The sequence below is a fragment of the Salibacterium halotolerans genome (genome assembly GCF_900115625.1).
GTDB classification, from domain to species: Bacteria; Bacillota; Bacilli; order Bacillales; family Marinococcaceae; genus Salibacterium; species Salibacterium halotolerans.
Genome location: NZ_FOXD01000014.1, coordinates 57,672 through 100,465 on the forward strand (window position 1 = coordinate 57,672; position 42,794 = coordinate 100,465).

Consider the following 42,794-nt stretch of genomic DNA (forward strand, 5'->3'; position numbering starts at 1 on the left):
CGGCCCGAGCCCGAGTACGACGACGAAGATGAGCCCGAACACGATTTCAGGAATGGACCTTAAAATCGACAGAAAAAAACGAAGCAGATAATACAGAACCGGATTCGCCGCTGTATTTTTTGCTGCAGCAAAACTAAGCGGAACCGCGGACAAAAGCGCAAAAAATGTGCCGAGAAAGGCAATGGCAAGCGTAACAAGAGCCGGATCTATTAAATTCGGAGCAATATCAAAGGAAGGAGGAAAAAACTGTTCGCGTACAAACGTGACAGCATCATCAAACTCCCGAAAACTGCTCCATTCAAATTCGGTTTTTCCCATGCTCCACCAGGTAAACACGGCAAGCAGAAGTCCGTATATCCACGCTCTTTTTCGTAACCAGGTCATTGCTTCTGCTCCTTTAGCTTAAACAACTTCTACTCTTCAACACTGTCCATGTTCAGCATGCCAAAATCTGCCGCGGCCTGGGCAATGTCTTTATAATGGCTGTGATCTGTTTCCACAAATGCAGAAGCGCCGCCGAAGATTTCAAGAATCTGTTCATCTTCAATGGCCGTGAAAGCATCCTGAAACTGCTGTTTGACTTCATCACTCATGCCGGACCGGGCCGCCCAAGGGTACTGATAAATCTGATCGGACTGCCAGATTTTTTTCACCTTGCTTTCATCAATCGTTCCTGCTTCCACCAGTTCGTTGTAAATGGCACTGTCAATGGCACCGGCATCCACTTTCTTGTTCGCTACTGCATTGGCCGTCACATCGTGGGAGCCGGTATAGCGGACCGATTGAAAGTCATTGTTTTCCTCGGATTCAAAGACACCGCGGTCTCTCAATTCAAGCCCGGGCATTAACGAACCGGAAGTAGAAGAGACGCTGCCGAATGCAAAATTAACATCTCCAGGCTGCTCCAGCATTTCATCGAGACTGTCCCACGGCTTATCCACATGGGAAATAATATAGGAATGATAATAAGGCTTACCGCCGATTTCCTGTGTGAGAATCGCTTGTGCTCCGCTTTCTTCATTAGCAATGACGTAGGTAAGCGGGCCTAAATAAGCAAGATCGATACGACCGAAATTCAGGGCTTCCACCACAGCATTATAGCTTGGATAGTGGTCCACCGCGACCCCGCGGTCCATCGACTCATTCAACGTGTTCTCGAGTGCATCCAGGCCGTCCTGCATTTCCCCGGCAGACTGGGCGGGAATCACAGCTACCTTCAGTTGTTCACCGGAATCACTGCTGCTGCTTTCTCCACCGTTTTCCGTATTATCTTCCGTGCCTCCGCCGCATGCTCCAAGCATCAGTGCAAGAGACGCCAATACTCCTATTAACGACTTTTTCATGTTTATGTACCCCCTGTTTGGTGTCTACCTTTCGTTTGTTCACAGAACGTGTAAAGAAATCCACCGCACCGGATTCATCTCAGAAGCGAGTCGTATAGAAAGGTGTACTCGGCTGCTTCTTCTTCCGGGCAGTGGTATCGTGCCGCATATTTTTCTGCCTCACCGGCAGCTTGGCGGTACAAGGACGTGTCTCTCATTAACATGTCAAGAATCTCCACGAATTCCTGCGGCGTTGAAAACAGCCATCCGTTCCTGCCGTGAGCAATAACACTTTCGCTGCCGCCGTTTTTTCTGGCAAGTGCAGGCACACCGTGCATCATGCCCTCCAGCAGACTCATCGGCTGTCCTTCGGAAACAGAAGTATTCAGCACAACATCAGCCCATTGATAAAATCCCGACATATCTTTGCGCTTCACAGGTGGATACCGGAAAAACCAAGACAACTCTTGTTCCGCCTGCTCCACTTCCTTTTTCACCTGTTCATCCATCTCTTCGCCTAAGACCAGTAACTGAAGATCCGGAAAGCGTGAAAGATTTTTTTGAAGAGCACTGCACACATACAACACATCTTTCACGGGACGAAGGCCGGCCGGGAGAAGAAGCTTCGGTGATCCTTCCGGAAGAACCGGTACCGCCTCCGGTTTCTCCGGCGGTATATCCACTCCTTGAGGTATAACCGTCACCTTACTTGAAAGCCTCGGAAAACTTTCCACGATTTTTTGTTCCGCATCTCCCGTAAAAACCGTCACCGCTCCGGCATCTGCCAGAAACTGCTCCATGTTCTGTTTTTTCACAGCATCCTGCAGATCAATATTAATATCCGTACCGCCGCTCGTTACCACAAGCGGTTTCCTGATACGAAGACGATGTGCTTCCACAAACTCGGCGGCCCGGCGTGCATGAAGGGCATGAACGATATCTGCTCTTTCCAGTTTCTCATCAAGCGGGGAGTCCTCTTCTTCAAACGCATACACCATCACCTCATGCCCCGCTTTTTCCAGATAAGTTTTCATGCGTCCGGCCGTGGCCGCATTTCCACGAGCAGTGTAGTAATACGGCGTCAAATACAGAATGCAGAGCGGATCAGGTACGGTTGTCATTCGGATTTCTCCAGACTCGCTGCTCGTTCTCCCATTTGGTCCATTTCTGTTCATCCAGCCATTCCAGAAATGGAACGAGAAACTTTCTTGACACAGGCAGTATTTCTTTGGCCTGCTGCAGCGTGAATGCCCCGGGATGGGAGGTGCGCAGCAACTCTTTTGCTTCCTGCAGCTTTGAAACCTCTCTTATATGTCTGTCGTCCATGGCTGAAGCCGTGCCGGACTGGAGCAGGGCATAGCGGAATTCATTTCCCAGTTCTTTCGGTATTCCCTGTTCGTCCATGTATTCCTGCCACGGCCGGGGAGCGATCCCGTCCTGGTGCCAGCTGCTGCGGGCCTGTTCCATTCTGCGTTCCCATCCTTCAGGATAGGACGGAACATGCGAAAAAACGGCTGCATACTGTTTCTGCCGCGAAATCAGTTTCTGTTCCACTGCTTCTTCAAAAAAACGTTCGGCAAGTTCCTTAGGCAGGGCACCGGATGTAAACAAAGAAAGCTCGCGTTTGTTTTTCCCGCTGCGCAGGGGATACTGCTCGTGAAACGCACGCAGTTCGGCAAGTATGCTCTCCATGTATTCGTCATAAAGCTCCTGCAAAGCGATTCTGCCGTTATCATACGTTTTGGCCTGCTCTTTTTGAAGCAGTTCTGCCACCACATTTTCGGCGTCTTCCTGGAGCAGCCCTGTTTCTTTAGCCAGCTGTTCAGACGACAGCCACTTATATTCACGGAGCGCTTCCTGCACGTGTTCCTCGGGCGTCCCCTGTTTTTCCTGCTGCAGCCGGTTAATCGAGTACGCGCCAAAACGAAGTCGTTCGGCATTCGGATTCAGAACCCAGCCTCCTCCGATTGTCTCCATCGGGGAAGGCCTGCGTAAAATAAAACGATCCGCTCTTTTCGTTACGACCGGCCCGTCCAGTACGAGCTGGCACAACACTTCCTGTTTTTCCCCAGGCTCCAGTACATTCCGGTCAAAAAAAACAATCGTACCAAATACCTCTGCCGTTCCGAGATGAAGCTTTACCGAACCGCGCTGTTTCAGAGTGTGTACCGTTTCCTGCGACGTATAGAGCACGACATTGAGCCGCTCGGTCGTCACATAATGTTCCGCCGAGACAACAACATCGCCGCGTTTCAGCTCCTCTCTATCCACCCCGCCTATATTCATGGCAAGACGCTGCCCGGCGATTCCTTTGTCCACCCGCGTGCCGTGCCGCTGGAGCTGCCGGATCTTCCCTTTTTTGCGGAGGGGAAGCATCTGCACCGTATCTCCTTCTTTAATCTGCCCTTCGTACACCGTCCCACGTACCACGGTTCCCTGGCCGTGAACAGAAAACACTTGATCGATGGGCAGACGGAACGCACCTCTGGCCTCCCGCACAGAAAGACGATCCAGTATATCCGTTATGACCGAACGCACCTGTTCGATGCCGCTGCCGGATAGGCTGTCCACAAATACCATTTCCGCCTGCTCAAACGGAGTTCCCTGCACTTCACTCCGGATATCCTCTCCAGCCAGTTCCCGGAGATCCTCTTCCACTTTGTCCGCTTTGGTCACTGCGATCAGTCCGCCGGTCACGCCAAGAAGAGATAATATTTCAAGATGTTCTTTCGTCTGCGGCATCACCCCTTCGTCTGCCGCGACCGTTAACACCACCGCGTCAATGCCTGCCACGCCTGCAATCATCTGCCGGATAAAACGTTCGTGTCCCGGAACATCAATAATGGAGACTTCCATATCGTCTCTGAGCTGAAGCGGGGCAAATCCGGGTTCAATCGAGACACTCCGCTCCTTTTCTTCTTTCAGCCGGTCGGTGTCATGATCGGTCAATGCTTTGGTCAGGGCTGTTTTTCCGTGGTCTATATGTCCGGCCATTCCAATGGTATACATACGCTGTGCCATGTTGATTCCCGCCTTTTTACAATCAAGCCTTTTCTTTATCTTTCATCATACTACATGTCGAAAACCAACGAAAATGAAACGGAGTTGTTGCATTGTTAGAAAGGAAGGCGTAAAATACGTCCCGTATTAAAAACGTGGGGCCGGTTGCGATGCTGGTGCACGCCAAAGTCTTCAAAACTTCAGGGAGGCGCGTGCCGTCTCCGCTGGGTTCGATTCCCAGACGGTCCCGCCAACTCACGCCTACTCTCGCAAGGGATTCGGCGATTTGGGCGGAGATTGGAGTCGAAGATTTTTCGTAGATTGAATCGGAGATTGCCCGAAAGTCTACCGGCTGCATCCCGCGACAACTCCGGCAACCTATTTCGGAGACTACCGGCGGCCAACCGCCATTATACGATAGAGACGACGCCTTCCGCTACTATAAATAACGGGAGGTTTTCGTATGGCCTTAAAAGGCAAGGCGCAGCATAACCGGGTTAACCCGAACTCGCGGAAACGGAAATTTGGCATGCGGCGCAACGTCAACCACAACCCGGCGGCTTATCTGAGCCTGTCGGAGTTATTCGAGCGATACATGGCGTTGAAGAAAACGCAGGGATTCGCGCGTATGACGATACAAGGGTACTACACGCATTACGATTGGTTTATCGATTATTTAGAGGAGGCGGAGGGGCTTCCGGACTTAGTGAACGAGGATATTACGTCAGATGTGTTCGTCGCCTACATCGAGTACATGGCCGACCGCGGCCTCGCCAAAACAACGATGAATGTCCGTATACGGACAACCCGTGCCTTTTTGCGGTGGTGTTACGAGGAAGGGCATATCGTAGAGCCGATCCACGAGACGTTCAAGCCGGTGAAAGTGCCGGATGACCACGTAGACGCGCTGACGCCGGACGAAGTAAAACGGCTGCTTAACGTGATTGACGACACGCGCTTCGTCGGTTTCCGGGAAATCACGATTATCCTGACAATGCTCGATACAATGGCGAGGGTGTCGGAAGTCGTCGCCATGCAACGGGATAACGTAGATTTGCGCGAAGGAGTCATCCGGCTGGACGCCGACAATACAAAGACGAAGAAAACGCGGCTTGTTCCGTTGTCGCCGCATTCTCTCCGCTACCTGCACGAGTATATGATCGAGACGGAGGACTTTATGACCGACCACCTGTTCGTGACGTATGACGGACACCCGCTCGACGCCGCTACGTTCCGTAAAAGGTTGACGGAAGTAAAGGAGGACGCCGGCATCACGAATAAGCGCGTCAGCCCGCACGTCCTCCGTCATACCGGCGCACTGCTGTACATTCTCGACGGCGGCGATCCGTTCAGCCTACAGCAGATTCTCGGACACACGGACGCGTCGATGGTGAAAAAATACGTCAATATGGCGGACGGCGACCTTATCATACAACACCGGAAGCATAGCCCGCTGAACAGCGTATTTGACCGGAAAAGAAAAAGATGACGAAATTTAAGGAGGGCTACGGCTCTCCTTTTGTATGTATACCGGAGCCGCCGAAGCAGCCCCGTGTTGTTTTCGTTAGTGTACGTTTTCCCCTTCGTCTGACTCCGTGTCTGTTTCCGCAAGCATGTCGTCCAGTTCCGCAATTTCTGCCTGTATCTGCTCGTTACTGTGCGCCTGCTTTGCCGTTTCATCTGTCCGCATTTCAATCTCGGACTTATTCGTCAGCATGCCGAGACGCTTGTACGCTAGTTCCATCGCTTTCACGCTGAATGAGCCGTTCTTGCTGCCCATTTCGCGGATATGATTGATTAATAAGCCGTCAATTTCGCCGACGACCTCCGCGATCTGCTGTTCGTTAATCGCGTTTTTGTACAGAATAAACGTTTCTTCTTTCTTCCAGTGATAAACCATTCGGTCACTTACGCCGACCTCGTCCGCAATATCCTTAATGGTGCGGCCGTTTCCGGTCAACTCCTTATCGACGAGCAAATGCGCAGCGTGTCGTTGCTGACTCGATAACTTCCGGGCTAAATCATTTGTTCGGCTCATGTTTTAACGCCTCCTTGCGTTGGTTTAGTTCTTCGGTATAATACGTAAATTGTTCGTTGAAATAGTCGTCGTCTTCCAATAAATGGCGGAGTTCCGTTTTATCGTCCGCGGTTAGTTCCGCCGGTTCGTAGCCTTCTTCCTCTTCGATCCGGTACTTTATGGTAAAAATCCTAAACTTTACTCGGGCGATGTCTGTGCTTTCACCCTCATCGGTCATCACGTTGTACATGACACAGAAGCAATACGCTTTAAACCTTGTCTCCGCATCTTCGCAGAATGACGCTACATCCACGTATCCTTTTGCGGCATCTAACTTCGCGGAATTATAAACCGGCAACAAGTCCCACGTTTCTTCTGCGATGGCTTCGTATTTCTTATATGCGTCCTGGATGATCTTCCCGCGGTACAAACACGCAAGGGAGAACACTTTCGGCACAAATGCTTCCGGTGTTGGTTCCGGCACGGGTTCCGGTGTATCCCCCGATGCTTCTTTCGCTTCTTTCACCCGTCGCTTTATTTGGTCTAAATCCGGTATCATCGTTTCACCTCCGTTATTAAAAAGAGGCCGGCCGACACTACGTCAGCCAGCGCTCCTTGTCGTTTCCTATATCGTGCCGACGACGTAAAATTCCTTATCCGCCGCTGATACCTCGTGCATCGCGATAATAACGGTATCCCCGACTTTCAGCGGCGAGGGAATCGTTATCTCCGCCTCACCGTCTATTGCGTGAGAGTGGCCGTCCGCTGATTCCGTTGAAATCGACCGTATTGTCGTATTTACCGTCCGCTCCCGGAGATTCCGGTCGATGAACAGGTCGCCGTCGGCTTCTTCGAGGTCGAACGACTCGCCGGCCATACGGACGACAAGCGGCTCGACCGCCTTTACTTCGGCAAGTGTCAGCGTGACGTCCTTGTTGTAGCCGATCGAACGTATAACCTGCACTAACTGCGATCTGCCGCTGCCTTCGATTCGTTCCGCTTTTACGCTCATTTACGCACCTGCCCCCTGAGATTCCCGTAATTCTAGTGCAATCTGTTTCGACAGCTTGTCGATGTCACTGTCGTTTCGGACGTACATATCGCCGCTAAAGATAACGTCACCGCCGGTACCTGCATGCGCGGACTGCCCGCCGCTTTTGCCTCCGGAAACTCGCCCGGCTGTTGCTGATGCTGCAACTCCGGACGCCTGCGACCGCCCGCCTGCACTTACCGGTTGGTACGGTGTGTCGTCAAAGCCGCTTTCCGCCGGCTGTTGTCGGTCGGATAATGCGGACGTAACGTTGTTCAGACCGTGGTCGCGGAGGACTTTCGCCTGTTGATGCGGCACAATCATCTCCCCTTTGTGTAGCGCCGCATGGAAGTTATTTCTAGGAATTCGGTTCATCCCATGGAAGGCATGTCTGTCCGCTTGTTCGCCTCCGCCGCCGAATAAATTGCCGGCGGCGCTCGCTATTCCACCGAGGTCAGGCATCGAAAAGTTCGATAACATCCCCGTAAAATCCTGCCACGCGCCTTTAACGTCCCTGATGAAGCCGAGCAACGGGTCGAAGAAGTTGCTGACCGCTGTGCCGGCTGACTTCAAAGCCGATCCGACAGCTTCTTTTACGTTATTCCATATCGTCTTTGTCTTGTTCCAAATCGACGTGAACGCGCTCTTGATGGCCGACCACAGCTTCTTCACCGCGGCTCGTCCTTCGTCCCAATTCCGCCATAAATAAATCCCGGCCATGACAAGACCTGAAATGAGCGTAATAATCGCGCCTATCGGGTTCGCCCGCATAGCCATGTTTACGAATAACATCGCGCCTCGTACGGCCATTAGAACCGTCTTTAATGTCCGGAATATCGCGACACCGGCGGAAACTATAGACGTTATTGTCGATATAATCTTAATGCCGGCGATGGCCGAGATAACGCCAAGAACGACCGTCTTCACCGCGCTCATATTGTTTTTCAGGAACGTCCCGGCGTCCGACAACATATCGAGTCCTTGCTTCGCCGTTTTCGACGTATTCAGCCATTCCGCAAAGCTGGACGCGAGATTAAGGACTGTCGTCGACAACGGGGCTAACGCGGTAAGAAGTTTACCGACGAAGCCGACGATGTTTCCGATGGTATCCATTAATACCGGCCCATTCTTCCGCGCGTAGTCGATGAAACTCTTAAACCCATTCGACCCGGCGAGGCCTTCCGCCCACGACCGGAATTTTTCGGTTAAGTTCGTCAGACCGTTCCCGACGTCATTCGAGACAGGCGCGAAAGCCTTTAATATCTCCATAAAGCCGACGAAAAGGTTTCCGGCTGACGAAAGAATCGTGTTCAGCCCCTGACCGACGTTATTGTTGATATAATCGAAAAACGACTGTACCTGATCGGTTTGGAACGACCTATTTACCCTCGCAAGAAAATCGCCTAATATCTGCGATGTCGTCGAAATGGCCGGCTTGATCCCTTCCATTGTCTTCTGAATAAGCGTCAGGCTTTCGTTAAAGGTTCGGAGAACTGGTTCCTCGAAACCCGCTACGAAATCGCCCCACCACGACTTAAACTCCGTTAACTTCGTAATTGCGTTTTGCTGCGCGCCAGTAACGCCTTCCATCGCCTTCTGCAATTCCGCTTGTGCGTCCGCCCTTGCCGATGACGACGAGGCATTCGCTATTTCCTTTTCCAACTCTGCGATTTGCTCCTGCTTTTCGATGACTCCGCCGATAGCACTCGTGGCCACCGCGCCGAATCCGACAGCCCCGGCACCAGCCGCCGAGAATGACGACGCAAGGCCGCCAAGCGCCACGGTAGCCGGTCCGACTGTCGCCGGAACAGCCGTGATTGCGCCTGTGGCCAGCGTCATTTTACGGCGGAAATCGGCACTTGCATCCGCGGTAAAGCCGAGCGCATCGCCTAGCCCCGATATCTCTTTATTTGCTTTCTTCGCCTGTTTTGCGGCGTTACGGATTTTCCCCGACATATCATCGCGAAGCCGGAGATGGGCGGTTAAATCATATGCCATGTCCGCTCACCTCCGTTATTCTCCGATCCATGTAACGCTGGAAAGCCGATGAAGCAGCGATACTGTTCCGGTCTACTTTCGATGCTTCTTCGTCGCGTTTCCGTTTGCTTTTCGTGCGTGTCATCTTTTCCGCGGCGTTTATCGTTTTGACGAGCAGCCGTCCGAACTCTACCGCGTCGGGGTCGTTGACTGTCCGAAGTTTGGCGGCCTTGCCCCGGAGCGTTTGCAGCGTGGACTTATCGGCGCGTCCCGTGATGACGTCGTTTACGTTGTCGAGTTCCGCGTGGACTTCTCGTAGCAAATCGAATATTTGTTCGTCTGTCATCGGTTATTCCTCCGTTTCTTTCCTTAAAGTGGCCGCTGTTAAGGGCGCCTATGCCAGTACGTTAAGCTGCTCGCGTAGGAGAGAGAGAGAGCGGTCATCGCAGCGTTTATCAGCCTTCAAATATCGCTTTAACCTCGTCAAAAATCGTCTTTTGGGCGGTTTGTGACAGGTATTCCTCGTTTAATTCGGCCACTTTCGCGAGAATATCCGACCCTTTTTGCCCGATACTGGAGATTGCGCTGTCATCATGGGCGATCATCGCATCAAAGTCGTCCTGGTACGTCAGGATTTCTGCGCCTAGTGTCCGATCCTGCTCGCCGGCTTTTAGCTTCGTTTTATATTGGCCGTAAAGCCGGGCGATGTGTTCAAGCGTTTGGGCCGCAAGTTTTTCTTGATATTCCGTTTTTGCGGCGGCATAAAAAGCAGCGGAGGATTCTTTTTCCGTCCGCTGCGCCTGTCCGTATAGATGTTCGAGGTTTTCCATAGTGCCGACGAACCTGCCGTAAAGATTGACTTTGCTTAGGTCTTTCTCCGCCGGCACGCGGTTTAGTACGTCCATGTCGTTCGTAATTTCCGTAAAATGGTTGCCTGGAATATTAATGTTCATGATTATACACCCGCTCCTTTTCTCATAATAGCATCGGCTCCGGCCTGTCTTACGCGTTCTTGTTCCGCTCTTTCGTCCGCGCGTTTTTGCGCGTCTAGTTCTTCGTCCACATATGGTTTCGGCGCTTCGTCCGGCATCGCTTCGAAGATTTCAGAGGTGCGGTCGATAAATTGGACGTTATCATCTCCCATTATTGGCCGGAATTTAGCTTTTTGCGATAAAGTTGAATCTTTTTCCATTAAAGGGTTCAAGAAGAAGTTTTCCTCGCCCATCCTCTCGTTTGTTTCCTCGTACAATTGACGGGCCTCTTTAACTTCCGATGGTTCAATGTCCTGGAATTTTTTATAAAGTTCCGTTTTAAGTTTACTGGTATCTTGTCCAGCATCTGATAATATCGATGATGTCAGTTCCGCAAAATCTTCCTGAAAGACGCTTCTATAATAAGGATCATCATAAGTATCAATAAACTTTTCTAGTTTTTCTTTGGCGCGATTGGAATTAGGTTCAAGCATAATTTCCGTTTTCAATCTTTTGTAATCTTGTTCGAACCTTTCTACCTCATAACCTCTAGGCTTTTTCGGTTTTTGGTAAGCCAGTTCTCTTGCAATACGGTTGGCCTTTTGTACTTCCACGTTGTGCTGCTCTTTTCTATTATGCATTTGCCTAAAAGCGTGCAAAGCAAATTCAGCCTGAAACTCCTTTTTTTCCTCCTGCTTTCCTTCTTCCGATAGTTTGGTATTTCCGTTTATTTGATCGATTTGTTGTTTACCGTCTTTGTATAATTGTGCTAAAAATCCCATATTGCCGGCTTTAATTTCATGTGCGGTCATGAGGTGCTGTTTTGCATCTTCCAATGTTTTGTTTTTTAACATAACTGATCCTCTCCTCTTAATTATTGATTGATATTAGTGTTCAGTTCTCTGACGTGCGTGTACCTCATTTCCTGCGCCAAATGCTGCGCCTCTTCCAACGCCTTGCTTCCGGCAAACGACAGCCAAATACCGGGAAACTCCGTTTGTTTCCTCGCAACAACCTCGGCTGTCTCGTAGTCTATGACGTGGATATTCGCGGTAATGTTGCCCGGCTCGCCGTCGTCCTTCTCGGCCAATTTAACGGACAATATGCATTCATTTTCGGCGATTTCCACGGTATGACCGCCTCCTATCTGACCGCGGTTTACGGTCAACCTCAAATGTCTGCTGGAAACGTACGCAAGACAGCCGGATTTTCGGCCGCCGGAGGTGCGCAAAGTCCTCGCTATTTTCAACGAGCCAGTGGACGAACGGCGAATACATATCATCCGGCCTCGTTCCTCCGTGTTCCTTTATTTCGCTTCGTTTGTCTAAATCGAGACGTTTGCCGGCCATTTTCCCTCACTCCTTATGTCACGCAATAGACCCCGCATTTTGGCGTTCCCCCTCCATTAATACTCGATAGAATATAACGTCGCTGTGTGCCTTTAATTTTGCGGCTCACGCCCGCGTTTGGGCTTCGATTGCGTTACGTTGTAGCCCGTTTATTCCGCCGCAATTCCCGCTGCCGTTTCCGCGCCTGTTCTTTCTGCGTTTCGGCCCGGCAATCGCCGCAATATTTCTGCGCGTTTGACTTCGGATGGAATGGCTCGCCGCACTTTCGACAGTCCGGCAAATCTTCGCCGGTTCCGGTTGATCGCCAGTATCTCGCTTCCAGCGTTTCGTCCGCGGGCAATACGCAGTTTTCGAAGTACGGGCAGCGTTTAATTTCGTCGGACGACTTATCGAAAAATACGCAAGGTCTATCGAGAAGACAGTTACCGTCGCCTGCGTAGGTTGCGCATTGTTCCGATGCCTGCCGCTTTAGGTCCTCCCGTAGTGACATAACGGATTACCTCGGCTTTTTCTTAGATTAGTAGTTGACATGTACCTCTCTCTTATCGTAAAATAAAAATGGATAATAGTATAAACTAATAAATACAGAGCAAAAAATTAAATCAGCATCTTCGAGCGCTCCAATACTTCTATAAATTCACCGTCGATTTCAAATATCTTCGCAATAGCCATACGGATTCTGTCAGAGGGTTCGACGCGGCCGTTTTCAATTTGGCTCAACCAGGAAACGCCTATGCCGGTTTCATCGGCAAACTCTCTTTGTGTCATTCCGAGGTATAAACGAACTGCCTTCACCGTAGTTCCATTCATTTACATTCCCCTCCTTTAATTATTTTTCATAAACTTTTAGTTAATGTTCAAAAAAAAGAGCGTTTCCTGCCCTCTACTCTACATAGGGTTTTATCTTTACTAAAATGCCTAATATGATGCGGTTTTCCGGTTATTTTTTAAGTTCATTACGTACCCACAATGTGAAAATGCCGGCTGCTTAAAACTCCGCATCACGTCGCAGTATTTCTGCTTGAGATCATGCGCGTAATATGCCTGACCGCAGCACTCGCAAACTCGCACCCGATCCGTATCCAACCGGCGAATCTTCACGCGTACTTCCGACTCAGCACCGCGGGAACCACCGGCATACTTGCGCGGATTCTGCTTCGCGGTATCAATAAGCGCAATAAGGCTGTCGGGATCGGACGCGTTATCTTTCGGAAACAGTTCGTCCTCCACCGGGTTATCCAGCGCGTGAGCCATCTTATCTTCGTTAATCGAATACGGATCAAACGCAGCCGGCCATTCTTCGTCCATGTCTCCGGCTTCCCCGTCGAGCATTAACGTCCGTTCGTTTTCTTTCCGTGCTCCTTCTTGCCGCCACTCCGTTTCCGCGTTGTAGACCGGATAATCTTCGGATCGTTCCGCGACCTGGTCGACGTCGAGGAGATAGTCGGTGATGACGTTGATTAATTCGGATTCTGCGCCTTTTTTCGTCAGTTTCGGATGCCGCATCGTCCAGCGTTCTAACGGCCATACGGTCCCGCCCTCGGCGTCCGTGTTCGTGACACCTTTCGCGCGGAAGTCGGCGAATAACGCCTCGATCCTTTGCTGGCGCGTTGCTGTGTCCGACTTGGCCGGTTGCGGAGTTTCGTACCACAGGCGGCGGATTTGTTCGGTGGCGTATCGGTATAATTCCATGTTCCGGCGTCCTCCTCTCTATCGTGACGGCGTGACGGCCGCCATAACTTTCTTTTCTTTTTACGGCCTGTATTTTTCTTTTCTTTGAAAGATTTGCGCGAAAGTGTATCTACCCGTCCTTCCGTGTATTATCGTATATACGGTCTGACGCGGAAGGGTTTATACATCCGAAATATGGCGTTTGAATAGTAGTACGACGACATGAACGAAAGTGAATGTCGTTAAGGGAACGAAAGTGACCGCTAGTCTTTTTAACTCTTGTTCGGTAAATCTCGTTAAAATAAATCTAGTTAGCCGGTAATTATCGCCCTTCCCCACCGGTAATTTTTACGGTTGCATGACAGTAATTTTTACCGGTAGCCATTCGCCGACAGCCACCTTTGTGCCGATCTATCCCGTTCCGATTGTTCCTGCGCGAGCCGATCCAGGTAATTCCGTTCTGCTTGCGGGGAGGATGCGAATAATTCGTCACGGGTCAGCGGAACAAACGGGACATATACGCGCCCCTGCGATGTGTCGCTGTAATCGATCAACCCAACGTCTCGGAGCGTCGATAGATGAGCGCTTGTCGTTTTCTCATTTCGGCCATAATGTCGCGCTAATCTCATCACCGACGGGTACGCGTATCCATAATCAACGTTATAGAAGTCGACGATTAAGGCGTAAAGGTAATTCATTTCCGCGCGGTATCCGTCTACGTGGATATACCAGGTAAGGTCGGAAGGCAACCGGATAAAATGGCCGATGCCCTCCGATTTATCGTAAACCTGACCGGAACTTTCGATTATCGGCATGTGTTCACGCTCCTTGTTTTTCTTTTTCCGCATTTTCTTTCAGAATCATAGCAAGTTCCATCGTATCTCCTAACTTGTTATCCCGCATATCTCGAATCTGTTTAAGATCATATTCAAACCTTTCTATTTTCTTTTTTAGGATCCTACGACTTATAAAACCTGCTGCTTTATAAAATTCATGGATTTCCTCTTGTGTTTCTTCTGCTGCCTTTATTAAATTATCTATCTCATGAAACTCTCTTTTTGTTTCTGCATATTCGGGATACTCCCATTCTAATACGCTATCAATAAATTCATTGATGATATTAAATACATTAACTCGTGTTCCGCCTAAAGTGGACATACCTTCTTCCTGTCTATCAAAGATGAATATTTGACTTATCCTCTCGCCTGTAAACACCTCGTGCAAATAAATACGGGGGTTTAGCAAATCTTTTTCCTCAATGACCTGAATATAACGTTCTTTACCTTGCGTTGTTTCAACTTCCGGAGTGAGTATAGGATTATCTTCAATCGCTTCTTTGATTTCTTCGAATATCTTCATAATTATCGAACCTCTCCCTTAATTAGTTGTGGTGGCGACAGGCCGCGGAAACCTGCCGCCGCAGATGTTCTTCGGATTCGGCGAAACGATGACGGACGCTCTCACCCTCCGGCCATTTTGCGCAACCTTCATCGGAACATATTAACCCTTAATCTTTTCGGCGTTCACTCGATGCTGTTTCCTCAACTCTTCCGCAGCAAATTCCAACGCATCCGCTAGACCTTCCGCGTAACCCGTTTGAAATTTTAGAGCCTCGAAAAAAGGCGACCCGAAATTGGTTAGTGTCTGCCGGTCTTGTCCTACGAAGTCAATATCGAGTTTACACGGTATCCAACCGCCTTCCTCCATAAATTCCGGATTGAGGCCTAGTGTAATTTCTGAGACACCCGAAATACCGTTATCCGCTTCCTCTTGCGGTACTGGATCGGTAGTATGTACCGAAACCTCGAAATCACCGCATTGTTTTGTCGAGACTCCTTTTCTAAAATCCACCGGTCTTAATGCCATAATCAATCGCTCCCTTTCTTAATTTTATTAATATTCATTCTCTTTCTCCTGCCAACATATCTAATTTTTAACTACTATTTATCATTGAATTTCTATAATTTTCACTGTTTACAAATTTTGAGCAAAAATTATTAACATGTCTTCTACTATATTTTTCTTTAAAATACTTTCTAACTTGCACTCCGTTTTTATCAAAATATGGGTTACCATCTTTATAAACCCAAAGAACAAAAGGAAAGTTTGGATCTCCACCGCCATCGAACTCCATTACAAATTTATAATTCTTGATACTCCAAGATTCAACGTCTGCTCTCATAACAACTAACACACTCCTTTGATTTTTTGTTTTCAATCCTCCGGCAGCTTGTCCGCCCTCATCGAAAAGTTGTCCTACTTACCTATGCCAATCGAATGTTCTGATTGGGGAATCTTCGCGTGATTTTTTTTCCGTCAGATGACCACCACCCACTCGTGTGAATTTAAAATAATTCCTATTGTTATATACACCAAAATCGGATAAATCTTAGGGTTGACACGGGAATTTCTTAAAAAACCTTCTACCCAACTATCAAAATCCAAAGCTAAAAAATTAGGGGGAGTCGTAAAATTCCTGCTTCTATATTATAGACAGGTCAACCTCCGATTTGGGACAAATCATCCCTACTCTATTTTGTTACACGACTTATCGATTTCGTACAAAATTTCCGAAGTTTTTCGCCGCCTACCCACCTATGTCAATCGAGTGTCTCGTTTGGCACAAATTTTCTCGAAAAAACACCCTCCCTGCTTTATATACAGCATTTTTTAATTCGAGATGGGACAAAGTGTACGGAGTATTCGGCAGATAATCGCCTCCTTTCTTTCCTTCCTCTTACTTTAAGAAACACTGAGTTTACGTAGAGTTGGGACAAAATTTCCGAAATATTTTTTTCGGTGTTAATGTATTATGCGTATGAACTTATCGGTTTCGCACATTTATCCCGAAATTTTCTGCGTTGTTTTTTCCGTCTATACTGTATATACCGTAATAGCTTCGTTAAAAATTAGGGGCCAGTCGAAATTTTTTCCGATTGTAAATCGATGACTTTCGGTTGGTTTTCTTCCGGCAGATGACCGCCTCCTTTTAAATTCGTTTCGTCCTCTTATCGGACATATTAGAGTGAAATTCCGGATTTGGGACAAAACTCCGTGATAATTTTCGCTGTTACTAGTAATATACGTGGTGACTTTTACTGTCCGCACATAAATTACGAAATTTCTCCGATGTGTTTCCGTCTTCTACTTTTGAAGGCGCAGATGTCCGCTTGATTTGGGACAGAATGTCCGAAGTTTTTTTTAATGCATCTACTCAAGTATCGAAATCCATCGCGGAAAAATTAGGGTGTCCGCTAAAATTTATCAAATTCCCGCTGGACATCCTCGGCGACAATCCGCCCTAAATACCCCGGCACCGTCATCCCGTTTTTGCGTGCCAGTCACCGCAACGCTTCGTGTTCGTCCGGTGTGATGTCCGCCCGGAGGTTCTTGCGGTACGTCTCTGTTGCTCGCGATGACTCCTGCTTCGGCCGCCTATACTGCGGAAATACAACGGGTTCAATTGCCATATTATCGACTCCTCTCGTGTAATTCGGTGATAACGCGTTCCAGCTTTTCGATAACCGTAGCGCCGCCGGTGACTTCGCCCTTCTGCCGCATGTGAGCGATATCCATTTCGAGTGATGCCAGTTCCGTTGCGTCGACCGGCCGGCTGCGGATCGGCACGGGATTCCGGAATGCGTTGGACAATTCGGCGAGCCGTCCGTCAGCGTGCAGGACCGCGTAGTCGCCGAGGGCAAAGGCTATGGCCGCGGACTCTTCGTAATTCATGACCGCCGTTATTCGGCCGGCCTTGCCGTTGTTGGTTACGTGGATCATAAGATAACTCCCCTTTTGCGCCGCGTTATCCACAATTGGATATACGTGCAGAATTTTTTTAAAAAGTTTTCCACAATCGCTTGAATTAGAACGAGTGTTCGTATATTATAATAAATAAGACATCAGAGAAAACGGCATACTTAACAAGCCCGGTCAAAGCCGGAATTTTTCGCTATTTCTTTTTCGCGGAATCCAGGGCGGTTGCCGCCGCCCCTTTTCCGCACCTGAGTGGCGATGCCGGCGTGTTGTTGGCGCAACTACCGGCCGCAGGCTCTTACGTTGCCAGTCCCGAAGTTGTTGGCGCAACCTCGGCCGCAAGATTTTTCACATCAAGCGCTGCGCAGCTTACTCGGCCACCGGCTATGCAGCCGCCACAATGTACGATAAACTCATACACTCCGGCCGCGGCACAACCGGTAATATAATCGAAAGGCTCGTACGCTGTCCGCAAACAATACGCGGGGAATAAACGCCTATTATCTCCGGGCAAAGCACAAACCGATATAATTGCGATTACACAGCCGCAGCAACCTCCGGCAGTTCGAAGCCGAGGTCGGTCAGTAAATCGGCGTCAACGTCTAATGTGCCGGCCTGTACGTCCTTTGCAACGAGGCCGGGCGCGATAAAGTAGGCGATCCAGTCCGGAGCCAAGACGGTGCGTTTTTCGCCGGTTTCGAGTAGAGTGACGATCATAAAGCCAAAGCCGATTTGTGTACGCGGTGCTTTGTAGTGAAAGCCGATTGATTTTTTCATGAATAACGCCTCCCGATTATTGGTACGTTTATGAGTACCGTATTAATTATCATTATATGGTACGCTTAAACGAAATGCAAGTGTTTTTTAAAATTTTTGGGAGGTTTTTTTGTGGAAGTAGAAGTCGTTATTAAAATTAACGATATTTTGCATAAAGAGGATATTTCACTGCGCGAGCTTTCGCGGCGTGCCGATGTTAGACATGCAGCGTTAAGCGAATTAGCAAACGGTAAGAGAAAAAGAATTGAATTTGACCATATTAAAAGAATATCGGAAGCTATGCAGATAACAGACATACGCGAAATAATTGATATAAAGACAAATTAAAGGACAAGGCATAACGCCCCGTCCATTTTATAGGGGATACTCCGAGATACGTACAAAAATAGGACATAGTGTAGAAAAACCTTTAGGTAACCGTTTTTACTCCCAGGAACCATACAACATAAGATCAATTGAGTAGCTTATGTTTATGAGCCAAACACAAAATACATTGATGAATTTAGAGAAGCAGAGGAAAAAGCGGAACAAGAAGGCAATAATATATGGTCTATTGATGGTTATGTAGAAAGTCAATTTGAGGGTTATTAATAAGGATAACAGCAGGCTTAATTATAAACCTCTTTGATAGCTTGACCAATTACAGTGGAACAATTTAACATAAATTTAACGATTAAATAAGGTAGGGATTCTTATATGAAACTAATAGAAGTTGAAATGTCTTCTTGGGAAAGAGAAAAGTTCGAAGCTATGACAGGGGATTTTGCATCAAAACTAAGTATGACTGCCAATATTAATGTTACAAAATTAGTAGAAGTCATAAATAAAAATGATATTAAGTTTAATGCTGCTTTTTGTTTTATGGTGGCAAAAATAGCGAATAAAGATAGACATTTCAGAATGGCCGTAAATGAAAAAGGAAATTTAGCTTATTACGATTACGTTAATCCAGTATATGTATTGGATCAAAAGGAAGTAGAAGGTAGATACACAACATCTTGGACTACATACAAACCAAATTTTTCTGAGTTTAATAGGTGCTACATGAGTGATCTTTCGACCTATACTGATAGTAACAGCTATTTTGCAAGAACGTTACCACCTAATATTGTTAATATTTCTCCTAATCCGTGGGTTTCTTTTACAAGTTTCTCAATCATATGGGAAAAGCGACTACTATCTCCTACTGTTTTGTCAGGAAAAAAATTCAATATGAATAACGATATAATGCTTCCGGTTTCGTTACAAATCGATCACCTTGCTGCCGATGGTTATCATCTAGGGTTATTTTTTAATGAATTACAAAAATTAGCTGATTCATGTGAAGAATGGATAAAATGATTGATTGAAAAAATGGGCGTAAAGATTTAATTGTGTTGCGTAAAAAGTTAATTGCCCACTTTAGATCTCGTTTAATACAACACAATTGATCTTATGTTGTATGGTTCCTGGGAGTAAAAACGGTTACCTAAAGGTTTTTCTACACTATGTCCTATTTTTGTACGTATCTCGGAGTATCCCCTTATATGTGCCAATCGTTCATAACCGAAAAAAAAACGCCCTCCTACCGGCCTAAACCGATAAGAGGGCGACTGTGCTGCGCGAGCTATTCGAATGTTATCTCGGTGTCGACCGATTCACCGACAGGAGTACCGGACTCTGACACGAACGGCGCGTCGGCATATACGCGAATCCATTCGAGGGCTTCCGCGTCAATCGGTTCGGCCGTTGTAAACGTGTAGAATCCGTCTTTCGTGACGCCGGCGTGATACGTTCCGGTCAGTTCGCCGCCGCTGACGACGCTTTGCATGCCGAGTTGCTTGCCGGTACTCGTGACGACTTCGGATGCTGGCGCGAAGAATAGCGTTAATTTTGAATTTCTTTTAATAGCGTGCTAACACTTTCTCTCCAGTCGTTAGGGTGGTCTGGATGTCCATAACTGTAATCTAATGGATCTAAAGTAATTCTCTGATCTTGGAGATGTATAGTTACTGTATCAATCACTTTTTCAAAAGAAATAAGTTTACCTGTCAGATCATAATTTACATCTATTTGATTAATTTGGTTTTTAGGTATAACCTTTTTTGTTAGGCTAATGGCATGATCGAAATGTGTATCACTATGTTTTTCTTTTTCTACATACTCAAAAATTATTAAGTTACTTTCATGTAGTGCTATTACTTTTACTTGTCCATGTTCTTCAAACTCTATTCCTGAAAATTCCTCACCTATCATAAATTTAATGGCACGCAAAAAAGTAATTAGAGACTTATCCTCTTGACACTTAATCCTGTCAACAATAGTAGATTCTATCATTATTCAATCCTCACCTTTCTGTTGTGTTTGTCTTCATTCTACTAGGTAAGAATATCCAGTCAACAGAAAAATGAAAGATTTTTCACACCTCGATCGCTTCGACAGCTTCGTCTAACTCCTGCTGCTCGATGCCGATATACTTTAACGTCTCCCGCTCGGACGAGTGTTTTAATATCCGCATGATCCGGGTGATGTCTGTGCCATTCTCGTACAGCATCCAGCCGTGTGTCTTGCGGAGGGTGTGCGTGCCTATCCCGCCTATCTTGCCGGCAATGCCTGCGCGTTCAGCCGCCGCGTTTAGGATACGGTACGCCTGCACGCGGTCAATCGGCTTGTGGTGACTGCGCTTACTCCGGAATAGATACTCGTCATCTTCCCCGTCTAGCTTTGCGACCTCTTTCCGTACGGTAGCGTTTAATTTAATCGGCCGGCGCTTGCCGGTTTTCTTCTCCGCAATATATAACGTGTCCTGGCCGCGGAGATCGCCGACTTTCAGCGGAAGCAGGTCGGAAATGCGCAATCCTAACGAGACACCTACAACGAACAGCAGCCGGTCGCGGCCGTGTAGTGCCCGTTTCATCTTATCGCGGTCAACCTTCGATTTTATAGCGTTGACTTCGTTTGCCATCGTATATCCCTCCGTACATACAACGTCATTTCGTTTTTGTTGTATCGAGTATAGCGGATAGATACACCGGAGACAACCCCGAGTATAAAAATATTCTGCGCAAAATTTTCGGGCTAGAGACGTTATGCAGCCGTTTCAGTCCGCCCTTCCGATTTCAGTCCGAAATGGGCGCAAAACCCCCGACCTAAAAAATGATTTCCGTACCTTTTATCCGCAAGGCAGGCGGTATATAACGGGGCAGCGTGGGGGTCACCGGCTCCACACACGGCAAAACTGACCGAAATTTAAACGTTCAAACGGTGAATAAACCATACATTTTCGGGCATAAACGACACAACACAACCGGCTTTTGTTGTATCGCCACAACGCTAAGAATCGCGTCACACCAGCGTATACAGGCGTTATGTGTCCGCTTATACTATCGCCTTATCTTATGCACGCTGTATAGCGCGCCGTATCAAGGCCGGCTATATGTCCGTGCTGCATACGATCCTGCATATTGAAGGCGGATATTACGGCTAGTAGACGCTTGCTAGACACCCCCGATATATATGCGGACGCACGCGCGGGCGGCGTGTCGCAGGCAAAATCGCCCTATTCCGAAACAGACTGAACGGTCTGTCCGGCTATTCTACGTTATATTCGTATTCTACCGAAACACCATCGAATGTCAATCGGTCGTATTTTCGTACAATCATTCCGCAATAAATTTACCGTTTTATTTCGATTTACTCGCAACACTCGCACACCTATCGGATTCCGTAACCGTGTGCGGCCAATCATGCGTATTATTTTCTCTTTCAGACGCTGCTGTACACCGCATATTGAACTGTGTTACACTACTCTCGCGGAAGGTTCGTCTCTACTATACGGTGTACGCTTAGGCTTACGGGGACTTTTTCGCGGGTACGTGAGGTGACGTTGATTTGACGGGAGATTGACCGGTCAGATTGAACGGAAAAATTGACGAGCGAACTTCAAAACTTCAGGGAGGCGCGTGCCGTCTCCGCTGGGTTCGATTCCCAGACGGTCCCGCCATGTTCTATTTTATACCAAGCAGTTTTTTCCACCACGATCTTTGGTCTTCCCCGCGCCCCCCGGTGGATACACTCTCCTCGACAAAAATATCTTCTTTATGAACAGCTTCCTCTTTTGCAAGCACAAGACCGATATCCGTCTCTTTATTAAGGGATGTTATGCGCTGTGACTCGACTCCGTAGGAATCGGCTAGTTTCGTGTAGGCCGAAACCGCTTTATATCCAAGCTTCCCATTCACGACCATTACCGCATCCGGATGATGCTGAAGCATCTGTTCCACTTCCAGAAACGTCCCCTTCTGCATCACCTGCTTTTTCGTCAGAGCAAGCAGCACCCTCTCTCTGAACGTGCCGAGAAACCTCCGTTTTTCATCCGGTTTTAATTCCTTCGGACCGTATATGCCTTCTTCCAAATAATCATTCACGTTTTTTTCAGCCATTTTTCTCTCCTTTCCACCCTACTTCAGTGTACCAAATCACAAGACAGATATAACAGGAATACAAAAGACCCGGTCTATGTTTTTTAAAACGGTTTATGATAAAATATCCTTAAAATAAAAAAGAACGAACGGGGTGAAACAGATGCCTTCTGATATGTTTATGTGGTTTATTGTGGCTTGGTCCGTGTTTTTAACGGTCATGATGTTTATCGGCGGGTATTTCATGTTTCGCAAATTTTTAAAAAGGCTTCCTAAAGAAGACGGCCGCTCCATTCTCGACTGGCAGGATCATTATCTGGAGAGGACCATTCACTTATGGCCCCAGGATAAAAAAGATCTTTTGGAAGAACTGGTGGAGCCGGTGCCGGAACTTTTCCGCGACACCGCCCGCGAGAAAATCGCCGGCAAGGTTGGGGAAATCGCTTTGGAAGAGCGTGCCCGGCGGATTGATGAGGATCTGCTGATACGCGGGTACATCACGGCTACTCCGAAACGGGATCATAAATTCCTCCGAAAAAAACTGGATGAAAAACGAATCGATGTATCCCCTTACGAACATTTATTTTTATAACCGCAAGAAAGACCGCTCCAACGAAACGGAACGGTCTTTTTAATGCGAATGAGCCGGAGCTTGTCCGCTGCTCTGCCTTCTTTTTTTCCTTTCCACCTTTTTAAACTGAACAAGCATGAAAATACGCCACGGAATAATCATGCCGTATGCCAGAATAAAGAACATTCCCGCCAGCTCTTCCACGTTGATGGCATCCCCGATAAGCAGCTTGAATACGATTCTGACTGCAAGCAGCGTAAAAAGGAGAAACACAAACGCTTTGGAGCGCACCATGTAAATGTCATTGTCCCGAACCTCAAAACGGGAGGTTTTCATAAGGAGAAGCGAAAACATAATCCCGACCGAGAACGCCTCGAGAATCTGTGCGGGTGCAAGCCGGGTTGGTTCGTATACAAACATTAGAAAACCAGTGGACATAAAAAAAGGCGGCAGAATGATTTTTTTTACCGTTGCCGGTTTTTTGATCGCTTTCATCCGGATAAAAATCGCAGCGAGTGCCACCATCGCAGCTCCGGCAGTGGATAACAGCAGCATGGCATTCATAAGTCAGGCCAACTCCCATTCCCTGACTGCCAAAGCAGCAGGGTTGTCTGTTAGATCTCATTGTTTCCATGATACAACGAAAAAAAGCCGGGATGCAATCTCACCCCGGAAAAATGCGGAAGGAGGCTGATGCCGGCTGTATCCGGACAAACAGCCTCCTTGGTGTTATTTTTTGTCCTGTTGTTTCTGCATGGCTTTCATCATCTGATTTATTTTCTTCTGCGAAGGGTTCTGTCCCATCTGCATCATCATGACCCGGAGCATCTGCTCATCAATCGGGGGATTTTTCTTTAAGTAATTCATCATCGTTTTGCGGGCAATAAAAAACCCTAATGCAGCACCCGCCAATAGACAAACAACACCGACGAGTACAAACCAAAGCCAGTCCATCCCGTTCATTTCCTCCTTCTACTACGTTACAGCGATACGTATATCATCGTTACAATAATTCACCTATACAATTATAACGTATCCCCGGTCTGTTGGAAAGAGGAACTCTCTTTTTGCTTATAAAACGGAGTAGACCTTGAGGGGCTTCAGCCATCCGTACGTTTCTTTTTTCATATTGACCGCAAAGAAGTAGGGAGAAACTTTTTTGAAGCAATCAAAAACCTGCCATTCTTCTTTGGCATCCCCGGCATGATCAAAAATAACTTCCCGGTCGTCCAGATAAATACTGCTTCCCGTTCGCGCACGCGTATACGTGTACCGATTCTTTTTCTGAAAGCCGGCTTTTTGTAGATCGTTGTGGAGCGTGCTGATGAAATATGGATACAGCAGAGGTTCGGTAATATAGTAAATCTGTTTTTCCAAAAGCGGGCGGGCCCACTCATAAGCCTGATGGTAATCAAGAAATAAACGGTAGAGCTTGTCCTCGGTCTGGTAGTATTGAAGCGCCACTTCTTTTGTAATGATAATCAGTTGGTATCTTGTCATGGTTATGCACTCCTTTCGCTTCTTATCGGGAGCAGCGGCTGGTGTGATGTACAAGTCCAGCATATCCGATAAAGCGTAAGAGAGCTGTCATTTTCTGAATATAAAAACAACTGTTTTTGTCGAAATCGCCTTTTTTTCTCGACGCAAACCAAAACTCGTGCTGTTCCTGAAAAAAATCAGGCCTTCGGTAAAGAGATGGCAGATTCTGCGATGCACTCGATATGCCGGCACCCCGGCTCCCTCCCGAAAAAATCTTCCCTGAACCAGTGTTCAGGGAAGATTGTCATTTCATTACTTGGAGTCAAGCAGAGTTTTTACTCGAGCAGTGACATTTTCCACGGTGAACCCGAACTGTTCAATGTTCACATCACCGGGAGCTGATGCGCCGAAACGGTCGATACCAAGCACGGCTCCGTATGCTCCCGTGTATTTGTGCCAGCCGTGGGACGCACCCATTTCAACGGCAAGAGCCGGTACGCCTTCCGGAAGCACCGTACGCTGATAGGAAACCGGCTGCTGATCAAAGGAATGCCAGCTCGGCATGCTGATTACGTTCGCCTGAACCCCTTCTTTTTCCAATGCCTGCGCCGCCTCCAGCACAAGGGAAACTTCGGATCCGGCAGCAAGGAGGAGCACATCCGGTGTAGTTCCCGCTTCCGTCAGAATGTACGCCCCTTTTCTGACACCTTCTACGGCATGATCAGCCGTGCCTGGCAGAGTAGGGACACCCTGTCTTGTCAGCACAAGCGCGGTTGGCGTGTGTGTGCTCTGAAGCGCTTCTTTCCATGCAGCTGCTGTTTCATTGCCGTCTGCCGGACGAATGACATTCACATTCGGTATGGCACGAAGAGATGACGTCTGTTCGATCGGTTCATGAGTCGGACCGTCTTCCCCGACAGCTATACTGTCATGAGTGAATACGTATGTGACCGGCAGTTCCATTAAGGCACTGAGACGCAGAGCAGGCCGCAGGTAATCGGAGAAAACCAGGAACGTGGAAACGTACGGATGGACGCCGCCATGGAGTTTCAGGCCGTTTCCTGCCGCAGCCATCGCAAATTCCCGCACGCCGAACCATATATTGCGTCCCGCGTAATTATCTCTGCCAAAATCCGTTTCTTCCTTGATCAGCGTTTTGTTGGAACCCGAAAGATCGGCTGATCCCCCGAAAAACGAAGGAACGGATTTGGAGAGCGCCTGCATAACTTCTCCAGACACGGCACGGGTTGCCGCCTTTTCATCTGTGTAAACCGGAAGATTCTCATCCCACCCGTCGGGAAGGTCTCCCTGCACGGCAAGACGGAATTGTTCTGCAAGCTGAGGGTGCTTTTCTTTGTACGTCTCAAAGAGCTGGTTCCACTCTTTCTCTTTTTCAATACCTGCAGCTTTTAGTTCCGCAAAGTGTTCCTTCACTTCCGGCGGGATATAAAAAGCATCTTCATAAGACCATTTGTAGGTGTCTTTTGCAAGTTTGACTTCGTCTTCACCGAGCGGAGCTCCGTGGGCCGCACTCGTTCCGCCTTTATTAGGCGCACCGAAACCGATTTCTGTTTTCACTTCAATAAGAGAGGGACGGCTGCTTTCTCTTGCTTCCTGCAATGCTTTTTCAATAGATGCCATGTCATTGCCGTCTTCGACGAAAACCGTGTGCCAGCCGTACGCTTCATACCGTTTCAGAACATCTTCAGAGAACGCCTGGTGGAGATCACCGTCAAGGGACACATCGTTGGAGTCATACATGAGAATGAGACGGCTTAATTGCAGATGACCTGCAAGCGACGCCGATTCAGCGGAGATTCCTTCCATTAGGTCCCCGTCTCCGCACAAAACATACGTATAATGATCGACAAGAGAAATGTCTTCTGTATTATAAGCTGCTGCAAGCTGACGCTCCGCCATAGCCATTCCGACAGCCATACCGATTCCCTGTCCGAGCGGTCCGGTAGTCGCCTCTACGCCCGGAGTGTCGCCATACTCCGGATGTCCTGGTGTTTTACTTCCCCACTGACGGAAGTTTTTAAGTTCATCCAGCGGCAGATCATAGCCGGACAAATGCAGAAGGCTGTATAACAGCATTGAGCCATGACCTGCAGATAGAACGAACCGATCCCGGTTAAACCAGTCCGGGTTGTCCGGGTTGTGGTTCATAAATGCCGACCACAGTTTATACGCCATAGGAGCAGCCCCCATCGGGAGTCCCGGATGTCCTGAATTTGCTTTTTCCACGCTGTCAATCGATAACGTCCGTATCGTATTGACGGCCAGATCTTCCACATTACCTGCTGTCATTATGTTCCCTGCCTTTCTTTTTGCGAACGCTGTTTATGTATATTGTTCCTGTATTCTTATCATAAATGTAAATGTTCGAATGCACAAGCCTGTATCAAGGACAGAAAAAATAAATAACCCCTGATGAACTGTTGTGTGTTCATCAGGGGTTATTTATTTTATTATCTATAGCAGCCGGCAAACGTTCGTGTTAACTGCGGTAGTGGGGATTGTTTCGTTTTGCTTTTTCCAGTTTCTGCGGTGTGACATCGTCACCTTCAGGGTCTACTACTTTAACAGACTGAAGCTGACTTTTAAACGAGGAGCGGAATTTCGCCAGGTATTCATTACGAAGTTCATGCTGCTCGTTTTCTTCCTGTTCGGTTAATCCAGTCGTTTTAGACCGGCGGGCCAGTTCATTAATTCGGTCAATCTTTTCCTGCGAAAGCATAGGCTCAGCGTACCCTCCCTTTGCTCCTTAATCATTCCACACTCAATGTAAATCAGAACGCGTGCAAATGCAAACAAACCTGCTTATAGTGAGAGAGTGTGAAAAGCGGTCCGCCAAACTGAAAAGCACGTTTATTCCATTTCCTCCTGATTCGATTCATATGTATGCCGCCCTTGGATATATTCTTTGTATCTACGGTGGACGGTCGCCTTTGATACGGAGTAACCAAGCCCTCTGAGCATCGCGGCAATATCATAAAAAGGAAGCTCCCTGTTCCGGAGCCTGATAATCTCTTCGAGTGGTGCTTCGATTTTCTTTCTTCCTCCTCCACCGTTTTCCGGAAGGTTGTGCTCCGGATGGTACCCGGATTCCACTGCCCGCTTCATCCCGCGCTTTATCTTTAAATTGTGCAGCCGGCGCTGCTGCTCTTCCACCATGGACAAAATGTCCATCAGCATTGTATCGTTATCCGACAGCTGCAGACGGCCTTCATCACGGACGGTATACACCGGAATATCCAGCGCCCGGATCTGGTGCAAAAGCGCAATCTTTGCATTTCCACGTCCGAGTCTCGTCTCATCCTGAATACAGAGGACATCCGCTTCCCCGGCGCTGAACATGTCCAACATGCTTAGAAGTCCGTCCCTTTCAAGAGTATAGCCCCCAGCTTCCTCTTTCACCGCCTGCCGGATTTGAAACCCATTTTGCTGCGCGAGCTGAAACAGTTCTTCCTCCTGGCGTCTCAGGGAGGTCTGCTGGGTTTCTTTTGTTGTGCTGACGCGGCAGTATATTATACAGCTTGTCATATCATTCCTTCACTTTCTCTTCGAAATTAACCGCCCAGTTATAACTCAGTATATCAGACGGCTCCTCCTGCTTCACAGCATCGGCATATCCGCCGGTTTCTTCCGGAGTATGTGACCATTCCACCACTGCAATAAGCATAACAATAGAAAGAATAAATAGAAGCAGAATCATCCATTCCTGCACGCTGATCCGTTTCCATCCGAAATTCATTTCGACCCCTCCAAATATGAGAATATCTGTTCTATCTTCAACTAACATCAGTATATAAAAGAACTATTGTTCCCGTCAAGAAAAAATTAGAACGGGTGTTTGCGGACGTATGTTTTCCATGATATAATAAACACAATAAATTTATGGAAAATGAGGTGCAGCCTATGCCTAAACTCTCCAGAAGACAGCAGCAGATTCTCGACTATATAAAAGATGAAGTAAAACTGAAAGGCTATCCTCCTTCCGTACGGGAAATCGGCGAATCTGTCGGACTCGCTTCAAGCTCCACCGTACACGGACACCTTGCCAGGCTGGAAAACAAGGGCTATATACGCCGCGACCCGACAAAACCCCGGGCCATTGAAGTGCTTGAACTGGAAGAAGATAATGTATCCATTTCAGAAAGCCAGGCGGTGTACGTTCCGGTTCTCGGTAAAGTTACCGCCGGGGAGCCGATTACAGCGGTGGAAAACATCGAGGAGTATATTCCTCTACCTGATCGTATGGTTTCCGATGAAAAAGTATTCGTCCTGACGATTGAAGGAGACAGCATGATCGAAGCGGGTATTTATGACGGAGATCTTGTTATCGTGAAACAGCAGCAGACAGCGGATAACGGCGATATTATCGTCGCGATGACCGAGGAACTGGAAGCAACTGTGAAACGATTCTTTAAAGAAGACAACTATATCCGGCTGCAGCCGGAAAACGCTGCAATGGAACCTATTATTCTCGATAACTGCACCATTCTCGGAAAAGTGTCCGGCGTATTCCGCACGCTGCATTATTAGTCATACCGCCGGATGGAATCATTCAGCACGTACAAAACAGGCCCCGTTCCACATTTTGTGGAACGGGGCCTGTTTTGTACTTCTCATTCCCTTTACCGCTTTCCTTTTTTGGTTCGATTGCCGGAGTTTTTATATCAATTCTCTTCTTTCTGTATCGATTCCAGGACATTTCGTCTTTTTCTCTATTGATTCTCCGGATTTCTTTATCGATTCTCGAGTTTTCTCTATCAATTCCCCACATTTACCTATCGATCTGCCCTCAAACCGACTCACTCAAATCCTGAAACAAAGAAAAACCCTGCCACCACTTTGGTGACAGGGCTTTATGCTTTTTAGTAAGTGGAAAGGAACTGTTCTCTTTCCCAAGGGTGAACCTGGGATCTGAACATATCCCACTCAATTTCTTTTGCTTCGGCGAAGTGCTCAATGGCATGGGAGCCGATAGCGTTGACAAGTGTTTCATCAGCAAGAAGGTGGTCAAGCGCACCGCGCAGATCTCCTGGAAGATCCTTGATTCCTTCTTCTTCACGCTCTTCTTTTGTCATTACGTAGATGTTGCGGTCCGTCGGCTCCGGAGCACTGAGCCCCCGCTTGATGCCGTCGAGTCCGGCTGCAAGCATAGAAGCCATCGCGAGATACGGGTTGGCCGATGGATCCGGACTTCTTACTTCGATACGCGTGCTCATGCCGCGTGAAGACGGAATCCGGACAAGCGGACTTCTGTTACGCAGAGACCATGCCACATAAACCGGTGCTTCAAAGCCTGGTACAAGACGCTTGTAGGAGTTAACAATCGGGTTTGTAAGCGCCGTAAAGGCATTCGCATGCTCAAGAATGCCGGCAAGGAACTGCATAGCCGTTTCGCTGAGCTGGGACTCGGTTTTCTTGTCGTAAAATGCGTTCTCTTTCCCTTTGAAGAGGGACATGTTGCAGTGCATGCCGGAGCCGTTCACGCCAAACAGCGGTTTCGGCATAAAGGTGGCGTGCAGGCCGTGTTTTCTGGCGATCGTTTTAACAGCCAGTTTAAACGTCTGGATATTGTCGCACGTTGTAACGGCATCTGCATATTTGAAGTCGATCTCATGCTGCCCCGGTGCCACTTCGTGGTGGGACGCTTCGATTTCAAATCCCATGTCTTCGAGTTCGAGAACGATATCTCGGCGGCAGTTTTCCCCAAGGTCGGTCGGAGCAAGATCGAAATAACCGCCTTTGTCGTTAAGCTCCATTGTAGGATCGCCGTTTTCATCGTTTTTGAAGAGGAAGAATTCCGGCTCCGGTCCGATATTGAAATCGGTATAGCCGAGATCTTCAGCTTCTTTCAGCACGCGTTTCAACACGCCGCGCGGATCCCCTTCAAACGGTTTCGGCTCTTCGCCGGGAGCGCCTGGTTCATATATGTCGCAGATGAGACGCGCCACTTTGCCTTTTTCCGGAGTCCACGGGAATACAACCCATGTTTCAAGATCCGGGTATAAGTACATGTCGGATTCTTCGATGCGGACGAAACCTTCAATGGAGGATCCGTCGAACATCATCAGGTTGTCCAGCGCTTTATCGAGCTGGTCGTACGGAATCTCCACGTTCTTGATGATCCCCTGGAGATCGGTGAACTGCAGACGAATAAATTTTACGTTTTCTTCCTCAGCCATTCTCATAATGTCTTTTTTTGTAGTGGCCATGACGTAATCTCCTCTCTTGTAGATAAAATGAATATGAAATCCTCTACCGGACGGCAGAAGAAGGTTCATCGTAACTTAATGAAAGAATCGCGAAAGCTGACCCTGTATCATGGAAGAGCGTCCCTGTGATCCCGCCATCATCACTTCTTTCTGCAGATGACGCCGCAGCTCTTTGTCGCTCATACTTTCGGTGTTTCTCAGCGCCGGCGCGGGCTTTTGTTCCTGTTCCACCCGGAGATCAAAAATTTCCCTGATGCCGGAAATATTCACGCCCCGTTCGATCAGGCTTTTAATTTCCAGAAGCTTATCGACATCATTGAAAGAAAACTGGCGCTGATTTCCTTCTGTCCGTGACGGGTGGACCAGTCCATTTTCTTCGTAATACCGAATCTGCCTGGCCGACAATTCTGTCAGTTTTTTCACAATACTTATGGGAAATAAAGGCATATTCCGCCGGATTTGATCATTCATCTGGCTGCCTCCTTTCCTCATTGAAGTTACATTCATCCTACAGGATGTAAGGTTTTTAGTCAATAACATGTTAACTATTTTTACATTGAAAATTACATACCCGATTCTGCCGGGACAAAAAGCAGGTTTTCCCGAAGCAGTGTCTCTAGTCCGTGCGTCACCGCATAGATGACATGGGCAGTGGTCAGCCCCCCCTGCACATAGGCCCGGTATGGCGGACGCAGCGGTCCATCTGCTGTCAGTTCAATGCTCGACCCTTGAATAAACGTTCCGGCAGCCATAATGACGTCATCCGCGTATCCCGGCATTGATGACGGGTGGGGCTGAACCATCGCATCCACCGGTGACGCTTCCTGCACCGCCTGGCAGAACCGGACCATTCTCTGTTTTTCTTCAAATTCCACAGCCTGCACAATGTCGGTCCGTGCTCCGCTGCTTGAAGGAAACGTTTTTAACCCGGCCTGCTCAAAAAGAGCAGAGGTAAACAGCGCTCCTTTTAATGCCTGTCCGACAACGTGCGGGGCCATAAATAGTCCTTGATACATCTCAGGAAGTGTGTTGAACATCGCGCCGCCCTCAAGGCCGATTCCAGGCGCGGCAAAACGCGAAGAAGCCTGCTCCACGAGTTTTGCATTTCCTGCGATATAGCCGCCGCTCCGGACGATGCCGCCTCCCGGGTTTTTTATTAACGAGCCGGCAGTAATGTCCGCTCCCGCGTGACCCGGCTCCTCTTTTTCGACAAACTCTCCGTAGCAGTTATCAACAAACACGATAATATCCGGACGATGCGCTTTGAGGTGGGAAATGATGTCTTTCAGTTTGGTTATCGACAGAGACGGCCGGTCGTCATATCCTTTGGAGCGCTGCAATGCGACGACTTTCGTATTTTCCTCGACACACGAAAGCAGCATCCCAGGATCAGGAAACCCATTCTCATCAAGTGGTGCAATCGAGCACTCCATACCGTACTCCATCATCGTTCCCGCTTCCTCATTATTCAGACCGACTGCCGTCTGCAGTGTGTCATAAGGTGCTCCTGCATAAAGCAGGTGGTCACCGGGCCGCAGTACTCCAAACAGCGCAGCAGTGATGGCGTGCGTTCCCGAAATGAAATGGGGCCGCACGATGGCCGCTTCCGTTCCAAATACGTCAGCATATATGTTATCCAGGGTTTCCCGGCCGACATCATCATACCCGTATCCACTCGATGCCTGCTGAATATGAACAGAAGACGCCTTGTGTTTATGAAAAATCTGAAGCAGACGGCGCTGATTAGCTTCCGCCGTTTTTTCCACCGCCTGATATCCTTTTGCCGCTGTTTTTTCCGCTTGTTCCCGTACGAAATTCACTTTATCTGTTACATACATGGCATGGTTTCCTTTCTATTTCTTCCATTGCTGAAGTGTCCCCTGAACCGGATGATCCAAAAAGGCAGATCCGGTAAAGATCACATACCGGCTGTCATCACTCATTTTTTGCGTATCAACCATCGTCAGCCGCTGAATGTCGGCAATGGCTTTCCCTTCTTCGACAGGCACTTTCACTTTGTAGTACTGCATCTGCTCCCTGAGCGTCTGCTCCATCAGATGACGGAGGGAATCGACGTCCTCTTCTTCAAGGGCCGACATGTAAAGAAACGGATGTTTCGATGCGGTTGTTACGTAATTTCCATTCATTTCATCCGCCTTGTTAAAAACGGTGATCACCGGAATCGTATGGGCATCCAGTTCTTCGAGCAGCTTGTCCACTGTGTCAATATGGTCGTCCGCCGATGGATCGGAGGCATCGACAACATGAATCAGCACATCCGCTTCTTTCACTTCTTCGAGTGTGGAGCGGAACGCTGCGATAAGTGTAGTTGGAAGATTCCGTATAAACCCAACCGTATCCGTAAGAAGTACCGGATAGCCGGCAGGAAGCTGCATTTTCCGCGTCAGAGGATCAAGCGTGGCAAAAAGCAGGTCTTCCTGAAACGTTTCCGCTCCCGAAAGACTGCTTAAAAGCGTCGATTTGCCGGCGTTGGTATAGCCGACAAGAGCAAACTGAACCGTTTTATTCCGGCGGCGCTGTTTCCGGTAGTTTTCCCGTTGTTCTCTTACTTCCTGAAGCCGGGCTCTTAAATCATCCATCCGTCTTAATAAATACCGGCGGTCCGTTTCCAGTTTTGTCTCCCCGGGTCCGCGTGTTCCAATCCCGCCGCCGAGTCTGGAAAATGATTCTCCCTGGCCGGCAAGACGGGGAAGAAGATAGGAAAGCTGAGCGAGTTCCACCTGAATCTTCCCTTCTTTGGTATGGGCCCGGCCGGCAAAGATATCAAGAATCAGCTGTGTCCGGTCGATCACACGGACCGGGATATCCCGGTCCAGATTCCTTATCTGCCCGGGGGATAATTCATCATTGAAAACAACGAGATCCGCTTCCTTTTCTTCGACCGCTTCATTGATTTCCTCTATCTTTCCCTTACCGATAAAGGTGGCCGGATCCGGTTTCTGTCTCACCTGGATGAAATGTTCCTGCACCTCTCCCTGGACGGTGTGAACAAGGGCGGTCAATTCTTCCAGACTTTTCTCCAGGTCTTCTTCTGAATGTCCCGGCAGCCGGCAGCCGGCGATTACTACTTTTTCTGTCATGCGGTTACTCCTTTCCAGTACCTGGCATATCTGTTTCTTCGAGTGTCATCAGCGTGTGTTGATTCATCGGCTCCGGTTCCTCCAGCAGACGAAGGGCCTGCCGGCGGATGATGCGTTCCACCAGATTTCTCACATAGCGGCCATTCTGACGGAAATCCGCTTCCCGGAGCATCTGAAAATGACCGTACAGCTTCTGCCGCATTCTATCAGTGACCTGATACTGTTTTTCTGTAATCAGCCGTTCCGTCAGTGTCAGCATATCACCTCCGGAGAAATCACGGAACGTCAATGTATTAGGAAAGCGCGACGGAAGTCCGGGATTCAGATTTAAAAACTGTCTCATTTCATCAGGATACCCTGCCAGAATCAAAACAAATTTATGCTGCCTGTCTTCCATTGCTTTTACAAGCGCGTCCACAGCTTCCCGGCCGAAGTCTTTTTCTCCGCCCCGTGCAAGCGAATATGCTTCATCAATAAAAAGAATCCCCCCTTCAGCTTTTTTTACGATATCTTTGGTTTTCTGTGCGGTCTGACCAATATATTCTCCGACCAGATCGGCCCGGTCTGCTTCTATGAAATGACCTTCCTCAAGTACTTCCATATCTTTGAGCATCGCTGCCATGATCCTGGCAACCGTTGTTTTTCCGGTGCCCGGGTTGCCGATAAAAAGCATGTGGTAATTCTGAGGGGTTACCGTCATTCCGAGCTCTCTCCGGCATTCATTCACGTAGACGAGCGCATACATTTCCCGGATGAAGGTGAGCACCGGATCCATCCCGATCATGCCGCTGAGCCGTTTTTTGGCTTTCAGGAGCGGGTAATGTCCGGCGTCTGACAACCATTCCTGGCTTTTACCGGTATCTTTATTATCATGGTTCAGCTGTATCTGTATTTTTCTATGGTCTTTCATCTGTACCATTACAGTCATCCCCTCTTTCTGAACACAATATCCTGTGGGCGCCTACCCATACTATACGTTTATCCATAGTGATTGGTGAATCCGCATTCTGATATAATGAATACACGATGACAGGGAAAGGAAGGAAAGAATGGCGGAAAACATGTATGTTCTTCCTTCACCGGCACAGGATTTTCTCGAGTTTCTAAAAGCCAGGGGAAGAAAAAAAAGCACCATTACCCGTTACCATTACGACCTCGCCGATTTTTTTCGATATATAGAAGTGACTGCAAAAGCAGAACATTTGTCTGCTTTGACTGCGGCAGCAACCGGCCGGGTGGAAGAATATTTTTCGTTTCTTGTACAGAGCAGGCATTACCACCCGCGCACGATTAAACGAATTCACACCGTGCTGAAGCAGTATTTCGAATTTCTTCATAATACAGGAAGGTGTGCATCCAATCCGATGAAATCCTTCGACCCGGCTGATTTAACAAGGGAAGAGTTTTCATCGGAAGCTCTTATTCATCCTTCTGAAGAAAAAAAATTAATGGAAACCCTGCAGTCCGATGCGGGCTTGAGCGAAAAGCAAGCAGCGGCACGTCCACTGCTTGCTCCGAGAAATCTGGTCATTATCCGCTGGTTTCTCTGTTACGGGCTCCGTATGCAGGAACTGTCTTCTCTTTGTCTAAAAGATATCAATCAAGGGCAGGGTCTTCTTCATATTCCGGAATCCACCGGTAACCCACGGGTGGTTTCCTTGTCCAAAAAAGACCAATCTTTATTATATCATTATTTTCACGTCATCCCGAAACCCGTCCGTCCATTTCTTGGACATCATCCGGTTTTCGCCGCCTTTGATTTTCAGCGGCGAACGTACCGCTGGAGCTATGAAGAAGACCGTCCCAAACATTTAACCGAAGTTGCCATTCAGAAAATGATACGGGAGGAAAGAAAACGGGCGGGAATTGAGCGCTCCATTTCATCCAAACATCTCCGCAACACATTTATAGTCCGCGCGCTCCAGTCAGGGCAGAGTCCGGAAAAAATCCAGGAAATGCTTGGGCTGAACACGATACTCACATTAACAAAATACATCGATTATGCCACTGAAATCAGCAGTTCTCCACCTGGAAACAGTGACTGAAAAAACACTCTGCCGGCCGATACCTTCACCGGACTGTGTGATGCCTGAACATCAAAAAAGCTTCCGGGCTGTATCCCCCGGAAGCTTTGGTTTATTCATTTGTGACGGAGTCTGCGGATTCCGGTTCTATCTGCAGCGGCACATGACGCTGCGGTGCAAAAGTGGAAATTGCGTGTTTATAGATGAGCTGCTGTTTTCCGTCGCTGTCAAGCACTACTGTGAAGTTATCGAAAGCTTTGACGTGTCCCCGAAGCTGAAACCCATTCAAGAGAAAAACAGTGACAGCTATTTTCTCTCTGCGCAGCGTGTTTAGGAATTGATCCTGAATGTTGACCGGCTGTTTCATGACATAACGTCCTCCTCATCATACTCTGCCTCTATTCCTACGTATTCGACGGCAGATCGTATTCTCCTTCTATCAACTGGATCATTTTATTTATTTTTTCTTCATGGAGTCCGTCTGTCATGTCAAACCAGTTCACCCTTTCCTTGTTGCGAAACCATGTCAATTGTCTCTTGGCGTACTGCCTGGAGTGCTGTTTCAGTGTTTCCACCGCTTCTGTGAATGTGCAGCGCCCTTCAAAATAAGGGAAGAATTCTTTATAACCGATGGCCTGGGCCGCCTGAACATCACGCGGGTACTTATCAAAAAGCCACTTTGCTTCGTCCGGAAGCCCCTCTTTTATCATTTGGTCCACCCTGGTGTTGATGCGCTGGTACAGCGTACTGCGTTCCATCGTCAGACCGATCATGAGATGGTGGTAAAACATGTCGTCTTCTGATTCAAACGACCGCTTTGTTTGTCCGCCTATATGGCGGATTTCCAGGGCACGGACCGTTTTTTTCACATTATTGGGGTGGATCCGCGCTGCGTTTTCTTCATCCATTTCCCGCAGTTTATCATGCAGGGAACGGGCGCCGTGGTTCCGGGCAAACTCCTCCATTTCCCGGCGGAATTCGGGATCGGAAGGCGTATCGTGAAAATCAAGACCACGGATAACAGCCCGGATATACAGCCCGGTTCCTCCAGCTATAATGGGAAGCTTCCCTCTTGCATTGATATTGCGGATATGTTCGGCTGCTTTCTGCTGAAAGGAGGCCGCGGAATACGAATCATCAGGCCGGCGTTCATCGATGAAATAATGAGGGATGCCGCGCCGCTCGTTTTCGGAGACTTTCGCCGTTCCAATATCAAGACCTTTATAAATCTGCATTGAATCTCCACTCAGAATCTCACCGTCAAAATACGAAGCAAGGCGGATGGCGGTTTCTGATTTACCGACAGCTGTCGGTCCGGCGATGACGACGACTTTATCTTTTGTCATGATGACTCTCCTTTTACAAACACAGCATATGAAAATCTTGAAACGGCGCGGTGGTGCGCCGCAAAACCCATTTCCCGAAGAAAATCCGGGAAGCCTCTTGTTTTAATAACGACACGCCTGGCAGCTTTACGGACTGCTTTGTGCACGGCGTCACGAGCCGGGAACCGGTGGCAGGCAAACGATCGAAGCGGGGACAGATGGACGGAATCATTCAGGGCTTCATCAAACATAGGATCCATATAAATCACATCAAAACTGTTGTCAGGCAGTTCTTCAAGCACTTTTTCGAAGCTGCCGGATATAATATCGATGGTTCGCATCGCGACATTGAATTCATCCGATGAAGACTCCCACATCTTCATGCCTTTTGCGACAAGATGAGTAACATAAGGGTTCCACTCCACCGCTTGTACATAACCATTTGCTCCTGTTACAAAACGGGAAACGATGCTGTCGGAACCGAGTCCCATCGTTGTATCGAGCACCGACATCCCTTCCTGCAGACCCATGGCTTCCACCATCGGGTCTCTTTCCCCGCGGGCCATCCGCTGATACCGGATCCAGGCCATGCTGGGATGAAAGGCAAGTGGTTTCAGGGCTTTTGGGTGGTATAGTTTATCCTGCGTTTTTCCTACTGCGTAAATAGGTTCCTGCGCATAAGCCAGCCATTTTTGAAAAGACCGTTTTCTGCGGGCTTCAAACGCCACGCCCCACTCACCAGCCAGAGTCCGTGCTTCTTCTGTTTCTTCCGGAAGGGCTTTTTTTGCTGTCGTAATAATCACTCGTCTCCCTGCTTTCTACTGGACTCAAAGAATCAGGCCTGTTTGAGCCTGCGTCAAAATAAAAATCCCTTTTGAAAGAAAAGGGATTTTACGTCGGTATAAGAGCGCGATTTAATGATCGGACTGGGACTGTTTCATAAAATAAACAGCCATGATGGAACTGATAAAAATAGCAAGACCTGAAACGCTGAGTATAGCAATCAAATCAAAGGCAGTCATACATCTACGTCTCCTTCTTAAACCGTTTACATCGATTATAACATAACACGTACTCAAAGCATCCCCCAAAATGTGACGAAGATGCAAACATCTAAGCTACATAACCCGCTTAAACATTTTTTCCATGTCATACCCGGAAAAATGTATAAATACAGGCCTTCCATGAGGGCATGTGAACGGTGTCTCACAATGACGCAGATCTTCAAGGAGAGACTGTATTTCATCGCTCCGGAGATGGCGGTTCGCTTTAATTGCCCCTTTACAGGACATCAATATGGCCGCTTCTTCAAGAAGCGCGGAAACCCGGATCTGTTTATCCTCAAGGAGCTGTTGAATCAGTTCGCGGATGGTGTTTTCTTCTTCTCCCGCCGGAAACCAGGCCGGGTGGGAAGAGACACGGTACGTCCGGAACCCAAACGGTTCAAGATACACTCCTGCCTGCTTTAAGTCCTCCTCATACGCTGTGATGATGCGTTCTTCATCCGGCGAAAGCTCCAGAGTCATCGGAATCATAAGTTCCTGGATGTGCCGGTTGGTCTCGGTAATTTTATCCCGGTAGTATTCATAATAAATCCTCTCCTGGGCGGCATGCTGATCAATAATATACAGACCGTTTTCATTCTGGGCAAGAATGTACGTCCCTTGAAGCTGCCCGATAGGTTCAAGCTCGGGAACCCGTTTCTCTTTTTCCCCACCGGCCGCCGCTGCCTTTGGCTCTGGCTCCGGCACGGGGCGGGACACATTTTCAGTCGGTTGGTACTCTTCCACAGCAGGTGCAGGATTCCGATTCAAAGAATAGGCAGGCTCCCGTGGTTCCAATGCTTCTTCCGGAGGAAACGGCGCAGCTTCAGGTGTGTTTTGGCGGTATACCGGAGAAGGAGTTGTATCCTGACTGGTATGTTCTGGTTGTTTGGGCCGAGCCTCCCATTCGAGCGGTACCTGTTCCGTTTTCGGGTTTTTCGCGCGTGATGTTTCTACTTCCGGAATAAATGTCTGTTTGGAAAGCGTTTCTTTTAAGGCCTGTTCGATAAGAGTGAGGAGCTCCTGTTCTTTGCTGATTTTTACTTCCAGTTTAGCCGGATGAACATTCACGTCAATCAAAACCGGATCCATTTCAATATGAAGCGCAATCATCGGATGTCGGCCGATTGGAAGCAGCGTGTGATACGCTTTTTCCACAGCCTTTACGATAGGGAAGTGCCTGACATAACGACCATTTATAAAGATGGAAATGTACTGCCTCGAGGCCCGGTTCACTTCTGGTTCAGCCGCCAGACCCTGAATCTTGTAATCCATAGAGGACGTTTTTACGGGGAGAAACTTCGCCGCGGTCCGGCGGCCGTAAATGGCCGCCAGAACAGCTTTCATATCACCGCTGCCATTGGTGAAAAGAAGCTGCCGTCCATTATGGGACAGAGTGATGGCAACAGCTGGATGGGCAAGCGCAAGACGGTTCACAACGTCAGTAATATTGCCGATCTCGGTATGGATGGTCTTCATGTATTTCAGGCGCGCCGGCGTGTTAAAAAACAGGTCCCTCACCGTAATGTCTGTTCCTTTCCGGGCTTTGGCAGCGGAAAGCGCTATCCGTTTTCCGCCCTGATAACGAATGAGTGTCCCTTCTCCTTCCCCTGTTCCGGTCGTTAAATCCAGGTTGGAAACGGCCGCAATACTTGGGAGCGCTTCTCCCCGGAAACCAAGGCTCGCAATCTGAAACAAATCCCGCTCTGATGTTATTTTACTTGTGGCGTGCCGGAGAAAGGCCAGTTCCGCATTATCACGCGTCATACCACTGCCATTGTCCACCACCCGGATTTTGGAGAGTCCGCCTTCTTCTATCTCAATATCGACCCGGGTGCTTTCGGCATCAATCGCATTTTCCACCAGCTCTTTTACAATCGATGCAGGGCGTTCCACTACTTCTCCGGCCGCGATTTTATTGGATAGTTCGTCGGTCAGTTTTTTCACTTCTGCCATGACCGCCCCTCCTTATCGTTTCAGTTTCTGTTGATACTCATACAATAACTCCAGCGCCTGTATCGGCGACATATGAAGCACATCCGCCTTTTTCAAATCTTCGATGACTGGATGTGTTTTTCGTTCTTCTTTTTGTTTGGAACCGTCTGAACCTGCTGGGGTTGGTTCGAACAATGCAAGCTGTTCTCCCTCCCCCGCATCCGATTCATATGAACTGTTTAGTACTGGTGCGGGTGTTAGCTCCTCGTTTTCTTCATGTAACACGCGGTCAACATGTCCTTCAAATTGGTGAAGAAGCGTTTCCGCGCGGTCCAGCACTCCGTCGGGCAGTTCTGCAAGTTTGGCAACATAAATGCCGTAACTCCGATCCGCTCTTCCCTGTTCCACTTTATGAAGAAACACGATATTTCCTTCTTCCTCCACAGCACGGACATGGACGTTGAACAGTTTCGACATCGTGTCTTCGAGTGTCGTCAGTTCATGATAGTGGGTGGAAAACAGCGTTTTGGCCCCAATACGCTCATGGATGTATTCCACAATCGACTGAGCCAGCGCCATCCCATCGTAGGTCGATGTTCCGCGCCCGATCTCATCAAGAAGAATGAGACTGTCCGGGGTCGCCATCGAGAGCGCCTGCTTTGTTTCCAGCATTTCCACCATAAACGTGCTCTGCCCGGAAGTTAGATCGTCCGATGCCCCGATACGGGTGAAGATCTGGTCGAACACGGGAAGCTCCGCCTTTTCGGCAGGAACAAAGCAGCCGGCCTGAGCCATGATGGAAAGCAACGCGGTCTGGCGCATGTATGTGCTTTTACCGGCCATGTTCGGGCCTGTAATCAGCAGTATCTCCCGCTGATCGTTCAATTCCATGTCGTTGGCGACGTATTCCCCCTGGTCCAGCATCTGTTCGATCACCGGATGACGCCCCCCGGTAATGGACAGTCGGCGGTTCGCCGAGAATTCCGGGCGGACGTACTGCATGCGTTCGCTTTGTACAGCAAATCCCTGCAGCACGTCGATCTCGCTTATTATCCGCGCCGTCTCCTGAAGCGGCTGCAGGTATTCTTTGACTTGATCCCTGATGTCAAGGAACAGCTGATACTCAAGCTCCGTGCTGTGATGCTCCGCGCCCAGAATCATCTCTTCTTTTTCCTTCAGTTCCGGCGTAATATAACGTTCGGCGTTCGTTAACGTCTGTTTCCGTTCATACCGTCCTTCCGGGAGGTAAGGAATGTTCGGCCTGGTCACTTCAATGTAGTATCCAAACACTTTATTGAAACCGACCTTTAATGATTTGATGCCGGTCGCGTCCCGTTCCTGTTTCTCGAGCCTTGAGATCCAGTCCTTTCCATTTCTGCTCGCTTCCTTATACTCATCGAGTTTATCGTGCCAGCCTTCTTTAATAAGACCGCCCTCTGTGATGGAAACCGGGGGATCGTCCGCCAGACTTTTCTCCAGCATGTCACGGAGACCGCTGAAATCTCCCGCTCGTTCTGTCCATTCTTTCATTGTTTCATTGTCCAGCGAGTCCAGCAGCGAAAAAAGCTCAGGCAGTTCCTGAAGAGAACGGCGGAGCTGCACCATTTCTCTTGCATTTACATTGCCGTAGGCGGTTTTACCAGCAAGGCGTTCAAGGTCATACACGTAGCGGAGCCTGTCCCTGAGCTCTTCCCGTTCAAAATAATGCGCAAGAAACGATTCCACCACAGAATGGCGTTTTTTCATGTCATCCACATTCAAAAGCGGCTGCTCCACCCATTTTCTGACGAGGCGTCCTCCCATAGCGGTAACGCTCTGATCCATCAGCCAAAGCAGCGACCCCCGTTTATTATGGTCCATCAGCGTCTCGGTCAGCTCCAGATTCCGCCTGGCATGAATATCAAGCTGCATGCTGTCTTTCGGACGGTACAGCTGCATCGTCTGAAGGTGGGATAACGATCGTTTCTGGGTGCGCACAAAATAATTTGTCAGCAGCGCAAAAGCACTCTCCACTTTTGAGCCGGCATGTTCGGGCAGGAGTGCCTGGAAATCCTGCTGAAGCTTTGTATCTTCTTCCACAGAGCAGACAATCGATGCCGGAAGGATATGTCCGGCATCAAAAGAAGAAGGCACAATCAGTTCTTTAATTCCGGTCCGCGTTATTTCACGCTGCCACTGTCGTGTGTCTTTATCGAGCACCGCGCCTTCTATTTCCCCTGTCGTTAAGTCTGCTTTTACAAACGAGGCGGTTCCGTCGTCACAAGGATAAAGAGCGGCGGTAAAATTGTTTTCATTTTCCCTCACCGCCCGGCCTTCCATTACCGTTCCAGGCGTTACGACCTGCACTACTTCCCTGCGGACGACTCCTTTTGCTGTTTTTGGATCCTCCACCTGTTCACAGATGGCAATCTTATATCCCTTTTCAATAAGGGTGGAGATATACTGCTCCGCCGAGTGATACGGCACGCCGCACATCGGGATGTGCTGCTCGTTACTGCTTCCGCGCCGGGTCAGCGTGATCTCGAGCTCCCGGGCGGCCTGTACGGCGTCATCGAAAAAAAGCTCGTAAAAATCACCGAGCCGGTAAAATAAAAACGTATCCCCGTATTGCGATTTAATATCTTTATATTGTTTCATCATGGGTGTTTCTTCGGCCACGTCTATTCCTCCACTGCTGATTGATGTATATTCCTATTATATCATACGGGTTTTGATGAAAGGAAAAAGGGGCTGTATCAAAAGGTTGTGAAAAAATGACCTTTTACAGCTCCTTTTTCTATTTCATATACAAAAAAATCGCCTCTTTCGGTATAATGAAG

The 42,794-nt window shown here is 48.4% G+C and carries 48 protein-coding genes, 1 tRNA gene and 1 pseudogene (1 of these 50 only partly in view); 8 read left to right on the forward strand and 42 right to left on the reverse strand.

Annotated features, from left to right (window positions below; translation table 11 throughout):
• From phnE to selB, 4 genes are all read right to left on the reverse strand, one after another.
• Positions 1 to 384, reverse strand: the 5' portion of a protein-coding gene (gene phnE, locus BM124_RS12350) for a phosphonate ABC transporter, permease protein PhnE (protein ID WP_093337933.1). 378 nt of this gene lie to the left of the window's left edge; the window shows 384 of its 762 coding nt (coding positions 1-384); its start codon is at positions 382 to 384; the stop codon falls past the left edge of the window.
• 29 nt (positions 385 to 413) lie between these two features.
• Complete coding sequence (gene phnD / locus BM124_RS12355; protein ID WP_093337935.1) at positions 414 to 1,343, reverse strand: phosphate/phosphite/phosphonate ABC transporter substrate-binding protein; 930 nt, start codon at positions 1,341 to 1,343, stop codon at positions 414 to 416.
• A gap of 74 nt (positions 1,344 to 1,417) precedes the next feature.
• Positions 1,418 to 2,443: a glycosyltransferase gene (locus BM124_RS12360; RefSeq protein ID WP_170841133.1), complete on the reverse strand. Its 1,026-nt coding sequence runs from the start codon at positions 2,441 to 2,443 to the stop codon at positions 1,418 to 1,420.
• Positions 2,427 to 4,343 carry a selenocysteine-specific translation elongation factor gene (selB, locus tag BM124_RS12365; protein WP_244504329.1) on the reverse strand — a complete coding sequence of 639 codons (1,917 nt, stop codon included), beginning with the start codon at positions 4,341 to 4,343 and terminating at the stop codon, positions 2,427 to 2,429. The genes BM124_RS12360 and selB overlap by 17 nt, the downstream gene beginning before the upstream one ends.
• Before the next feature lie 136 nt (positions 4,344 to 4,479).
• Here selB and BM124_RS12370 point away from each other — a divergent pair.
• Positions 4,480 to 4,575 (forward strand) — tRNA-Sec (locus tag BM124_RS12370).
• Positions 4,576 to 4,785: 210 nt separating this feature from the next.
• On the forward strand, positions 4,786 to 5,811 hold the full coding sequence (locus BM124_RS12375; protein ID WP_093337938.1) for a tyrosine-type recombinase/integrase: 1,026 nt from the start codon (positions 4,786 to 4,788) through the stop codon (positions 5,809 to 5,811).
• Positions 5,812 to 5,886: 75 nt separating this feature from the next.
• Here the strand turns inward: BM124_RS12375 and BM124_RS12380 are convergent, their stop codons facing one another.
• The 17 genes from BM124_RS12380 to BM124_RS12460 form a co-directional block, all read right to left on the reverse strand.
• Complete coding sequence (locus tag BM124_RS12380) at positions 5,887 to 6,360, reverse strand: phBC6A51 family helix-turn-helix protein (RefSeq protein ID WP_093337939.1); 474 nt, start codon at positions 6,358 to 6,360, stop codon at positions 5,887 to 5,889.
• Positions 6,344 to 6,898 carry a hypothetical protein gene (locus tag BM124_RS12385; RefSeq protein WP_093337941.1) on the reverse strand — a complete coding sequence of 185 codons (555 nt, stop codon included), beginning with the start codon at positions 6,896 to 6,898 and terminating at the stop codon, positions 6,344 to 6,346. The genes BM124_RS12380 and BM124_RS12385 overlap by 17 nt, the downstream gene beginning before the upstream one ends.
• A 66-nt stretch (positions 6,899 to 6,964) precedes the next feature.
• Complete coding sequence (locus BM124_RS12390; protein ID WP_093337943.1) at positions 6,965 to 7,351, reverse strand: DUF2577 family protein; 387 nt, start codon at positions 7,349 to 7,351, stop codon at positions 6,965 to 6,967.
• Positions 7,352 to 9,367, reverse strand: a complete 2,016-nt coding sequence (locus BM124_RS12395; RefSeq protein ID WP_093337944.1) for a phage tail family protein — start codon at positions 9,365 to 9,367, stop codon at positions 7,352 to 7,354.
• On the reverse strand, positions 9,357 to 9,692 hold the full coding sequence (locus BM124_RS12400; RefSeq protein ID WP_093337946.1) for a hypothetical protein: 336 nt from the start codon (positions 9,690 to 9,692) through the stop codon (positions 9,357 to 9,359). The genes BM124_RS12395 and BM124_RS12400 overlap by 11 nt, the downstream gene beginning before the upstream one ends.
• Before the next feature lie 109 nt (positions 9,693 to 9,801).
• The gene (locus BM124_RS12405) at positions 9,802 to 10,299 is read right to left on the reverse strand and encodes a hypothetical protein (protein WP_093337948.1); all 498 of its coding nucleotides are present in this window, start codon (positions 10,297 to 10,299) and stop codon (positions 9,802 to 9,804) included.
• A 2-nt stretch (positions 10,300 to 10,301) separates the two neighbouring features.
• Positions 10,302 to 11,171: a hypothetical protein gene (locus BM124_RS12410; protein ID WP_093337950.1), complete on the reverse strand. Its 870-nt coding sequence runs from the start codon at positions 11,169 to 11,171 to the stop codon at positions 10,302 to 10,304.
• A 20-nt stretch (positions 11,172 to 11,191) separates the two neighbouring features.
• Positions 11,192 to 11,485, reverse strand: a complete 294-nt coding sequence (locus BM124_RS12415; RefSeq protein WP_139217127.1) for a hypothetical protein — start codon at positions 11,483 to 11,485, stop codon at positions 11,192 to 11,194.
• Between the two features lie 778 nt (positions 11,486 to 12,263).
• On the reverse strand, positions 12,264 to 12,476 hold the full coding sequence (locus BM124_RS12425) for a helix-turn-helix domain-containing protein (protein ID WP_093337954.1): 213 nt from the start codon (positions 12,474 to 12,476) through the stop codon (positions 12,264 to 12,266).
• A 108-nt stretch (positions 12,477 to 12,584) separates the two neighbouring features.
• The gene (locus BM124_RS12430; protein ID WP_093337956.1) at positions 12,585 to 13,358 is read right to left on the reverse strand and encodes a hypothetical protein; all 774 of its coding nucleotides are present in this window, start codon (positions 13,356 to 13,358) and stop codon (positions 12,585 to 12,587) included.
• Between the two features lie 350 nt (positions 13,359 to 13,708).
• Entirely contained in the window at positions 13,709 to 14,152 is a 444-nt protein-coding gene (locus BM124_RS12435; protein ID WP_170841134.1) for a helix-turn-helix domain-containing protein, read from the reverse strand.
• 4 nt (positions 14,153 to 14,156) lie between these two features.
• A complete protein-coding gene (locus BM124_RS12440) occupies positions 14,157 to 14,696 on the reverse strand; it encodes a hypothetical protein (RefSeq protein WP_093337959.1) in 540 nt (179 codons plus the stop codon).
• 141 nt (positions 14,697 to 14,837) lie between these two features.
• Positions 14,838 to 15,203 carry a hypothetical protein gene (locus tag BM124_RS12445; RefSeq protein ID WP_093337961.1) on the reverse strand — a complete coding sequence of 122 codons (366 nt, stop codon included), beginning with the start codon at positions 15,201 to 15,203 and terminating at the stop codon, positions 14,838 to 14,840.
• Positions 15,204 to 15,270: 67 nt separating this feature from the next.
• The gene (locus tag BM124_RS12450; RefSeq protein ID WP_093337962.1) at positions 15,271 to 15,519 is read right to left on the reverse strand and encodes a hypothetical protein; all 249 of its coding nucleotides are present in this window, start codon (positions 15,517 to 15,519) and stop codon (positions 15,271 to 15,273) included.
• Between the two features lie 1,159 nt (positions 15,520 to 16,678).
• Entirely contained in the window at positions 16,679 to 16,807 is a 129-nt protein-coding gene (locus BM124_RS19530) for a hypothetical protein (protein ID WP_280139739.1), read from the reverse strand.
• A gap of 1 nt (position 16,808) precedes the next feature.
• Positions 16,809 to 17,117 carry a hypothetical protein gene (locus BM124_RS12455; RefSeq protein ID WP_093337964.1) on the reverse strand — a complete coding sequence of 103 codons (309 nt, stop codon included), beginning with the start codon at positions 17,115 to 17,117 and terminating at the stop codon, positions 16,809 to 16,811.
• A gap of 513 nt (positions 17,118 to 17,630) precedes the next feature.
• On the reverse strand, positions 17,631 to 17,870 hold the full coding sequence (locus BM124_RS12460; RefSeq protein ID WP_093337966.1) for a hypothetical protein: 240 nt from the start codon (positions 17,868 to 17,870) through the stop codon (positions 17,631 to 17,633).
• Positions 17,871 to 17,981: 111 nt separating this feature from the next.
• Here BM124_RS12460 and BM124_RS12465 point away from each other — a divergent pair, with 111 nt between their 5' ends.
• From BM124_RS12465 to BM124_RS12470, 3 genes and pseudogenes are all read left to right on the forward strand, one after another.
• Entirely contained in the window at positions 17,982 to 18,197 is a 216-nt protein-coding gene (locus tag BM124_RS12465; protein ID WP_093337968.1) for a helix-turn-helix domain-containing protein, read from the forward strand.
• Positions 18,198 to 18,344: 147 nt separating this feature from the next.
• A pseudogene (locus tag BM124_RS19600) lies at positions 18,345 to 18,461 on the forward strand (thermonuclease family protein); the annotation flags it as partial.
• A gap of 105 nt (positions 18,462 to 18,566) precedes the next feature.
• A complete protein-coding gene (locus tag BM124_RS12470) occupies positions 18,567 to 19,211 on the forward strand; it encodes a CatA-like O-acetyltransferase (RefSeq protein WP_093337969.1) in 645 nt (214 codons plus the stop codon).
• 265 nt (positions 19,212 to 19,476) lie between these two features.
• Here the strand turns inward: BM124_RS12470 and BM124_RS12475 are convergent, their stop codons facing one another.
• The 4 genes from BM124_RS12475 to BM124_RS12490 form a co-directional block, all read right to left on the reverse strand.
• On the reverse strand, positions 19,477 to 19,680 hold the full coding sequence (locus BM124_RS12475) for a hypothetical protein (RefSeq protein WP_093337971.1): 204 nt from the start codon (positions 19,678 to 19,680) through the stop codon (positions 19,477 to 19,479).
• A 56-nt stretch (positions 19,681 to 19,736) separates the two neighbouring features.
• Positions 19,737 to 20,186 (reverse strand): hypothetical protein, encoded by a 450-nt coding sequence (locus tag BM124_RS12480; protein ID WP_093337972.1) that lies wholly within the window; start codon positions 20,184 to 20,186, stop codon positions 19,737 to 19,739.
• 82 nt (positions 20,187 to 20,268) lie between these two features.
• Positions 20,269 to 20,814, reverse strand: coding sequence for a tyrosine-type recombinase/integrase (locus tag BM124_RS12485; protein WP_093337974.1), 546 nt, complete (start codon positions 20,812 to 20,814; stop codon positions 20,269 to 20,271).
• Positions 20,815 to 21,856: 1,042 nt separating this feature from the next.
• Positions 21,857 to 22,291 carry a YueI family protein gene (locus BM124_RS12490; RefSeq protein ID WP_093337975.1) on the reverse strand — a complete coding sequence of 145 codons (435 nt, stop codon included), beginning with the start codon at positions 22,289 to 22,291 and terminating at the stop codon, positions 21,857 to 21,859.
• Between the two features lie 142 nt (positions 22,292 to 22,433).
• Between BM124_RS12490 and BM124_RS12495 the strand changes: the two genes are divergently transcribed.
• Positions 22,434 to 22,862 (forward strand): DUF2621 domain-containing protein, encoded by a 429-nt coding sequence (locus BM124_RS12495; protein WP_093337977.1) that lies wholly within the window; start codon positions 22,434 to 22,436, stop codon positions 22,860 to 22,862.
• 39 nt (positions 22,863 to 22,901) lie between these two features.
• Here BM124_RS12495 and BM124_RS12500 read toward each other — a convergent pair whose 3' ends face one another.
• From BM124_RS12500 to BM124_RS12530, 7 genes are all read right to left on the reverse strand, one after another.
• Positions 22,902 to 23,405, reverse strand: coding sequence for a CcdC family protein (locus BM124_RS12500; RefSeq protein WP_093337978.1), 504 nt, complete (start codon positions 23,403 to 23,405; stop codon positions 22,902 to 22,904).
• 165 nt (positions 23,406 to 23,570) lie between these two features.
• Complete coding sequence (locus tag BM124_RS12505) at positions 23,571 to 23,795, reverse strand: YneF family protein (protein ID WP_093337980.1); 225 nt, start codon at positions 23,793 to 23,795, stop codon at positions 23,571 to 23,573.
• Positions 23,796 to 23,912: 117 nt separating this feature from the next.
• The gene (gene sirA, locus BM124_RS12510) at positions 23,913 to 24,341 is read right to left on the reverse strand and encodes a sporulation inhibitor of replication protein SirA (protein WP_170841135.1); all 429 of its coding nucleotides are present in this window, start codon (positions 24,339 to 24,341) and stop codon (positions 23,913 to 23,915) included.
• Between the two features lie 291 nt (positions 24,342 to 24,632).
• Positions 24,633 to 26,630, reverse strand: a complete 1,998-nt coding sequence (gene tkt / locus BM124_RS12515) for a transketolase (protein WP_093337984.1) — start codon at positions 26,628 to 26,630, stop codon at positions 24,633 to 24,635.
• Between the two features lie 190 nt (positions 26,631 to 26,820).
• Entirely contained in the window at positions 26,821 to 27,060 is a 240-nt protein-coding gene (locus tag BM124_RS12520; protein ID WP_090926034.1) for a DUF896 domain-containing protein, read from the reverse strand.
• 131 nt (positions 27,061 to 27,191) lie between these two features.
• On the reverse strand, positions 27,192 to 27,866 hold the full coding sequence (locus BM124_RS12525; RefSeq protein ID WP_093337985.1) for a YneB family resolvase-like protein: 675 nt from the start codon (positions 27,864 to 27,866) through the stop codon (positions 27,192 to 27,194).
• A gap of 1 nt (position 27,867) precedes the next feature.
• Positions 27,868 to 28,077 (reverse strand): hypothetical protein, encoded by a 210-nt coding sequence (locus tag BM124_RS12530; protein ID WP_093337987.1) that lies wholly within the window; start codon positions 28,075 to 28,077, stop codon positions 27,868 to 27,870.
• Positions 28,078 to 28,241: 164 nt separating this feature from the next.
• Between BM124_RS12530 and lexA the strand changes: the two genes are divergently transcribed.
• Positions 28,242 to 28,868, forward strand: coding sequence for a transcriptional repressor LexA (gene lexA, locus BM124_RS12535; RefSeq protein WP_093337988.1), 627 nt, complete (start codon positions 28,242 to 28,244; stop codon positions 28,866 to 28,868).
• A 332-nt stretch (positions 28,869 to 29,200) separates the two neighbouring features.
• On the opposite strand, the gene glnA is transcribed toward lexA, so the two are convergent.
• The 5 genes from glnA to BM124_RS12560 form a co-directional block, all read right to left on the reverse strand.
• Positions 29,201 to 30,547 (reverse strand): type I glutamate--ammonia ligase, encoded by a 1,347-nt coding sequence (glnA, locus tag BM124_RS12540; protein ID WP_093337990.1) that lies wholly within the window; start codon positions 30,545 to 30,547, stop codon positions 29,201 to 29,203.
• A gap of 75 nt (positions 30,548 to 30,622) precedes the next feature.
• Complete coding sequence (locus tag BM124_RS12545; RefSeq protein ID WP_093337992.1) at positions 30,623 to 31,018, reverse strand: MerR family transcriptional regulator; 396 nt, start codon at positions 31,016 to 31,018, stop codon at positions 30,623 to 30,625.
• Between the two features lie 92 nt (positions 31,019 to 31,110).
• On the reverse strand, positions 31,111 to 32,385 hold the full coding sequence (locus tag BM124_RS12550; RefSeq protein WP_093337993.1) for a methionine gamma-lyase family protein: 1,275 nt from the start codon (positions 32,383 to 32,385) through the stop codon (positions 31,111 to 31,113).
• Between the two features lie 15 nt (positions 32,386 to 32,400).
• On the reverse strand, positions 32,401 to 33,648 hold the full coding sequence (gene hflX / locus BM124_RS12555) for a GTPase HflX (protein ID WP_093337995.1): 1,248 nt from the start codon (positions 33,646 to 33,648) through the stop codon (positions 32,401 to 32,403).
• A 4-nt stretch (positions 33,649 to 33,652) separates the two neighbouring features.
• Positions 33,653 to 34,567, reverse strand: coding sequence for an AAA family ATPase (locus BM124_RS12560; protein ID WP_244504330.1), 915 nt, complete (start codon positions 34,565 to 34,567; stop codon positions 33,653 to 33,655).
• A gap of 130 nt (positions 34,568 to 34,697) precedes the next feature.
• On the opposite strand from BM124_RS12560, the gene BM124_RS12565 reads away from it, so the two are divergent.
• Positions 34,698 to 35,693 (forward strand): tyrosine-type recombinase/integrase, encoded by a 996-nt coding sequence (locus tag BM124_RS12565; protein ID WP_093337998.1) that lies wholly within the window; start codon positions 34,698 to 34,700, stop codon positions 35,691 to 35,693.
• A gap of 91 nt (positions 35,694 to 35,784) precedes the next feature.
• Here BM124_RS12565 and hfq read toward each other — a convergent pair whose 3' ends face one another.
• The 5 genes from hfq to mutS form a co-directional block, all read right to left on the reverse strand.
• The gene (gene hfq, locus BM124_RS12570; RefSeq protein ID WP_093337999.1) at positions 35,785 to 36,039 is read right to left on the reverse strand and encodes an RNA chaperone Hfq; all 255 of its coding nucleotides are present in this window, start codon (positions 36,037 to 36,039) and stop codon (positions 35,785 to 35,787) included.
• 37 nt (positions 36,040 to 36,076) lie between these two features.
• Entirely contained in the window at positions 36,077 to 37,018 is a 942-nt protein-coding gene (gene miaA / locus BM124_RS12575) for a tRNA (adenosine(37)-N6)-dimethylallyltransferase MiaA (protein ID WP_093338001.1), read from the reverse strand.
• Complete coding sequence (locus tag BM124_RS12580) at positions 37,015 to 37,800, reverse strand: class I SAM-dependent methyltransferase (RefSeq protein ID WP_093338003.1); 786 nt, start codon at positions 37,798 to 37,800, stop codon at positions 37,015 to 37,017. The genes miaA and BM124_RS12580 overlap by 4 nt, the downstream gene beginning before the upstream one ends.
• A gap of 315 nt (positions 37,801 to 38,115) precedes the next feature.
• On the reverse strand, positions 38,116 to 39,996 hold the full coding sequence (mutL, locus tag BM124_RS12585) for a DNA mismatch repair endonuclease MutL (RefSeq protein WP_093338004.1): 1,881 nt from the start codon (positions 39,994 to 39,996) through the stop codon (positions 38,116 to 38,118).
• A 12-nt stretch (positions 39,997 to 40,008) separates the two neighbouring features.
• Positions 40,009 to 42,633, reverse strand: coding sequence for a DNA mismatch repair protein MutS (gene mutS / locus BM124_RS12590; RefSeq protein WP_093338006.1), 2,625 nt, complete (start codon positions 42,631 to 42,633; stop codon positions 40,009 to 40,011).
• Positions 42,634 to 42,794 lie beyond the last annotated feature (161 nt).

What these genes read in the sequence shown, in the direction of transcription:
- BM124_RS12565 (WP_093337998.1), top strand. Translation starts at nt 34,698, where the DNA reads ATGGCGGAAAACATGTATGTTCTTCCTTCACCGGCACAGGATTTTCTC.
- glnA (WP_093337990.1), bottom strand. Translation starts at nt 30,547, where the DNA reads ATGGCCACTACAAAAAAAGACATTATGAGAATGGCTGAGGAAGAAAAC.
- BM124_RS12520 (WP_090926034.1), bottom strand. Translation starts at nt 27,060, where the DNA reads ATGCTTTCGCAGGAAAAGATTGACCGAATTAATGAACTGGCCCGCCGG.
- BM124_RS12440 (WP_093337959.1), bottom strand. Translation starts at nt 14,696, where the DNA reads ATGAAGATATTCGAAGAAATCAAAGAAGCGATTGAAGATAATCCTATA.
- BM124_RS12485 (WP_093337974.1), bottom strand. Translation starts at nt 20,814, where the DNA reads ATGGCAAACGAAGTCAACGCTATAAAATCGAAGGTTGACCGCGATAAG.
- BM124_RS12480 (WP_093337972.1), bottom strand. Translation starts at nt 20,186, where the DNA reads ATGATAGAATCTACTATTGTTGACAGGATTAAGTGTCAAGAGGATAAG.
- BM124_RS12445 (WP_093337961.1), bottom strand. Translation starts at nt 15,203, where the DNA reads ATGGCATTAAGACCGGTGGATTTTAGAAAAGGAGTCTCGACAAAACAA.
- BM124_RS12545 (WP_093337992.1), bottom strand. Translation starts at nt 31,018, where the DNA reads ATGAATGATCAAATCCGGCGGAATATGCCTTTATTTCCCATAAGTATT.
- BM124_RS12455 (WP_093337964.1), bottom strand. Translation starts at nt 17,117, where the DNA reads ATGATCCACGTAACCAACAACGGCAAGGCCGGCCGAATAACGGCGGTC.
- BM124_RS12380 (WP_093337939.1), bottom strand. Translation starts at nt 6,360, where the DNA reads ATGAGCCGAACAAATGATTTAGCCCGGAAGTTATCGAGTCAGCAACGA.
- BM124_RS12450 (WP_093337962.1), bottom strand. Translation starts at nt 15,519, where the DNA reads ATGAGAGCAGACGTTGAATCTTGGAGTATCAAGAATTATAAATTTGTA.
- mutL (WP_093338004.1), bottom strand. Translation starts at nt 39,996, where the DNA reads ATGGCAGAAGTGAAAAAACTGACCGACGAACTATCCAATAAAATCGCG.
- hfq (WP_093337999.1), bottom strand. Translation starts at nt 36,039, where the DNA reads ATGAAACAGCCGGTCAACATTCAGGATCAATTCCTAAACACGCTGCGC.
- hflX (WP_093337995.1), bottom strand. Translation starts at nt 33,648, where the DNA reads ATGACAGAAAAAGTAGTAATCGCCGGCTGCCGGCTGCCGGGACATTCA.
- BM124_RS12500 (WP_093337978.1), bottom strand. Translation starts at nt 23,405, where the DNA reads ATGAATGCCATGCTGCTGTTATCCACTGCCGGAGCTGCGATGGTGGCA.
- BM124_RS12470 (WP_093337969.1), top strand. Translation starts at nt 18,567, where the DNA reads ATGAAACTAATAGAAGTTGAAATGTCTTCTTGGGAAAGAGAAAAGTTC.
- BM124_RS12525 (WP_093337985.1), bottom strand. Translation starts at nt 27,866, where the DNA reads ATGACAAGCTGTATAATATACTGCCGCGTCAGCACAACAAAAGAAACC.
- BM124_RS12410 (WP_093337950.1), bottom strand. Translation starts at nt 11,171, where the DNA reads ATGTTAAAAAACAAAACATTGGAAGATGCAAAACAGCACCTCATGACC.
- BM124_RS12460 (WP_093337966.1), bottom strand. Translation starts at nt 17,870, where the DNA reads ATGAAAAAATCAATCGGCTTTCACTACAAAGCACCGCGTACACAAATC.
- BM124_RS12505 (WP_093337980.1), bottom strand. Translation starts at nt 23,795, where the DNA reads ATGGACTGGCTTTGGTTTGTACTCGTCGGTGTTGTTTGTCTATTGGCG.
- BM124_RS12475 (WP_093337971.1), bottom strand. Translation starts at nt 19,680, where the DNA reads ATGCAAAGCGTCGTCAGCGGCGGCGAACTGACCGGAACGTATCACGCC.
- lexA (WP_093337988.1), top strand. Translation starts at nt 28,242, where the DNA reads ATGCCTAAACTCTCCAGAAGACAGCAGCAGATTCTCGACTATATAAAA.
- BM124_RS12430 (WP_093337956.1), bottom strand. Translation starts at nt 13,358, where the DNA reads ATGGAATTATACCGATACGCCACCGAACAAATCCGCCGCCTGTGGTAC.
- BM124_RS12405 (WP_093337948.1), bottom strand. Translation starts at nt 10,299, where the DNA reads ATGAACATTAATATTCCAGGCAACCATTTTACGGAAATTACGAACGAC.
- BM124_RS19530 (WP_280139739.1), bottom strand. Translation starts at nt 16,807, where the DNA reads ATGGCAATTGAACCCGTTGTATTTCCGCAGTATAGGCGGCCGAAGCAG.
- BM124_RS12390 (WP_093337943.1), bottom strand. Translation starts at nt 7,351, where the DNA reads ATGAGCGTAAAAGCGGAACGAATCGAAGGCAGCGGCAGATCGCAGTTA.
- tkt (WP_093337984.1), bottom strand. Translation starts at nt 26,630, where the DNA reads ATGACAGCAGGTAATGTGGAAGATCTGGCCGTCAATACGATACGGACG.
- sirA (WP_170841135.1), bottom strand. Translation starts at nt 24,341, where the DNA reads ATGACAAGATACCAACTGATTATCATTACAAAAGAAGTGGCGCTTCAA.
- BM124_RS12425 (WP_093337954.1), bottom strand. Translation starts at nt 12,476, where the DNA reads ATGAATGGAACTACGGTGAAGGCAGTTCGTTTATACCTCGGAATGACA.
- BM124_RS12385 (WP_093337941.1), bottom strand. Translation starts at nt 6,898, where the DNA reads ATGATACCGGATTTAGACCAAATAAAGCGACGGGTGAAAGAAGCGAAA.
- BM124_RS12550 (WP_093337993.1), bottom strand. Translation starts at nt 32,385, where the DNA reads ATGTATGTAACAGATAAAGTGAATTTCGTACGGGAACAAGCGGAAAAA.
- BM124_RS12400 (WP_093337946.1), bottom strand. Translation starts at nt 9,692, where the DNA reads ATGACAGACGAACAAATATTCGATTTGCTACGAGAAGTCCACGCGGAA.
- BM124_RS12435 (WP_170841134.1), bottom strand. Translation starts at nt 14,152, where the DNA reads ATGCCGATAATCGAAAGTTCCGGTCAGGTTTACGATAAATCGGAGGGC.
- BM124_RS12560 (WP_244504330.1), bottom strand. Translation starts at nt 34,567, where the DNA reads ATGGTACAGATGAAAGACCATAGAAAAATACAGATACAGCTGAACCAT.
- BM124_RS12395 (WP_093337944.1), bottom strand. Translation starts at nt 9,367, where the DNA reads ATGGCATATGATTTAACCGCCCATCTCCGGCTTCGCGATGATATGTCG.
- miaA (WP_093338001.1), bottom strand. Translation starts at nt 37,018, where the DNA reads ATGACAAAAGATAAAGTCGTCGTCATCGCCGGACCGACAGCTGTCGGT.
- BM124_RS12360 (WP_170841133.1), bottom strand. Translation starts at nt 2,443, where the DNA reads ATGACAACCGTACCTGATCCGCTCTGCATTCTGTATTTGACGCCGTAT.
- BM124_RS12530 (WP_093337987.1), bottom strand. Translation starts at nt 28,077, where the DNA reads ATGAATTTCGGATGGAAACGGATCAGCGTGCAGGAATGGATGATTCTG.
- BM124_RS12375 (WP_093337938.1), top strand. Translation starts at nt 4,786, where the DNA reads ATGGCCTTAAAAGGCAAGGCGCAGCATAACCGGGTTAACCCGAACTCG.
- BM124_RS12495 (WP_093337977.1), top strand. Translation starts at nt 22,434, where the DNA reads ATGCCTTCTGATATGTTTATGTGGTTTATTGTGGCTTGGTCCGTGTTT.
- phnD (WP_093337935.1), bottom strand. Translation starts at nt 1,343, where the DNA reads ATGAAAAAGTCGTTAATAGGAGTATTGGCGTCTCTTGCACTGATGCTT.
- selB (WP_244504329.1), bottom strand. Translation starts at nt 4,343, where the DNA reads ATGGCACAGCGTATGTATACCATTGGAATGGCCGGACATATAGACCAC.
- BM124_RS12490 (WP_093337975.1), bottom strand. Translation starts at nt 22,291, where the DNA reads ATGGCTGAAAAAAACGTGAATGATTATTTGGAAGAAGGCATATACGGT.